The organism is Streptomyces sp. NPDC006314 (genome assembly GCF_040613075.1).
Lineage (GTDB): Bacteria > Actinomycetota > Actinomycetes > Streptomycetales > Streptomycetaceae > Streptomyces.
Window position 1 is genome coordinate 373,426 of record NZ_JBEXRL010000003.1, and the last position, 55,090, is coordinate 428,515.

Here is a 55,090-nt window from a genome sequence, read left to right on the forward strand (position 1 = left end):
GGCCTTGTTCGGGGCCTTCGGCTCGGGCTTCGGCTCGGGCTTCTCCTGGGCCTTCGGCTCGGTCTCGTTCGCGGCCTTCCCCTCGGCCTTCTCCTCCGCCTTCTCCTCGGCCGGGGCGCTCTCCTCAGCCTTTTCCTCGGCCTTGTTCTTGGCCGTCTCCTCGGCCTCGGCCTCGGCCTCGGCCTCGGACGCGGACCCGGCTTCGGCGTCAGGCTGAGGCTCCGCCTCGGGCGTCCCCCTGGTCTCCCCCTCCGTCGGGTTCGACGGGTGGGGGACCTTCACGTGGTCGAAGGCCGCTGCCACGAGGTCGTGCTCGTCTGAGCTCGCCTGACGGGGCTCGGGGATTTCGGTGGTGCGGGGCTCGGTTGTCTCCGGAGCCGTGGTGCGGGGCTCGGGGGACCCGCTGTGCTCCGCGGTCCGGGTTTCCGCGGTCGGGGTTTCCGCGGTCGGGGTTTCCGGGGTCCGGGTTTCCGCGATCGGGGTTTCCGGGGACCGGGGCTCCGCAGTCCCGGTTTCCGCGGAGGGGGTTTCCGGGGTCGAGGGCTGCGTGGGAAGTCGGTCCGCACCCTCCGCCTCGGTGGCTCGTGCCTTGCGTGAGCGGCCGAATGCGTTCCGCAGGAGAGTGAGAATGCCCATGTGCGCAACCCTTCGTGAGTTGATGCCCGTCAATCCCTGGCCAGGACGGACACGTAAGGTTAGCGAAGCGCTCAGTGGGGGGAAGCGATCGACCGGGCCGCCGCCACTTCCTGGCGAAGGGGCTCCAGGACGCTCCCGGCCGGACCGGTGAGATCCGTGCGCACGGCGATCAGCGTTTTCGCGTTCCGTACGCCCTCCGACAGCTCCCGGAGTTGCAGGGCGACCTGGGCGATCTCGGCCGTGGACGGGGGCGCGGCCCCGTGCCGGACGCGGACGCGGGCCGCCGTCGTGGCGTCCACGATGCGTTCCACGGCGACGACCAGCGGCCACCAGGCGGCGGCGCGCCGGCCGGTCGGCGGGGGTTCGGTCAGGGCCCGCTGGAACTCGGTGCGGATGACGGAGAGGTCCCGGTACAGGCGGCGGCGCATGCGGGCCCGGGCGGCCGGGTCGGTGTCCGTGCCGAACGCCGCCTCCACGTAGTCCGCCGTGTCGGCGACCGCGTCGGCGAGGCGGTCGCCGACGCGGGTGTGCCAGCTCTCCGGCCACAGGAGGTAACCGGCGATCAGGGCGATCGCGCAGCCGAGGAGTGAGTCGGTCAGCCTGGGGAGCAGCAGGGCCGTTCCCTGGTGGTTGAGGATGTCGGAGAGAAGGAGGATCACCGGCGTGATGGCTGCCGTCTGGTAGCCGTAGCCCCGCGGGGTCAGCGCCGGGATCAGGGGGGCCAGCACGAACATGGCCAGGACGTCCCACCGGCCCAGGGGCACGTTCGCCAGGACCACCGCGGCGATCACCAGGCCGGCCACCGTGCCGAGGGCACGCAGCAGGGCGCGGGAGAAGACCGAGCCGAAGTCGGGTTTCAGGACGAAGGTGATGGTCAGGGCGACCCAGTAGGAGCGGGGGACCGGGATCAGGGAGACGAGGGCCTGGGCGATGCCGATGCAGACCGCGAGGCGCAGACCGTAGCGCCAGGAGTTGGCGGAGAGGATCACGTTGCGGGCTGCCCGGGCCGAGCGGATGCCGAGGGCGGCGGGGCGGCCGAGGCGGTCGTCGATGCCTCGCGGGTCCACGTCGGGGGTCGTGACGACCTCGGCCGTGTGGCGCAGGGCGTGGTCCACCGCGCGGGCCGTCTCCGTGGTGGGAAGCGGGAGGTCCAGGGCTATCGGGCCGGTGTAACCGGTCTCGACGGCCCGGGCCAGGTGGTGGACGGACTCCGGGATCTGCGGCGGGAGGGGCCGGCCCGCCAGGTGGGCCGTGGGGGCCGCCTCGACCACCGGGGTGATCGCGTTCAACTGGGCCAGCAGGCGGGTGAGGTCGGGGCTGCGGCCGTGGTGGCGGGTGCGCCGGGCCAGGATCAGGTCGTAGGACTGGTTCAGGGACTGGGTGACGGCGCGGCGGGCCTCGTCGTACTCCTCGGTGCGGTCCGTGCCGGAGACGGACAGGAGGGCCGCGGCCGTGCGGTAGGTGGCGGCGACCGCCGCGCGTTCGGGGACGCCCGAGCGCAACGGCCAGGCCAGCAGGGCGAGCAGCAGGACGAGGAGGCCGCCGCCGGTCATCAGGGCCGGGGCCAGCCACCAGGGGGAGGGGAGCGGGAGGCCCGCGCCCACCACGCAGTTCAGGAGCAGGAGCAGGCCCGAGACCGAGGCCACGGCGCCGATCGTCGAGATCATGCCGGACAGCAGCGCGACCCCGGTGACCGCGGCGACCGCGTACCAGCCGTGCCCGTACACCAGCGCGCCCAGCGTCACCCCGACCGCGCCGAAGAGCTGCGGGACGGCGATGTTGAGGATGCGCATGCGGTAGGCGTCGGCGGTGTCACCGATGACGCCGGACAGGGCGCCCATGGAGGCGAGCGCGCCGTAGGCCGGGCGGCCGGCCGCGAGGCCGATCACCAGGGGGAGGGTCATGGCGGTGGCGGCGCGGGCGACGGCGGCCCAGTTGACGGGTGCCTGCTGGGCTTGGAGGTTCCGGATCAGCCAGTCGGGAGGAGTGAGGCCGATGGGGAACTCTCGGGGCATGCGGCCATTATGGCGGCTTCGGTCCGGGCCGGACCGGTGGCGTGGGGTGGCCGGGCCGGATCATTCGCGCTGGTGGAGCGTGAGATCGACGACGAGGGCGCGGTGGTCGCTGCCGGTCAGGCGCAGGAAGTGGGCGCCGGTCGCGGCGAAGTCCGGGGAGATCAGGACATGGTCGATCTGGGCGCCGATGACGGAGGCGGTGCGCGAGGGCCAGCTGGGGGCGCGGTCGTGGCCGGCGAGGCGGGCCGCGTCGGTCAGGCCGGTGTCCAGGATGCGGCGGAACGCCGCGTGATCCTGGGAGGCGTTGAAGTCGCCCGCGAGGATGGTGGGGGTGTCCTTGCCGGCCGCCGCGAAGGCGCGGAGCCTGCCGAGTTCGCGGCGCCACAGGCCGAGCTGGCGGGGCAGCGGGGGCATGGGGTGGGCGAGCTGGAGGCGTACGGCGTGGCCGCGCACGTCGGCGACGGCGCCGGGCATGCCCATGGTGCCGTCGACGCCCTCGGTAGGTTGGAGCGGGTAGCGGCTGAGGATCACGGAGCCGTGGGAGCCGGCCGCACGCACCGCCTGCCGGTACGGGTAGGTGTCCGCGAAGTCGCCTTCCAGGGTGGCCTGGCAGGTGTGTTCGCACTCCGCCACGAACACCACGTCCGGATGCCGGTCGCGGATGACCGGCACCAGGGCGGGGGTGCCGCGGCCGAACTCGACGTTCGAGGTGAGCACCCGGACGGCGGCGAGGGGCGGGCCACCGGGCTCGGTGGTGGTGCCGTACGGCTCCAGGTACCAGGCGAAAAGGCCGAGGACGGCGACGCCCCACACCAGTCCCGTCCACCACCGGGCGAGCAGCGCGCAGAGCAGGGCGAAGCCGGTCGGCAGGAGCAGCCAGGGCAGGAAGGCGAGGAGCTGGGGTACGGGGGTGACGCCGTCGGTGTCGGCCACCCGGCAGCCGACGATCACGCTCACGCCGGCCAGCGGCAGTCCGGCACACCAGGCGCCGAGCCTGCGTCCGCGGCGGTGGGTCACGGGAGCGAGCCTACGATCACCCGTCCAGCCGCGCCAGGAAATCGGCCAGCACCCGGTTGAACTCCGCCGGCCGCTCCAGGTTGGGCAGATGGGCGGCGCCCTCGATGACGTGCAGTCGGGAGTCGGGCAGGGCCGCGTGCATCGCCTCCGCGTCGGAGACGGGCGTGTAGGTGTCGTCGGCACCGACCACGACCAGGGCGGGCACCCGCACCGTGGTCAACAGGTGCCGGTAGTCGGGGCGTTCGGCCCGGCCGCGCAGGGCGGCCGCGGCGCCCTCGGGGGAGGTGGCCGTCATCATGCGGTGGACGTGGTCCTTGACGTCGGGGTGCGCGTAGGGGGCGACCATCTTCTCCAGTACCTCGTCGGCGTAGCCGCGCATGCCGTCGGCGAGCAGCCGGTCGGCCATCGCGTTGCGGCCCCGTTTGCCCTCGGGGGTCTCCACGGCCGGGAAGGTGTCGGCCAGGACCAGGCCGCGGACCCGGTCGCCGAAGCGCTCGTAGCACTCCATGGCGATCTGGCCACCCATGGACAGGCCGGCGAGGACGAAGGTGTCCACCTCCAGGAATCGAAGGAGGTCGGCGATGTCCTGGGCGTGGCGGGAGAGCGGGACCGTGCCGGGGGTCACCGGGGAGGCGCCGTAGCCGCGCAGGTCGGGGACGATCACCCGGCGGCCGGCGGAGAACTCCGTCAGTTGCGGGTACCACATCGTGCGGTCGAAGGGGTGGCCGTGGACGAGGACGAGGGGAACCCGGGTCGAGGTGCCGGGGTCTTTGTCCTCGTATGCGAGGAAGGGAGGCATGGAAGTGACCCTAGGTGCCCCAACTCGTCGGTGCAATAAGATCTTTGCTCTCGGTGCAATCGGGGGTATCGGTACGGACAGGGGGACATGTGGACGACTACCGGCGCATCGCCGACCGGATCGCCGACGACATCAGCGGCGGACGGCTACGGCCGGGCCAACGGCTGCCGCCGCAGCGGGCGTTCGCCCGGAGGCACGGAATCGCGCCCTCGACGGCCGGGCGGGTCTACGCCGAACTCGTCCGCCGGGGCCTGGTGGTGGGTGAGGTCGGGCGAGGCACGTTCGTGCGGGCCACCGAACCGGACGGGCAGCCGGGGCACGCGCTGGCCGAGGCGGCCGGTGCCGCGCTCGTGAACCTGGAACTCAACTACCCCAGTGCCGAGGGCCAGTCGGAGTTGCTGGCCCCGGCCCTCGCGCCGCTGCTGCGGGCGGACGCGCTGGGGCTGGCGCTGCGGCCGGCCGCGGCCGCGGGCACCCCGGCCGCCCGGGAGGCGGTGGCCTCCCTGCTGGCCCAGGACGGTCTGCGGTCGGGTGCTGCGCGGGTGCTGTTCACCGGCAACGCCCGGCAGGCGATCGCCGCGACCCTGGCTTCCCTGGTGCGGCCCGGCGGCCGGGTGGGCGTGGAGCCGTTGACGTATCCGCTGGTCAAGGAGATCGCGGGCCGCCTGGGCATCGTCCTCGTCCCGCTCGCGACGGACGAGGAGGGGCTGCTCCCCGAATCCGTCGCCGCCGCCCACCGCAGCGCACCCCTGTCCGCCCTCTACCTCCAGCCGACCCTGCACAATCCCACCTCGCGGACGACCAGCGCCGGGCGCCTCGAGTACCTGGCCGAGGCCGTCCACAGGCTGGGGATACCGGTGGTCGAGGACCGGATCTGGTCCTTTCTGCACCCGGGCGGCACAGCCCCGCTCGCCGCGCTCGCGCCGGGGCTCGTCCACCTCGTCGACGGGCTGTCCAAGCGGGTCGCACCGGGGCTGACGGTGGGCTTCGTCGTCGTACCGCAGGGGCGTACCGAGGCGGTGGCGCGGGCCATCCGGTCCGGCGGGTGGAGCGCGGGCGGGTTCGCGCTGGAGGCGGCCGTGCGGTGGATCGGGGACGGGACCGTGGACCGGCTGGTGGCGGCGAAGCGGCGGGACGCGCGGCACCGGCAGCGGCTGGTCGCCGAGCAGCTGGCCGGGTTCGCCGTACGGTCCCACCCGGCGGCCAGCTTCGCCTGGTGGGAGCTGCCCGCACCATGGCGGGCGGACACCTTCACGGCCGCCGCGCGGGCGCACGGGATCGCGGTCACCCCGGGTACGGCCTTCTCGGTGGGCTCCAGCCGGACACCGGACGCGGTCAGGCTCGGGCTCGCGTCGGCGCCTGAGCCGGAGCTGACGCGGGCGCTGGCGACCCTCGCCGGCGTCGCGCGGGGCGGGGCAGCCGCAGGTACCGGGTGAGCCAGACGGTGAGAGCCACCGTGAGGCCGAGGCCGAGCAGCAGCCAGGCGACCGTGCGCAGGTTGCCGGTGAGGGCGTCGTAGACGGCGCCCACGGCGGGGTGGGGGACGTCGGCGGGCAGGTCGGCGAGGGTCAGACTGCGGCCGACGGCGAGCGCGAGGACCAGCAGGGCGCCACCGAGGGCCGTGCCCAGCGCGGTCGCGGCGACGGCCCGGCGGCGGCGGACGGCCAGGCCGATCCCGGTGACGGCGAAGGCGACGGCCGCCACCGGAAGCCAGAAGCCGGCTACTTCGAGCACGTGATACCCCTTTCGGAGCGCGACCAGCTCGCCCGCCGGCAGCACGGCGACCGCGGTGTGCTCCACCGGGATGCGCTGGGCGAGCGGCATGTGGTCGAGGGTGAGCTGGCGCTTGACCTGGGCGGTGACGGGGGCGAAGTCCACGGTGACGTCGCGCTCGTCCTCCTCGCGCAGGGCGCGCAGGACCGCGTCGTGCGTGACCCGGTTGCCGGTGTCCCAGGCGAGTCGGTAGGCCTCGGTATGGGTGAAGGAGCGCACCGCGTCGTGCACGAACGGGCGGACGGAACCGCGCATCGGGCGGACGTCCAGGTGCTGGTCCACCGCGCGCAGGATCCCTTCACCGACCGTCTCCGCGACGGCCTCCCGCACGTCCGGGTCGGCGGCGAGCGGGGCCATCGTGGTGACGTACCGGCCCGTGTCGGCGAGCCCGTACGCCGCCCAGGCCGCCAGTGCGCCGAACGGCACGAGGAGGCAGGACAGGGCGATCAGTACGGCCGACAGGGCGCTCCTGAGGCGTGGGGACACGCTTCCAGGCAAAGGCTCCGGGGTCCGGGGCGCGAGTGGGAGGACTGCATTCGGGGGAATCCGGGCCCGGTGCCACCGGGCCCGGTCCCCTCCGGGAACCGGCCTCTTTCCCCGCTGGAGGGCTCACCCGAACGGGTTCTTTCTCATGCTGGGGAGGCTGGTGAGGAGGGAGACGCAGACGGCATGGGCCCCGGCCACTCCGGCCCGGGGTCCATGCGCACACGGTCACGCTCAGCGGATCCGGCGTCCGGACGCGTCCTCGCGCGTGTAATAGCGGTAGAAGAACACGAGGAAGGTGGCCGCCGCGATGGGCAGCGACATCAGTGCGGCTCCGAGTGCCGTCGTGGTGCTCTGGCTGTACAGGAAGCCGAACGCGCAGCCGACGAACGCCGACCACAGCAGCGCGTGCAGTTCCCGCCGCATCCGCGGGGCCAGCTTCAGCAGCGCCATGAACACCACCGCGAACACCAGCGCGGTGACGAACCCGAACAGCAGGTTCCAGCCGGTGATCGGCCCGCCGAAGCGGCGGTTGGCAGCGGCCCAGAAGCCGTAGATCAGGCCGAGCACGACCGGGAAGACGATCCGGGCGATCGCGTGGGTCCGCGCGTCGAAGACGTCGGGCGGACGGCTGCGCACATCGGCCGCCCGGCCCTCGGCCCCGGGCGTACGGCCGGGGCGGGACATACCGCCGGACGCGGGTGCCGCGTGAGACATGAGAGCGCTCCTCTCTCCTTGCCCCCGCTCTCCAGGGCACACCTGGGGGCACGGCCTGGCAAGTCGGCCGGGAGGGTGACGGGTCCGGATGCGTGCCGTGGTCTCCCGTGTTCCTCGGGCCCGGCGCCTTCTACCCGCTGGTCTGCGAGGTCGACCGCGCGGTCAGCGCCGGGCCGCGCCGGACCCCGGCCCCTGGTCCGCCGGGTCCGTGACGGCTGCCGCGGCACAGCGCGGCCGGCCGGCGGACGACACCACGGTGTTCGCCGTGCGACGGGTCCGCGAGGGGGCGGGCGAAACCCTCGAACGGGGGCGTTCGCAGACCTGAGGCGCGGATGCGCGGCAGCAGCGGCTACGGTGCTGGCTGGAGAGCGGATCCACCGGGTCCGCGGATCCACAGGGCCCACAGGGGGAGGACCGATGCCCGGAACCGTGCTGCTGATCGCGGCCTCGCCGCTGGGCCGGGGGCGCCTGGTGGACGCGGCCGGTGTGCTGCCGGTGCTGGCCGCCGTCGCCCCGGCCGTGCTGTCCGGCACCGACACGGCCAACGTGGTGGAACTCCCCGACCCGTTGGAGCCGCAGGCCGTCCTCACCCGGCTGCGCGCCGCCGCGGCCGCCCCGGGCCCGCTCACCGTGTACGTCACCGGCCAGCTCCACCTGGACCGCCGCCAGCGGCTGCCGCACCTGGCGCTGGCCCGCACCACCGCGGCCACCGTCCGCTACACCGCGCTGCCCTGGCCGTGGATCCGCGAGGAGCTGCGGTTGCGTTCCGCCGCGCAGACCGCGCTCGTGGTGGACCTGCACGCGGACGCGGAGGCCTGGCGGTACGTCGCCGAGCGCGGGCTCGACTGCGGCCCCACCACCGCCGTTTACGGTCGCATCGCCCCCGCCCGCGCGGCCGGCCGGCGGGGCCCCGCCGAGCCGACGTACATGAAGGCCGTGGCGACGCTGCTGCGGAGCGGGCACCGGCCGCCGTTGGAGGTGGTGCACCAGCAGGCGCTGGCCCGGATCGCGAAGGAAGCCCCGGGGAACCTGCTGCTGGCCGACCCGGGAGGCTTCGCCCCCGGACGCACGGCTGTCGACCCCCACGCCGCCATCAGCGCCGCCGTTCAGGCCGGGCGGCATGCCGAGGCCGATACGATCGCCGCCCGGTACGAGCTGGCCGCCGTACAGGCGCACGGGCCCGCCTCCGAGGACGCCCTGCACTGGAGCGAGGTCCGGGCGGATCTCGCGATGTTCGCCGGCGACGCGGTGCGCAGTTGCCGGGCCTGGCTGGGGGTCGCCGGGGTGCGGCTGGCCGCCGGGCAGGCCGCGGACGCGCCCGCCGTGGAGGCGGCCGTGGACCGCGCGCACCACCAGTGGGGCCGCATCGAGGACACGGCGCGGGCCCGTGAACTCGGGCCCGCGCTCGCGGAGCTGAGACTCAGGGTGCCGGGGCGCCGCAGCGGCGCGCTGGAGAACGTCCAGCGGCAGCTGCGGCAGCTCCAGGCCCAGTAGGCCTCAGCGGGTGAAGGTGAAGTACTTCCAGGCGCCGTGCGTCGTGGAGTTCACGTTGTCACCGGAGGAGTTGTTGATGTACGACGAGCGGACCCGGAAGCGCCAGCCGACGTCCTGGCCGTGGTCGCCGGTGATCTGCACCCTGGAGACGCCGTCGGAGCCCAGCGCGAAGTAGGCCGGCTCACCGGGGTACCAGCTGCCCTGGTAGTACACCTCGTACTCGAACTTCTGCTTGCGGCCCTTGTAGTACGACATCTTCGTCGTGATCAGCGGGTCCTTGGACTTGTGGAGGAAGTAGTACGTGTGGCCCCACGTGTACTTCGACGTGTAGTGGTTGCCGACCGACGTGGACACGCTCACCTTGGCGCCGACCGTGGCGGCGGCGGAGGCGCGCTGGTAACGGGAGTCGCCGGCGAACTTCGCGGTGACCTTGGTGTCCCGCTTCAGGTCCACGGTGACCGACAGGTTGCCGTCGGAGTCGACCTTGCCGGACTTCACCAGCTTGTTCGGCTTGTCGGAACCGAACGGGTCGGCCCAGATCTCCACCGTGCGGTTCTTGTGGGTCTTCCCGAGGTGGGCCGTGAACTTCACGTCCTTGCCGTAGGCGTAGACCTTGCCGTTGTTGTTGATCGTCAGCGTCGGCTTGGCACGCGAGACGTCCACGGAGTCGGAGCCGGAACCCGCCGCGTGGCCGGCGTCACCGGCGAAGGCCACCGTGTACTGCACCTTGCCGCCGGCCGGCGGGGTGTCGGTGAAGGAGAAGGTGCCGTCCGCCCTGGTGGCCGCCGCGGCGAGGGACTTGCCCTTCGGGGAGTCCAGGTCGGTACGGGTGACGGTCAGCCTGGTGCCGGCGGGGAGCGCCGACCTGGAGGTGACCTTGCCCTTGACGGTGAGCTTCTTGGCACGGGCGGCGGTGCCCGGGGCGTCCACGGTGACGGTGGTGACCGCCTTGGTGGGGGCGGTCAGGGCGCGCAGGGAGTAGGCGCCGTCGCTGTCGCGCGACACCGCGAACAGGCGGGAGGCGTCCGGCGCCCAGGCGAGGGAGGCGTCGGCGAGCCGGCCGGTGGTGCGGAAGTCGTATTCCCGTACCGAGGTGTGGGAACCCGGTTCGAAGACGTATACGTCTGGTCCGGACGGGCTGTCGATGCCCGCCGCGACCGCGCCGTCCGGGGCGATGTCCACCGCGTTCGCGTAGGCGTCGCTCGGGTACTGACCGTCCGGTGCCAGATCCGAAGTCCGGTAGACGGTGTGGTGGGTGGGCCCCGGGCTCGCCACCACGACGTCCTTGCCGTCGGGCGTGAGGGCCAGTTCCTTCGTGCCGCCGCCGTCCGCGTCGCGGAGCGCGGTGCGCTCGGGCGTGCCCGAGGAGACGTCGTAGACGGCCAGATGCTGCGGCGTCCGCCCCGGCTCCCCCGCGACCAGGGTGCCCTCGGCGGCGTCCACCATCGGGGCGGCGGTCCAGCCGGTGTCGGGGGAGTCGTAGGTCACCTGCTGTCCCGGCCCGTACAGGTCGATCCAGCCGATACCGCCCGCGTTCGCGCGCGGGGCGTAGCCGAACCACAGTTTGCCGTTCGCCTCGGCCAGGTACCTCGGGCTGAACGCCATGTCGAAGCGCTTGGTCTCGGTCGCGGAGGCGGTGGCGATGGCGACGACGGCAGGGGGGCGGCCCGCGTAGACGGCCGCGTAGACGGTGTCGGAGTCGGCCGACAGTTCGAGGTCCGTGACCCCCTGCAGCGAGGTCAGCTGCTTGACGACCTTGCCGCTGTAATCGGTGACGACGATCTTGCCGTTGTCGGGGTCACTGATGAAGACCCGCTGGTGTTCGCCGTCCACCACGACGTCACCGACCGACTTGACCGGCAGGGCCGTGCTGGAGTCGGCGACCGCCGGAGTGGCGGCGAGAGCCGCCGAGCTGAAGAGGACCGCCAGGGTGGTGGCAGCCGTGAGAGTGCGCATACGCACGCTGATTCGAACCCCCGGAACGAAAGAAGACCTGGGCGCCACCCGGGCACGGCGATGTGTGGGTCCCCTGTGAAGCATGTGTGCCTCGTGCGGCGAGTGTGCAAAGACTAGGTCATGTCACCGACAACAGCGACAGAGTTCCGGGGACCAGGGTGCGCACACCCGGGACAACCGTGGACAGGTCGGGTGCGAAGTGCGGGCTGTGACTGCTCGGCACGGCCGAGAACTTCTCGGTGAACGTGTCATCCGGGGGGCTCATCCCACACCCCGGCGGGGGCGTCACGAACCGGTACGAGTACGGGATCGCGCCGAGCGCCGACTTCCGGGAAGTCCTCGCCGCCCATCGCCGGTCCCGGTCGAACACCGCGCCCCAGCCGAGCACGTCACCGTGCACGGCGGCCACCCGGACCTCCTCGGACCGGGTGCGCGGGTTCAGCGCGGTGCGTGCCTCGGTGCGGATGACGTTGTGCCGGGTGCCCGCCTCGACGCGGCCCACGGTCGGCTCGGCGGACTCACCGGCGCCGATCTCCCCGGGGCGGCACCGGCGGTGCGGGGGGAGTCTTCAGCGGTGGACGTGCTGGACGGCTGCGGGCGCGGTGTCCGCCGCGCGGGCCGGGCCGGCGTTCGCTGCGAGGATCAGGGTCGCCGCGGCGATCACGGCCGCGGTGACACCCCGGGCGGTGGGGGTGCCGCCGCCCACCCGAAGCCGCGCAGAGGCCAGTTCGGGGGTGGGGCGTCCGTAGGGTGCGGGTGTATGTCCGGGCACGGCGACCTCGCAATACGACAGCGGCGTATTAAGCAGGCTTAATCCGCCGCTTAACCTAGGGCTGCACGAGTCGGACGGCAAGACATATCGGGGGAGTTGGGGGCAAGAGGATGCGGGAACGGGACGATCCTGAGGTCATCGGGCGGCGTGTGCAGCGTTTACGCGCCCAGCGCGGGCTGACCCAGCGGCAGTTGGCGGAGCCCGCATACACGCCGGCCTACATCTCCACCCTGGAGGCGGGCCGGGTAAGGGCCTCCGACGAGGCGCTCCGGCACATCGCGGGCCGGCTCGGGGTGGCCTTCGAGGAACTGTCCGTGGGCCGGCCCGCCCACCTCGCCACCGACCTGCGGCTGCGGCTCACCGAGGCGCAGCGCGTCCTCGCCGACGGCAGGGCCGAGGAGGCCGCCGCGCAGTACACGGCGCTGCTCACGGAGGCCGGGACGCACGGGCTCGGCTGCGAGCAGGCCACCGCGCTGCTCGGGCTCGGCGAATGTGCCTTGCAGACAGGAGAGTTGGCAAGGGCGCGCGAGTACTTCGAGCGGGCCGAGGAACGCCTGGCCGACGGGTCGCTGCCGATGCGCGTGCCCGCGGTGCGCGGCCGGGCGGTCGCGCACTACCTCGCGGGTGAACTCCGGTACGCGATCTACCTGCTGGAGTCCACCCTCGACGAACTCAACCGCGGCGGGCTGCACGACCCCGACGCCCTTCTGCTGCTCTACGCCAGCATCATCGGCCCGTACATGGACATGGGCGCCCACGCCCGTGCCGCCCAGGCGGCCGAGTTCGCCCTCGCGCTCGCCCCGCAGGCCGCCGACCCCGCGCTGATCGCCCGGATGCACCGCTCGGTCGCCCGCACCCTGCTCGCCGAGGGCCGGGTCGTCGAGGCCGACGCCTCCCTCGCCAAGGCGGCCGAGCTCTACCGCCAGCTCCAGCTGCGGACGGAGCTGGCCAACTGTCACTGGATGCGCGGTTACGTCTACGCCCAGAACGGTGAGCTGGAGCGGGCGGAGGACGAGCTGCGCCAGGCGCTCGCCATGCTCGCGGAGACCCGGGCCGCCCTCTACCGCAGCCAGGCCGCGGTCGAACTGGCCGATGTGCTGCACCGACGGGGTAAGTCCGCCGAGGCCGCCGACCTGCTGGAGGGTGTCCTCGGGGACTTCTCCTCCGAGCGCGGCGCCGTCCACGCGGCCGCGGCCCACCGGCTGCTCGGCATCATCGCCGAGGACACCCGGGACACCGAGGCCGCCGAAGAGCACTACGTTCGCGCGCTCAGTCTCCTGGAACGCGCGGGCGCCGCCGGCGATCTGGCCGACCTGTGCCGCCTCCTGGGCGACCTGCTGCGCCGCACGGGCCGCGTCGAGGCGGCCCTGGACGCCTACCGCACCGGCCTCGGCCACCGCACGGCCCCGGGCACCACGACCCTGGGCCCGGCCCCGGCCCAGCCACCGCTGTGACCTCGGGGAGCCACCTTGGTGACCGGCGACGCGCCGGCCCCGGTCATGGCCGGTAAGGACAAGGGATCCGACAAGACGACGTCCTCGGACCCGGCGCTCTGGTCGCCGCGCCGAGGTGAGGGTACGCACCCTCTTCCTTCGGGCACAGGAGAGCGGGCGCATCCGGAGACCGCCCTGGGATGCCGCCGACCCCGGTCCCGGGCCCGACGCCGTGAGGTCAGACCTGGGCCCGGCCCTGCTTGCGGATGTCCGTCAGGCGCAGCGCGCCGATCTGGACGGCGGCCTGGGTCGCGTCGTTCGGCACGTCACCGAGGCCGCCGTTGGTGAGGGCGAAGGAGTCCTCGCCGACCCGGACGGCGGCCAGGTCCATCGTGAGTACGTACTCCTGCCCGTCGGACGTCGTGGTGGCGACGCTGATGCGCAGGCCCTGGCGCGCGTCCCCGACCTCGGGCAGCGGGGTGTCGACGACCTGTACGTCCTCCTCGAGCCCGGTTGCGGTGGTGGCCGTGAACCGGGCGCACTGCGCGGGCATCGTCCGCAGCCAGGCCAGCGCGGCGTCGACGTCCGCCGGGCGGCGCGCGCCGATCTGGTAGCGCAGCTGGGCGTCGGTGTCGCCGTCGTCCAGGCCTACGGCCACACGGGCGGGACCGCCGAGGAGTTCGTCGCTGTAGAGGGCGTCCAGCAGCCGCTGGCACTCCCCGGCGGTGGTGGCCGCCTTCAGCAACCCGTCCCGCCAGGTGGCCGCACCGCGCGTCGCGGTCCAGGGGGCGCCCAGGTCGGACGGGTTGATGAGCGCGGCCTGCGCCTGTTCGTCGCTGAGCGTGGAGCCGTCGGCCCGCGCGGAAGCCTTGGGCGTCGGGCTCTCCCGGTCGATCGTCGGGAACGGGTGCGGCGCGGCCGCCGGGTGCCGGAGACCGAAGGCCGCGCAACTGCCGACGGCGAGCAGTCCGGCGGCTATCAGGCAGAGACGAAGGCCACGGGGGCGTATCGCGGCGGTCATGGAGGTGCCTCCTGGGCTGCGTACCGGTGGGGGCCGGTGTGGTTGCCTGCTCTCACGGCACCACCGCCCCGACCGCCTCACCAGCGCTCCGGGCCGTCCGGGTGAGCCGCTGCGGAAAACGCCTCCTTACGGGGACCTCCTGCTTCCGGGGACCTCCGGTTTCCCGGGGACCGCGTGCTTGCGGAAAGCACGGGCTTGCGATGAACGCGTGCCTGCGGAAAGCGCGTGCCTGCGGAAGCCCGCGCCTGTGGTGCACTCGTGCCTGTGGGGGACTCGTGCCTGCGGGAGACCCGTGGCTACGCCGGCGGGAGGCCCGGCCGGAGGACAAGGCGTGCCGGCGGAGGACCGTGCCCGCGCGGACGCGGTCTACGAGGGACGCGGGCCGGCGGGAAAACCGGTGGCCCGCCCCCGCGGGTCCTGTTAGCCTCCCGGCCATGAAGCGCGCCCAGCACCAGTGCCCGTCGAGCACGACGACGCCGGAGACCGTCCCGGCGCGCTGACACCTGACCAGCATCGAAGCCCCGGGGCGAGTGCCCCGGGGCTTCGGCGTATCCGCACCCGGTTCCTCGCCCCGCCCCATCCCACGGAGGAACCCGATGAACGATCAGCTGCCCGACCACCGCCGCCTCGGCCGCGAACTCGGCCTGTTCGACACCGACCCGCTGATGGGCGCCGGCCTGCCCTACTGGCTGCCCGACGGGGCGGTCGTTCGGCACACCCTGGAGGAGTACATCCGGGAGCTGGAACGCGCCGCCGGATACCGGCACGTGTACTCGCCCGCGCTCGGCAAGCGGGAGCTTTACCAGATCTCCGGGCACTGGGACCACTACAGCGACGACATGTACCCGCCGATGCGACTGGGCGCCGAGGAGAGCGAGGAGGTCGTCCTGCGTCCCAGCCTCTGCCCCCACCACGCCCTGATCTACCGCTCCCGCTCCCACAGCTACCGCGAACTCCCCTTGCGCATCGCCGAGTTGGGCACCATGTACCGCGCCGAGCGCTCCGGCGTCCTCGGCGGCCTGACCCGCGTACGCGCCATCCAGCTCAACGACGCGCACATCTTCTGCACCCTCGACCAGGCGGTGGAGGAGGCCCGCGCGGCCCTGGAGCTGATCGCCCGCGCCTACGCGGACCTCGGCATCGAGGCCGTGCGCCACCGCCTCTCCCTGCCCGGCGAGGGCGGCAAGTACGTGGCCGACCCCGGGCTGTGGAGCCGGGCGACCGCCCTGCTGAAGGAGGTCCTCGACGGGGCCGGGGTGGCGTACGAGGAGGCGGAGGGAGAGGCCGCCTTCTACGGCCCCAAGATCGACGTCCAGATCGCGGACCCGGCGGGCCGCGAGTCCACCCTGTCCACCGTGCAGATCGACTTCCACCAGCCCGCCCGCTTCGACCTGCACTACATCGGCGCCGACGGCGCCAAGCACCGCCCGGTGATGGTGCACCGCAGCATCATCGGCAGCGTGGAACGGGTCGTGGCCCATCTGATCGAGGCCCACGGCGGCGCGTTCCCTGCCTGGCTGGCGCCCGTCCAGCTGGTGGTGCTGCCGGTGGCCGAGGAGCAGGCGGAACAGGCGGCGGCGCTGGTCCGGCAGGCCCTGGCGCTGGGTCTGCGCGCCGAACTCGCCGGCCCCGAGCAGGGCAGCCTGGGGGCCCGCGTCCGCGCGGCGCGCCTGGTGCCGTACCAGGCGGTGATCGGCGCCCGCGAGGCCGAGGCGGGCCTGGCCGCCGTACGCCTGCGGGACGGCCGCCGTCCCGGCGAACTCCCGGTGGCCGACCTGCTGGGCAGAATCGCCGCCCGGGTGTGCGGGCGAGGCACCGCCCTGTGGGAGTGAACCCGGAGTCGGAACATGGCTCCATGGCCGGAAGGTGTCCGCTTTGCATGCCCCCTGAGGGAATTCCTGGCTCGGGCTGCCTCCTGGAGCGGCGCTCCAGGAGGTCTCACACCCTCGGCACGAGCCGGGGCCGAGCCCGCCCGGACGAACATCACGCGCGGAATTCCCGTCCTCCGGGGATGATGAAGTTCGCATCACGCTCGGGCTGCCCCCGACCTACCCGCGTGGCTGGTCACTCGGGGCAAGTCCGCCCGCAGGTCCCCTCGACCGGAGATCATGTATCGGTTGGAGGGCGAGCGCGCCACCGCCCAGACCGACCGCGCATCGCCCTGACAGCGATTCACTCTTCCCTGTTCTGTTCCACAGGAGCGCGGCTCCTTCCCCGGCCCGAAGACCGGGGCGTCCTCGGAGGAATCCAGTGACCGGTCAGCCCATCCCCGTGATCATCGACTGCGACACCGGTGTCGACGACGCCCTGGCCCTGCTCTTCGCCGTACGCCACCCGGGCCTGGACCTCAGGGCGGTGACCTGCGTGGCCGGGAACACGGACGTCGAGGGAGTGGTCCGCAACACCCTGACCGTGCTGGAGCAGGCGGGTGCTCCCGACATCCCGGTGGCGCGGGGTGCCGGGCGTCCGCTGATCGAACCGGCCCGCCCGGCCCAGCATGTGCACGGCGTCGACGGCATGGGCGACCTGGGCCTGCCCGCGCCGACCCGGGCCCCGGTCGGCGAGGACGCCGTGACCCTGCTGCGCCGGGAGATCCTCGCCTCCCCGCGCCCGGTGACGCTGATCCCGACCGCGCCCCTGACCAACATCGCCCTGCTGCTGCGCACCCACCCCGAGGTGACCCGCAACATCGAGCGGATCGTGTTCATGGGCGGCGCGGTGGCCACCGGGAACGCCACGCCGGTCGCCGAGTTCAACGTCTGGCACGACCCGGAGGCGGCGGCGATCCTGCTGACGGCCGGGGTGCCGATCACGATGTACGGCCTCGATGTCTTCATGCAGGTCGTCGTCCCCGGCCCCGAGGTACACCGGCTGCGCGCGAGCACCGAGCCCGGCACCCGTCTGGCCGGTGAACTCCTCGCCCACCGGCCGACCACCCAGGGCGGCGAGCCCGAGGCGGAGGAGGCGGGCGGTCTCGGCGACGCGGGCGCGGTGTGCGCGGTCGCCGACCCGCAGGGGATCACCACGCGCCTCCTCCCGGTCGAGGTCTCCCTCGCCCCCGGCCCGACCCGCGGCCAGACGATCGTCGACCGGCGCCCCCGTGCCGGGGAGTCCGAGATCCACGAGGGCCGTCGCGAACGAGCCCTCGTGGACGTGGCGTCGCAGGTCGACGTGGACCGCTACGTCAAGCTCTACCTGGAGACGGTGGAGCGCCCCTAGCCTCTCCTGGCCGCCCCCGGTGGGACGGTCACCTCCGGCCGGCGACCCGCCGACGGCGTGCGGAGACCACACGCACCGCCCCCGAGCACCAGCACAGCCGCCCCGCCGGCGATCAGCCCCGAGTTCCCACCCCCACCGGTCTCGGCGAGGTCACCGTCCCCGCCGTTCGCCGAGGGAACCGGAGCCGCGCTGGACGACGACGAGGGGACCGGCTCGGGCGAATCGGTGGACGACGTCTCCTTGTCACCCGGCGTAGGCGTGGCGGAGCCCTCCGCCGGGCCGGACGGCGTGCCGGAGGTGCTCGGCGCGGGCGTCCGCGTCTCGGTGCCGGTCGTGCAGTCCTTCGTCCCGCCGTTCCACGCGGCGATCAGCTTGTCCTTGATCACCGGCCGGTCCGGACCCTTGGGCAGCTCCCCGTGCGCTACCCGTCGTGCGCGTCGGGCTTGCCGTCGTACCTCACGGCCCCCCGGTAGAGGTCGATCTGCGCGAAGCAGCCCGCGTCCGGCACCGCGATGTCGAGGGTGTCGGTCCGCCCCGGCTTGACGTTCACCGTGTCGAAGTCGGCGAAGACCTGCTCACCGGAGGTGGCGAAGGTGGCTCCGTGGGCCTGGTACGAGGCGAGCGAGGCAGTGCAGAGGCTCGCGTCCCCGGCGGCGCGGACCGTGACGTGGACCTTGCCGTCCGCCGTCGGCCTCAGGTTCTGGTCGTCGACCTTCACCGAGTCGTAGAAGTCCGTGCCGTTCAGCGAGAACCGGCAGCGGTCGGTGCCGGTCTCGGTGCCGGCGCCCGTGCCGGGCGCGTGTGGCCGCCCGTCGGTCAGCCGTCACCGCCGGGCGCGCCGCCGTGGGCCCAGGCGCAAGTCAGAAGGAACACTGGGCCCATCGGTCATATGCGCCACGGTGTGAGGACATGGTGATCGGCGCTGTTCAGAGCTGTCAACCTGCGCTGTTGCGGGGGGAGTTCAAACCGTCGTCACAACTTCATCACACAGGGAGTGATCCCCTCCGCAACGTTCGAATGTTCCCTTTCCGGGCAATGTGGACAGATTCTGTACTGTCGTCCTTCCCGAAGGGATCCCCTATGGCAGACCTCTCCTCCAGGAACCCCGACTGGTGGCGGCAGGCCGTCGTCTACCAGGTCTATCCGCGCAGCTTCGCCGACGCCGACGGCGACGGCCTGGGTGACCTCAAGGGCGTCGCCCAGCGCCTGAACCACCTCGCCACGCTCGGCGTCGACGCCCTGTGGCTGAGCCCCTTCTACCCCTCCGAGCTGGCCGACGGCGGCTACGACGTCGCCGACCACCGGAGCGTCGACCCGCGCCTCGGCACGATCGACGACTTCGCCGCGCTGGTCGCCGAGGCGCACCGGCTCGGCCTGAAAGTCGTCGTCGACATCGTCCCCAACCACACCTCGCACCTGCACCCCTGGTTCCAGGAGGCCCTGCGGGCCGCGCCCGGCTCCCCCGCCCGCGACCGCTACGTCTTCCGCCCCGGCCGGGGCGCGCACGGCGAACTCCCGCCCACCGACTGGCAGTCCGTCTTCGGCGGCAGCGCCTGGCGGCGGACGCCAGACGGCGAGTGGTACCTGCACCTCTTCGCGCCCGAACAGCCCGACCTCAACTGGGACAACGAGGAGGTCCGCGCCGACTTCCGCACCACCCTGCGCTTCTGGTCCGACCGGGGCGTCGACGGCTTCCGCATCGATGTCGCCCACGGCCTGGCCAAGGACCTCACCGAGCCCCTGCGGGACGTCGGCGGCATCGGTGCCACCGGCGAGGAGTCGCTGCTGCGCGTCCCGCCCGGCAGCCACCCCTACTGGGACCGTGACGAGGTCCACGAGATCTACCGCGACTGGCGCAAGGTCTTCGACGCCTACAGCCCGCCCCGCACCGCCGTCGCGGAGGCCTGGGTCCCCGGTGCCCGCCGCGCCCTGTACGCCCGCCCCGACGAACTCGGCCAGGCCTTCAACTTCGAGTTCCTGGAAACCGGTTGGAGCGCGGAGGAACTCCGGCAGGTGATCACCGGCGAACTGGCCACGGCCCACGCCGCCGGCGCCTCCGCGACCTGGGTGCTCTCCAACCACGACGTCGTACGCCACGCCTCCCGCCTCATGCTCCCGCCCGGCACCGACCCTGGCGCCTGGCTGCTGTCGGGCGGAAACGCACCCGCCATCGACACGGCGGCCGGTCTGCGCCGGGCCCGGGCCGCGACCCTGCTGATGCTGGCGCTGCCCGGATCCTCGTATCTCTACCAGGGTGAGGAACTGGGCCTGCCCGAGGTGGCCGACCTGCCCACCGAGGTCCTCCAGGACCCCATCTGGGAGCAGACCGGGCATGTCCGCAAGGGCCGTGACGGCTGCCGGGTGCCGCTGCCGTGGACGTCGACCGGTCCCTCGTACGGCTTCGGGCCCGGCGGCGCCTGGCTGCCGCAGCCGGCGTCGTTCGCGTCGCACGCCGTCGAGGCGCAGGCCGGCACGGAGGGCTCCACCCTGGAGCTGTACCGCACCGCCCTGCGCCTGCGCCGCAAGCTGCTGGCGGGCGAGACGCTGACCTGGACCCCGGAGGCCCCCGCCGGCGTGCTGGACTTCACCCGCTGCGAGGCCTGGCGCTGCGTCACCAACCTGACCGGTGAGCCGGTGCCCCTCCCGCCGGGCGAGGTCCTGCTGAGCAGCACCCCGTTGACGGACGCGGGCGCTCTGCCCCCTGACACCACCGTCTGGCTCGGCTAACGCACGGTCGGGCTGGGACTGGGCGCGGCGCCACCGCCCGTACCACCGCCGCTGCCGGTGACGCCGTTCAGGTCCAGCGGGGTGGACGTGGCGGTCGGCGGTGGGGCGAGCACCACCTCCGGCTGGCCCGCGGCCGGGGCCGGCGGCGTCAGGTCGGACGAGGGAAGCTTCGGCGGGGTGGTCTGATTGAAGAGGGTCTGGTCGAAGTCGACCAGGCCGGTCTTCTCCATCACCGTCATGTGGTCCAGGACCGTGTCGTTGGCCTGGTCGGCGAGGGCGCGCACCAGCGAGTTCTTGGTCGTCGAGCGGACCTTCGCGATGGTGTTGAAGATCGAGCCGTGCGTCATCCGCAGGATGTTGGCGAAGTCGGTGTCGAACTGCTTGCCGTCCTCCCCCTTCAACTGGTTGACGAAGCCCTGCTGCTGCGGACTCGCCACATTGGGGAGCGTGATGTTCAGCATGGGGGCGATCTTGCGGCAGGAGGCGTCCAGCGCGGCGTGCCCGTCGACCAGATGCTCGCTGGCCGTCTTGACCCCCTTGCTGCTGCCCTTCTGCAACCCGATCTGACCGAGCGGGTACTCCCACAGGCCGGCCGCCCGCACCTTGACCACGAAGTCCCGGTCGCCCTCGGTGAGCGGTCCCCACTGCGTATCGGCAATGATCCGCGACTGCGAGCTGGAGACGGTGCTCAGGCCGAGCATGCTCGGGTAGGCGAGTGCCGCGAGGGTGAGGACCATCGCACCGCCCACGAAGAGAGTTCCCGTCGCGTTCCGCGAAAAGCGCACCGTGCCTCCTGCCCGGTCAGGGATCCCGCCCGCAGCGACGGCGCGGGCGGTTCGGACACACAGCAGTACGGACGGGAGGGCACTTCGTCTCGGTCGCGCAGGTAAAAAGTGCCGAACCCCGGGATACGGGCCCGCGTTGCCCGCCCTTGGTGCTCATGACGAACGGTTGAGGAAAGGTTGACCCTTCTCCGGGAGAAGCGGACGGAACGCGCCCCTAGATTCACGGCATGCCTCCACAGTCGGCCCCCAGACCGTCCGCCGCGCTCCCCGTCCTGCCCTACCGCAAGCCCACCAAGGGGCGCGACTACTGGGTGCTGGACGACGTCCTGCCCGACGTGGACGCCGTACGGGAGCGGTGCCTGGCCAGGGAAGACTGGGTCAAGGGTCACCCGTACACCTCCGAGACCTGGCCGGGCCTGCGGGCCGTGCCCGGCCTGGAGCCGGATGAACTCGCCCGCGTCCAGCGGCTGGTGAAGACGTCGACCGGTGCCGAGGAGCTGTGGGTGCGGCGGGCGCCCGGCGGCGCCACCCTCCACCACAACTGCGTCCAGGTGGTCGGCGAGGGCGAGAGCGAGCCCCGCCCGCACACCGACTCCCGCGCGCTGTGCCGGTACGCGGCCGTGCTGTACCTCAACCCGCACGTGCCCCGGGACTGCGGCACCAGCTTCTACCGCCAGTCCCTGCCCGGTAGCCGGCTCGGCGGCAACGTGGTCCAGGCCCCGCACCACAACCTCGTCGAGGCCCTCGGCACCCGCTTCGTGGCCCCCGACGCCTTCGAGGAGGACGTCCGCGTCCCCCACAGGTACAACCGCCTCCTCCTCTACAAGGCCAACCTCGTGCACAGCGCGACCGGGTACTACGGCAGGACGCTGAAGGAGAAGCGCATGACGGCGGTCTTCTTCTGGATGGCCTGACCCCTGCGGCCGGCGGGGTGCTCCTGGCGGCCCGGGACCCGGGTGCGTCAGGATGAACCGGTGACCGAACAGATGGACCAGGCCTCTGCCCGTCCCTTCGGGCTTCGGCCCGTTGAGTTGCCGGGGCAGTTGGCTGTCGGGGGATTGTTGCTCGCCGGGGGTGCCTGGGTGGTGCGAGGCGTGTGGGAGATCCGGCTGTCGATGGCCGGGGAGCCGGCCTCCGGACCGCCGGATCAGGGGGACGGGGTGCACCGGCCGCTCAACGCACTGGAGGATTCGTACCACTTCGTGACCACCCTCGCGGGTGGCGCCGGCTTCCTGTGCGCGCTGCTCTTCGTGTCGTGGCTGTGGCGCCTGCGGGACAACGCGCGCGCTCTGTCGGGGGAGGAACCCAGGTACGGCGGGATCTGGGTGTACCTCGGGTGGATCGTGCCCATCCTGAATCTGTGGGTTCCCCGGGGCATCGTCGCCGACGCCTTCGAGACCACCGCGCCGGGGCGCAGGATCCCGGCCTCCCTCAACATGTGGTGGGGGCTGTGGCTGATCGGCATGCTCAGCGGGGTCGGGCTCTTCTACAGGGACTCCACCGACGAGATCATCGCCCGCGCGTACCACGAGGTGTGGCCGCTGCTCGCGAGTGACGCGGCCGTGGTCGGGGCCGCCGTCGCGGGCGCGTTCGCCGTACGGGCCATCACCCGTGTGCAGGAGGAGCGGATGCGGGCCGGGCTGACAGCCGGTGAACCGGTGGGGGCCCTGCCGCTGTCGTAGCCGCGGAGACACCGTTCGGGCCGCCGGCGGCCCGGACGCCGACGTAGCCGTTGCGGCACCGGCCCGGTCACGCCCGCCCAGACCCGGCCGTACCAGGGGTTGCCGGTGAGCCCCGGACGTGCCGCCACCACGTCGTCCAGGAACTCCGCGCGGGCGCTCTCCAGCGGTACGCCGGGCCACCACAGGGAGTCGCACTCCGCGCGGAGGAGGAAGGCCGCCCCGTCCGCCTGGAAGCGGTGGCGGTGCAGCCAGTCCTGTCCGCGGCCGGGGCATAGGACTGATGGCGGTGGTGGGCCGGCCTGGGTGATCCAGGTGAGTGTGGGGCCGTGCCGTGTGCGGTACGGATGCTGGGCATGAGCAGTATCGCGATCGTGGGGGCCGGGCCCGGCCTGGGGGCGGCCGTTGCGCGCCGGTTCGGGCGGGAGGGGTACGACGTCGCCCTGGTCGCCCGGGACCGGCACCGGTTGGACGTGATCGTCGACGGGCTCGCGGGTGAGGGGATCACCGCGCGTGGGTTCACCGCCGATGTGCGCAGGCCGGAGGAGCTGGCCTCGGCGCTGGACGCCGCCGCCAGTGCGCTGGGGACCGTCGAGGTGCTGCAGTACAGCCCCGTCCCGCACCGGGACTTCATGCGGCCCGTGCTGGACACCGGGCACCGGGATCTCCTCGGGCCGATCGAGTTCTCCGTGTACGGGCCCGTTGCCGCTGTGCGGCAGGTGTTGCCGGGGATGCGGCGGCTCGGGCGCGGGACCATCCTGTTCGTCAACGGGGGGACCGCCGCCGTGCCCCATCCCGAGCGGGCCGGGACCTCGATCGCGTTCGCCGCGGAGAGCGCGTACGGCCATCTGCTGCACCAGCGGCTCGCGGGAGAGGGCATCCATGTCGCGCAGCTCGTGATTCCCGGGGCGATCGTGGCCGGGCACGCCCGGAAGGATCCGGCTGCTCTCGCGGAGACCCTGTGGGGCATGCACCGGGAGCGGCACGGTTTCCGGCACTACGCCGACGACCTGGACAGCTGACGGAGCCCTGTCACCCTGCGTGAAGTGGGTTTGTGAGCCAATATGGTGATGTTGGCCGCATTGCTCTCTTCAAGGGGGCCTCAATGGCTGTCGAAATCCCTCCACTCGTCAAGCCGTCCCGGTTCAGAAGCCGGGGAGGGCTGCTGGGCGAGTGCCTGGCGGAGTTCCTCGGGACCTTCGTCCTCATCTCCTTCGGCTGCGGCGTGGTCGCGATGGCGGTCGCCGCGCTGCCCGGCTCGGGCCGGGCCGCGACCACCACCACGATCTTCCTCGCGGCCGGTGACTGGCTGCTGATCACCTGGGGCTGGGCCATGGCCGTCATGCTCGGCGTCTACGTCGCCGGCGGCGTCAGCGGCGCCCACCTCAACCCCGCGGTGACCCTGGCGATGGCCCTGCGCCGGGGCTTCTCCTGGGCCAAGGTCCTGCCGTACTGGTTCGCGCAGGTCGTCGGCGCCTTCACCGGGGCGGCCCTCGTCTACCTCGTCTACCACAACGCGATCGACGCCTTCGACAACGCCGTGAAGGGCCCGAAGGTGAACGGGCACACCAACGCCACGTTCTCCATCTTCGCGACCTTCCCGGCCCCCTACTTCAACGGCGGCGTCTGGGGGCCGCTGATCGACCAGATCGTCGGCACGGCCTTCCTGCTCATGCTGATCGCCGCCGTCATCGATCTGCGCAACCAGGCGGTGAAGGCGAACCTCGGCCCGCTGATCGTGGGCCTCGTCGTCGCCGCCATCGGCATGTCCTACGGCGCCAACGCGGGCTACGCCATCAACCCGGCCCGCGACTTCGGACCGCGCCTGTTCACGTACGCGGCGGGCTGGGACGGCCTGGCGTTCCCCGGGAGCGTGTCCGGCGCGTTCAGCGCCTACTGGTGGATCCCGATCGTCGGCCCGCTGATCGGCGCGGGCATCGGCATCCTGATCTACGACCTGTTCATCGGCGACATCCTGCACGTGCGCGCCGAGCTGGCCGAGCTGCCCGAGCCGGGCCGGACCCGGCCGGTGAAGACCGTCGACGAGGACGACGAGTACTGACCCCTTCGGCCTCGGTCCCCCCCGGCGGGCCGTCGTCGCGATCTCCTCCGGTGCCGCCGGACGGCGTGCGAGCGCCCGGCGGCCGGTGGGCGCGAGGGCGGCCCAGGTCCGCGGCCGCTGCCCAGGCAGCCCTCGCGGATGCTGACGTGACCCGTCTTCTCCAGCGCGGAGAGGGTCTTGCTCAGCGTGGAGCCGGAGACCCGGACAGCAGTCCCGCAGGACGCCGAACTCCGCCTCGCCGCAGGCGGAGAGGTAGGCGGCGAGCGCCGGCCGGGTGGGCGGTGCGGCTCCCGGTCCAGCACCGGGTCCACTGACCGCGTCCGCCGGGCAGGCCTTTCCGTGCACCAGGCCTGTGCGGCCGGATCCGGGAACCTTTGATCCGTCTCGTGGCCCGCCGTGGGTCAGCCGAGGCACACCAGGACCAGGCAGAGCTGCGTCGGCGAGGTCGACGCGGGCGCCGGGGCGGTTCCGGACGTGCCGGAGTCCGTGCCGGAGTCCGTGCCGGGGTCCGTGCCGGAGCCGGTGCCGCCGTCGGTGGCGGCAGGCGCCTCGGGTGGCGTCGCCGTACCGGTGCGGTCGGGGGCCGTGCCGGCGGCGGACGGTGCGGTGGCGCGCCGCTGCGGGGTGCTCGGTACCGCCTGGCGGGGCGGCGGGGCGGTGTCCGGCCGGGACACCGGAGCCGTACGGGGGGTGTCCGGCAGGGACTGCTGCCGCGGCACGCCGGTGGCCGGCGACTGCGCCGCGGGGGTGGCGGTGTGTGCCGGCCGGTGCGGGGTGGGCGGCGCCGGCACGGGCTGGGCGGGGTCGGCCGTCCGCTCCTCGGCCACGCCCATGCTCCTGTTGTCCGGCGCGGTGGCCGCCTGCGCCCGGTCGGCGGAGTTCCGGTCCATCGCGGCGATGGTCAGGCCGCCTCCGACGATCGCGACGGCGGTCGCCACCGCGGCCCGGCGCCGGCTCTTCTTCCAGCGGGCCAGCTGACGGCGCCGCGCCGCCCGCCCCCGCGGCGCGGGAGGCGCGCCCTCGACCTCGTCGGCCGGGCCTGCGTACGGTGCCCCGGTCCCGCCGCCCCGCTCCGTCGTGTCACCCGGTGATCCGTCCTGCCAGACGCTGACGACGGTGTCCGGTCCCGCGGCGGTGGTCGCGTCGGACGCGGTGCCCGTCCCCGCCGAGCCGGCGGCCCGGGCCGGGTCGCCGAGGGCGCCGGTGCCGTCGGTGCCGGGCGGGGCGATGTCCGGGGCGTACGCGCCGCATCCCGGACACACCAGGGCACCGTTGAGGTGCCGACGGCACGAGGAGCAGTAGTCCATGCGCGGTCTTCCTGAGTTGACTGCACCGTCGGCCCGCCTGGGCCACGGCCTGGTCACGCTCGCCCAGGGGATCGAGCGACCCATCACGCTAACGAGCCTTTCGAAAGGCTGTGTGCAGCCCGTGTGGCACTCCTGCACAGATTCTCCGGCCCGATGTGTTCACCGCTCGCTCACGCCGGCCCGTCCTTCCCCAGCCGGGTGAACCCGCCGGGACGTCCGGGCCGACGCACCGTGCTCCGCCTCCGCCGGTGGGCATAGTGGCGGGCGGCTCCGCACCGGACCGGCAGGAGGAAACACATGCTCGGCACAGAATTCCGCACCGGCTCGCCCATCTGGATCGACCTCGGCAGCCCCGACACGGACGCGGCCGTCGCCTTCTACGGCGCCGTCTTCGGGTGGCGGTTCGCGTCCGCCGGTCCCGAAGCGGGCGGCTACGGCTACTTCCAGAAGGAGGGCAGGACGGTGGCCGCCCTCGGGCCGCTGACCGAGGAGAGCGCCACGTCCGCCTGGATGACGTACTTCCGGACCGACGACGTCCAGGCCACCGCTCGGGACGTGGCGTCCGCCGGCGGCACGGTGCGCGCCGAACCCGTGACCATGGGCAACGTGTCCATGGCCCAGTTCACCGACCCCCAGGGCGCGCAGTTCGCCGTGCTCCAGTCCCACCAAGGCCTGGAGGCGGCGTCCGAGGACGACACGCTGGTCTGGGTCGAACTGCACGTCGGCGACCCGGAGGCGGCGATCGGCTTCTACCGCGGGCTGTTCGGCTGGCGCACGGAGGAGATGCGGACGCCGGGCATGACGTACCAGGTGCTCAGCGTCAAGGACGGCGACCAGCGGGAGGGCTCCTTCGGCGGTGTGGCTCCGCTGCAGGCCGGTCCGGAGGACGCGCGCTGGGTGCCGTACTTCGCCGTGGCCGACACGGACGCGGTCGCCGCCGCCGTACAGGGCAACGGCGGGACGGTGCTCATGCCGGCGGCGAACGTGCCCGACGTCGGCCGCATCGCCTGGCTGGCCGACCCGGCGCAGGCGGTGTTCGCCGTACTCCGGCCGGACCCGCGCCAGGCAGCCTGAGAGCGGCCGGGCGGGCCACTTCGGCTTCCGCCCGTCGGCCCTCGACTCCGTCGAGGTGTGCGCGGCGCCGACCGGCTTGTACTCGGGGGGACGGCCAGGAGTTCGGGCTGCCGGTTCTGCGGGACCGCACCATGCGGGCCGCAGAGCGGCGGCAGGCGTGCCACCAGCCGTCTATCGGCTCTCGACCCGTAACGGCGCGGCCTCGAGACCGCCGACGTCGTGCTGATCGGCAGCGGAGTGAAGACGCGAGACGTCGTCGCGGCCGCCGCTCGGACCTTCGCGGCAGCCGATCGGTTTCGCAGTGCTCCGGGGCGCTGGTGCGGGCGCGCCTCGGGCTGCTGGACGGCATGCCGGCTTGCACGGACATGACGAGCCGCCCCACGCTCAGCGGTCACAAGTAACGAACGGGCCCTCGCTCCTGTCCACCGGCGGCTTCCCGTTCGTCCGCGTGAAGGGGGCGGGGCTCGGCGAGGTGGATCAGCCGCAGACGGGGACGAGCCGGGACGGGCCGCCGAGTACGTCCCGCAGGCGGATGCGGTCCGTGTACATGGAGCTGTCGCGGTGGACCGCGAGTTCGGTCTGCGTGACCGAGCCCGTGCACTCGTCGTCCCCGTCGCACACGAGCAGGTACTCCACCCGGGCACCGGCCATGACGGACAGGGCCACCTCGACGGTCATGTCGTCGGAGACCCGCGGGCCGGCCGCGTCCAGGCGGCCGGCACCGGTCGCACAGCCGGGAGCCGGGTGTCGTTGCGTCTGAACCGGTGTCAAAGCTGCCTCCTGCGGGATGGGTGGGCGTTCGGGTCGCGTCGGCTCCGGGCGGACCGCCGACACGTCACGCGGCGCGGCGCCTCTCCGCGGACCGGCGCTGGGCGGGGCGACCGCGGCGGCTGCGGGACGAAGGTGCCGAACCGGACGCAGCGGCCGCGGTGCGGCGGGCACGTTCCGGGGCCGGCACGGTGATGACGACCGGGACACCGGACGGCGCCTGGGCGCCGGTGATGCGGCTCAGCTCCGCCTCGCCCGAGCGCACCGGAGTGATCGTCGGGGTGATGCCGGCCGAAGCCATCAGTCGGCTCATGCCGCGACGCTGGTCGGGCGTCACCAGGGTGACGACGCTGCCGGACTCCCCCGCGCGGGCCGTACGACCGCCACGGTGCAGGTAGTCCTTGTGGTCGCTGGGCGGATCGACGTTGACGACCAGGTCGAGGTTGTCGACGTGGATGCCGCGGGCCGCGACGTTGGTGGCCACCAGGACCGTGACGTGACCGTCCTTGAACTGCGCCAGCGTCCGGGTGCGCTGCGGCTGGGACCTGCCACCGTGCAGGGCGGCGGCGCGGACACCGCTGCTGAGCAGGTGCTTGGTCAGCCGGTCCACGGCGTGCTTGGTGTCCAGGAACATGATGACCCGGCCGTCCCGTGCCGCGATCTCCGTGGTCGTCCGGTGCTTGTCCGCGTCGTGCACCTGGAGCACGTGGTGCTCCATCGTGGTGACGGCACCGGCCGACGGGTCGACGGAGTGGACCACCGGGTCGGTCAGGTAGCGGCGGACCAGGAGGTCGACGTTGCGGTCCAGGGTGGCCGAGAAGAGCATCCGCTGGCCCCCCGGCCGCACCTGGTCGAGCAGGGCGGTGACCTGGGGCATGAAGCCCATGTCGGTCATCTGGTCGGCCTCGTCCAGGACGGTGACGGCGACGTCGTCCAGCCGGCAGTCGCCCCGCACGATGAGGTCCTTGAGCCGACCCGGTGTCGCGACGACGACCTCGGCTCCGGCCCGCAGCGCACTCGCCTGCCTGCCGATCGACATTCCACCGACCACGGTGGTCAGGCGCAGCCGTACGGCGCGGGCGTACGGGGTGAGCGCGTCGGTGACCTGCTGGGCGAGCTCGCGGGTGGGTACGAGGACCAGGGCCAGCGGCTGCCGTGGCTCGGCGCGCCGACCCGCCGTGCGGGCCAGTACCGCGAGGCCGAAGGCGAGGGTCTTGCCCGACCCGGTACGGCCTCGGCCGAGTACGTCACGGCCGGCCAGGGAGTTCGGCAGGGTCGCCGCCTGGATCGGGAACGGTACGGTCACGCCCTCGTGGGCGAGCGCGGCCAGCAACGGCGCCGGCATGGCGAGATCGGCGAACGACTCGACGGCGGGCAACGCGGGCGTGACCGTCTTCGGCAGCGCGAACTCGCCCTGGGGCGCGCTCGGCCGGCGTCCGCCGCCCGCGGAGCGGCGCGGAGCGCCGGAGCGGTTGGCGGCAGAGCCGCCGAAGCGGTCGTAGGTGCGGGCCGTGCGTGTGGTGCGTGCAGAACGTGCGCGGTTCATGCGGAACCTTCCTTGATGCGGGCGCGTATCAAGGAATTTCCGCAGCAAAATGAACGGCGCAGAGAATCGCGAGAACGGGCCGGAAAATGACAGGGACGAATCACCCTGAAAATGAAGCAAGCCGGGGCCCGCACCCCAAGGTGCGGGCCCCAGCTGCGAAGTACGCCTCAGTGCCGGTGTCAGGCGGGAACGATGTTCTCGGCCGTCGGACCCTTCTGGCCCTGCGCGATGTCGAACGACACCTTCTGGCCTTCCTGCAGCTCGCGGAAGCCCTGGGTGGCGATGTTCGAGTAGTGGGCGAAGACGTCGGCGCCGCCGCCGTCCTGCGCGATGAAGCCGAAGCCCTTTTCGGCGTTGAACCACTTCACAGTGCCAGTAGCCATGTCATTTCTCCTTCGGAAACGGTGCTCGGAGTCCGCCCTGTGCGGGCTCCGTGTCGCCGTGATGATCTGCCCGTCGGAAAAACCTTTTGGCAACCACAACTGCAACTTGCTTCGACAGTAGCATGGGGCCGCTCGGCCAGGTGCGGCGAATAATTCCGCTTCGCTTGCGGGCAGGGGAATATTCGCCGCGCCCCGTGCCGAGTTCTCCCTTCCAGGCCACAGATATCGTTTCTCCCGGGGCGCAGCGTTGCTGTCCGCGTTTCCGGCCACAGCGCCATGACCTGCCTCGACGGACCCGTGGAGCTGCGGCCGCCGACGGACGGCCGGGACGCCGACGATCCCGTCGACGGCCGGGTGCCGAGACGAAGGCCACATCGGCGGGCGGAGGGGAAGAACCTCTCCGCCCGCCGGTTCGGACCGCTCACCGGTAGCGGTGGCGGTCACCAGTAGTGGTCACCAGTAGTGGTGACGCCCGCCGACGGCGTGACCCAAGCTGCCGAGGATCCACAGGATCACGCCGATGACCACGAGGATGATCCCGATGGTCCACAGGATGGAGATGCCCAGGAGGAAGCCGGCGACGAGCAGAATGATGCCCAGGATGATCATGATGTCTCCCTTGTAGGGGTGTGTCTTCCCGCTGTGAAGCGGATCTCGGGAGGAAGAGGGCTATTGCGCGCGGCGGGCTTTGTGGCGGGCGACGCGCAGTCGGGCCTCGGTGGCCATGTCCGGCCGGCCGGTGGACTGGCCGGCGGTGCGCAGGGGGCCGTCGCAGAGTGCTTGGAGGACGGCCTTCGGTGACCCCTGGGGGGTGAGGGTGAGATCGACGCGGGCTCGGGGGTGGGCGGCTCGGCCGGTGATGCCGACTTCCGCCTGCTGGACACCCGGAAGGGCACCGGCTTCGTCGGAGATCGCGTCGGCGAGCGCCTTGCCGCGCAGTTCGACGCCCGCCTGCGGGGACGCCTGCGGGGACGTACCGCCGACCGCCACCGCGCCCGGGCGAGGCCGGCGCAGCTGGACGAGCAGCCACCACAGCGCGAGGAGGGTGACCAGGGCGAGGACGGCGATGACCGCCGGCCACCACCACCAGCCCTGGCCGCTCCAGCGGACACGGTCGGCGGAGCCCAGCAGGACGTCGTCGGGGGTGGTCAGGGGCCAGCCGGCGGGCGGTGTCAGGCGGTGCCTCCGGTAGCGGTCGAATCCGGCCGCGAGCACCAGCAGGCCGCCGGCGAGCAGTACCAGGCCGGTGAGGGCCAGCAGAATGCGGTTGGGTGCGGGTCGCGGCGTCATGTGCGGGCTCCGGTCCTGAGGTCCGGTCGGGTATCCGTGAAGAGCGTGCACGGTCCGGGTGCCGGGGTCTGGCGGCGGGTGCCGGTCACGGCGTGCGCCGCCGTACGCGTACGACGACCCGGGGAGGGCGGCCGAGAGCGAGCCGGTCGCGCTCCTCGCCGAGTACGGCGGCGAGGTCGTTCTTCACCTCCTGCGGGTCGCGGAAGCGGACGTCCGCGCGGGCCTTGACACGGTGGCGGCGGACCCGGACGCGAGCCGCGGCGACGCCCGGGACCCGCAGCGCGGCGTCGCGCAGCAGGACGGCGGCGCCGTCGCGGTCCAGTGCGGCCCGCAGCCGGGGCGGGGGACAGCCGGCAGGGGAGCGCAGGGGCAGTTGATGACGCAGCCCCGGGCTGAGCGCCAGGACGATCAGCCAGAGGCCGACGGCAGCGGCCACGGCGGCTCCGGTGAGCATCCACACGTCGTCCACCGGACGAGTGGCCAGCTCGTCGGCCAGGTGCCTGCGCCAGGTCGCCGCCCGCCTTCCCGCCCGTACGGCGACGACGTCGATCAGCGCCGCGCCCGCCGCCACGAGGATCACCGAGGCCACCAGCGCGGCCGGGAGGCGTCGCGCCGACCAGGGGCGGTGGGACGAGCGCCGTCCGTCGCGGTCCCCCGCCGCCGATTTCGCCGGGGGAGCGGTGTGGTGGGGCGGCTCGGGCTCGGTCGGCTCCTTCGTCAGCGGCACCCTGCCCTGGTGCGCCGGCGCTGACGGGGCGGCGGAGTCACGGCCGAGAGGGCCCGGTTCGGTCGTCATGCCGGTCCTCCTTCATCGACGGTGTGCCCGGCGCTCGGGGGCGGTGCCGGATGGCCGCCGTCCCGCCGTCCGCCTCCGGTCCGCGTTCGTCGGGGGTGTGTCCGGTGGCCGGGGCGGCCTTCGGGGGTCACCGGACCCGTCCCCGGCTGGCGCCTGCGGTGGTCACCAGTCGACGGACGGTGAGGGTGACCTCTCCCACCCGCAGACCGGTCAGCTCAGCCACCCGCTCGGCGACGTCGTGCTGTATCCGCTCGCAGACGAGGGGAAGGTCGGTGGGGTAGGGAAGGTCCAGGTCCAAATGCACGCGCACCGAACCGGTGCGTACGGCCGCGGATGCGCTGGGCGCCGCCGATCCGTTCGGGTCGGGCGGCAGGGCGGCGCGCCGCGTCTGGGCCGTACGCGCGGCCTGGGCGGCGATATGGGCGACCGCTCTGTCGCGGATGACGGTGGCGCCCCGCTCGGCCGGGGGCGGCAGCCCGACGGCAGGTGCCGGCGGGTCGGGGCCGCCCTGGGACGCGGCGGAGTCCGTTCGGGTGCTCACCGCTGCCTCCGGAGGTCGAGGTCGCCCTGGACGGCGAGGCCGGCGATCAGCCCGGCCGTGCCCAGGACCAGGACCAGCAGGAAGGCCCAGAAGCCGCCGAAGTAGCCGGCGAAGCCCAGGGCCATGCCGGCCCCGAGGCCCGTAGTCGCTGCGTTCATCTCGCACTCACCCAACTCGTGAGCCCCGCCCACTGACCACCGCTCAGGTAGGGACGCGGCGGTGCGTCGGGGCGGATCACCTCACGCGGCCCTCATCCGGTCCGGACTCTTCCTCATCGTCGGGAAGGTGGACGTCGTCGACGGCGATGTTCACCTCGACGACCTCCAGGCCCGTCATCCGCTCCACCGCGCTGATCACGTTGGAGCGCACGTCACCGGCGACGTCGACGATGGAGACGCCGTACTCGACGACGACGTCCAGGTCGACGGCGGCCTGCCGCTCCCCGACCTCCACCTTCACGCCTCGCGTGACGCCGCCGCCTCCGCCGGGGACGCGTTCCCGCATGGCCCCGAAGGCGCGGGCCATGCCCGCCCCGAGCTTGTAGATGCCCGGTACCTCGCGGGCGGCCATGCCCGCGATCTTGGCCACCACGCCGTCCGCGATGGTGGTCTTCCCCCGGGTCTCCGCCGGAGCCCCGGCCCCGGTGCGTCCCTTCAGTGCGCTCACGCCGGTATCGGGCCGGTTGCCCAGGCCGATGCTGGTGCTGTTCTCCGTCATGGCGGTCGCCTCGATCGGTCGGCCGGACATCGTGTGATGTCCGTCGGAAACTTGGACACCCCCGGGCGCCGACTTCTCACACAAGTTAAGTGTGACTCACATCACACACCAAGCGGTGGGTACCCGCCCTTCGCAAGCTGTGGACGGGAGCGGGCATGAACGAAGGTCAACGGACCGGTTCCGCACCACCGGTGTACGACCTGCCGGACCGAGTGCTGGCGGTACGGGCGGCCGAGGGCGACGACGACGCCTTCGCGGTGCTCGTCCGGCGGCACAGCCGGCCCCTCCTCGCCCTGGCCCGATGCCTGACCGGCAACGCCCAGGACGCCGAGGAGGCCGTTCAGGACGCCTTCGTCAGCGCCTGGCGGCGACTGCCGGAATACCGCCACGACGCCGAGTTCCGGACCTGGATGTACCGCATCACGGTCAACCGCTGCCTGACCATGCGCCACCGCCGCACGCCGCCCCTCCCCCTGGACACCGTGGCCGAACCAGCGACGGCCGACGCCTGGGGTTCGCCCGCCCGTACGGCAGAGCAGGACGCGGCCACGACCGCCCTGGCCTGCGCGCTGGACGAGCTGGAGACCGGACAGCGGGTCTGCTGGGTCCTGCGGGAACTGCAGGGCCTGCCCTACAAGGAGATCGCCCACGTGACCCGGACCAGCGAGCAGACGGTACGCGGCAGACTGTTCAGGGCGCGCCGGACCCTGCAGGAGGCGATGGCCCCATGGCGCTAGACGACCCGCACCCGCGTCCGCACCCGCCTCCTTCCGAGGCACCGGATGCCGCCGACGACGCGGCCCGGTTCGCGGGTGACGAACTGCTGCCCTGCGGCCGGCTGCTCAGCCGGGTCTGGGAGAGGGCGCAGGACGCCCCGCCGGCCGCGGATCCGCACACCCTGTCATGTCCCCACTGCCGCGCGGCGGTCGAGGGGCTGGCCGTCGTGAACGCGGCCACACGGACGCTGCGCGCCCAGGACCCACCCGGCCTGCGGGCCCTCGCCGACCGCGTCATGAGCGCCGTACGGGCCGAGGTCCGGCTCGGACGGCTGCTGCCCCTGGCCGACCCGGACCGGGACCTGCGGATCGCCGAGAGCGCCGCCGCGAAGGTGCTGCGGCGGGCCGCGGACACGGTGCCCGGTGCGCGGGCCGCGACCTGCCGCCTCGAACCCGCGGGCGCCGGCCCGGACGTGCGGGTGACCCTGACCCTGGCCGCCACCCTCGGCCGCCCGCTGCCCGACACGGCCCGCCAGGCACGCCGATCGGTGGCCGACGCCGCCGCACAGGCCCTGGGGCTCGCCGTGGCGGCGGTGGACATCACCGTGGTGGACGTACTGGAGCCGGCCCCACCCCTCGGCCCCGTGGCCGCCGGCAACTTCACGGGAGGGGGTACGTGATGGCCGCCCCAGGTCCGGCCCTCCCCCTCGGGACCGTGGCCGCCGCGGCGCTCGCCGTCCCCGGCGTGGCGGGCCTGCAACCCGGCCTCGTGCACCGCCTCGCGGCTGCCACCGCGCCCACCGGGTCGGATCCGACGGGGCACCGCACAGCGCCCCAGGCAGGCGTCCACGCCGAACGGGCGCCGGACGGCTCGGGATGGCACATCGAGGTGCGGTGCGTCCTGACCGAAGGCCGCGGGGTGCTGGACACGGCCCGCGAGGTCCACGACCGGGTACGGGCGGCCGTCCTCCCCCACCTCGCCGCTCCGGACGCCTTGGCAGCCACCGGCGTGACCGTCACGGTCACGGTCACCGGTATCGCGGCAGGGTCACGGTCCGCCTGAGGGCCACCAGGCCTCCCGGATCGACACCGCGCCTCGCGAACCGACGCCGTGCGCTGCCGAGCGGGCCCGAACCGGTCCGCTCAGCTCGCGAAGCGGCCCCTGCTCCGGCGTCGGCCCCGCGGCGGACATGAGCGAGTCGGCGGCCTGCTCGGTCGCCTCCGGCGGCACGACCGGCAGATGCCCTCGGTACGTCAGGCTTCCCCTGGTCGGGGCGGGCGGGGTCGGTCGTCCGACCGCGCCTCTCCCGCCTACTCCCGCTCCTCCTCCTGTCCCTCCTGTTCCTCCTGTTGCTCCATCAGGCGGATGCCCTCGTGCGTCAGCGAGACGGCGGCGGGGGTCCCGTGCGAGGTCCAGTCCACGCTGATCAGGCCGTCGTCGGCCAGGTAGGTGCAGGCGGCGGAGAGATCCTCGTCGGGCAGGCCCAGCTCGGCGCGGAGCGCCGATCCGCTGACCTCGGAGCGGTTGTGTCCGACGGCCCCGTACAGGGATCTCAGGACCGCCTTCCGGTTGGTCTTGCGTTCGCGGAGTGTCGTCATGGCTGTCGTTCTCCGAGGTGTGGACGGCCGCGCGGGGACGGGCGCGACGGCGGATCCCCCGAAACCTCGCGGTCCCCGATCACACCTCGTCGGCGTGTGTCTGCTCCTGACCCGACGATTCGCTGGTCGTCAGCCAGGAGCGTGCGGGTTCCGCGGCCTGCCCGGTGTCGAGGGTGAGATGGAGCCGGGTCCCTCCTTCGCGGCCGGCGGGGTAGCTGCGCTGTTCGGTCGAGGCGAAGCAGCGGCGGAGCACTTCGGCGACGCGACGGGCGGCCTCCGGCGTCGCCGCGACGATGCGGATCTCGGCGTGGCCCTCGGAGGGCAAGGGCTCGTGATCCATACGGACCTCCTGGCAGGCGGCGGGCAGGAACGCGTCGCTGCCCGACACGCCGGGCGACGGTGCGGGGGCTGCGGCGCGTTTCTACGACCGCCCCTGTGTGAAGGGTATGCCGGGCACCGGTGGCCGCGCGTGTCAGACCGGACCGTCGATCCAGCTCACCACCGGTGGCCCGAGCCCGGTGTGGGCGCTGCCGGAGTTGCGACGGCTTCACCCTCGCCCTCGTCACCGCCCAGCCGAACCGGAGGAGTCGGAGGCAGCGGATCACACGCCGCCTGGTCAAGGCGATGACACGTCGATGGTCACCCCGCCGTCGCTCAGCCGCTCAGCCGCTCTTCGGCCGGACTCCTCGTCTGTGCCGGCGACGCGCGCTTCGGCGCAAGCACGGCGGAAGCCGTTCAGAGGCGTTGGGATGGCGCCTGGCACGACGGTCCCGCAGGCTCGGTGTGGACGCGCCGCCGCGCACCGTGCGGCAGCATGGCTCTGGGAGGACCGTGTGACCGCTTCGTCGCCCGCCACCGACGCACCGCCGGCCCGGTATGACGACCTGCGGGCCCTGGTGATCAACTGCACCCTCAAACGCTCTCCGGAGACGAGCAACACCCAGGGCCTGATCGACCGCAGCATCGCGATCATGGGCGCGCAGGGAGTGCACGTCGACGTCGTACGGGCGGTGGACCACGACATCGCGACCGGTGTGTGGCCCGACATGAGGGAGCACGGCTGGGAGACGGACGCGTGGCCCGACCTGTACCGGCAGGTCATGGCGGCCGACATCCTCGTACTGGCCGGCCCCATCTGGCTGGGTGACAACAGCTCCGTGATGAAGCAGGTGATCGAACGCCTCTACGCCTGCTCCAGCCTGCTCAACGGGGCGGGCCAGTACGCCTATTACGGCCGCGTCGGCGGCTGCCTGATCACCGGCAACGAGGACGGTGTCAAGCACTGCGCCATGAACGTCCTCTACAGCCTGCAGCACCTGGGCTACACGATCCCTCCCCAGGCGGACGCCGGATGGATCGGTGCGGCGGGCCCCGGCCCCTCCTACCTCGACCCTGGCTCGGGCGGCCCGGAGAACGACTTCACCAACCGCAACACCACCTTCATGACCTGGAACCTGCTGCACCTGGCGCGGGCGTTGAAGGACCTGGGTGGCGTTCCGGCCTACGGCAACCAGCGCACGGCCTGGGACGCCGGCTGCCGCCACGACTACGAAAACCCTGAGCACCGTTGACATCCGGGGGTCGGCAAGCGCCCGGGACAGGCTCAGTTGGGGGGCGTCCGGGATGCGGCTCCGCTGATCCCGTCGCCGGGACGTGGGAAAGCGCACCGGATACATCAATCGGGTACATGGACTACCGCTGGTACAACAAGTACCTCAGCAGAGCCCCGCCTCTCATGACATCTGCTTCAGACCCCGCAGAGCGTCGCCGACTCGTACGTGGACGCTGCCGGTTTGCGCACCCGCTCCGACGCGGAGGCTGACCTCGACGTCGTTGACCTGCATGGCCAGATGTCCGAACCGGGCCGAGAACCTGACCAGACCGGCCGAGGTCTCCGCATGCACGCTGGGCACCTCTACGGCCAGCTTCACCTCACAGCCCACGCCGTCGGCGTGGGCCGCAAGGATCTCTTCCACGTCACGCACGATCGGCGACAGCGCCTCATCCAGGAGACCGTTCGGTATGCCGATCGACCGCCGGGCAATCTCAACCCCACTGCCCCGCAGACTGGTCAGAGTCAGGCAGACGCTCCTGGCGCTGTAAATACCGTGATGATGCAACACGTACACGGCTGTCAGCGCTGCCTGTACGGCTCCGACAACGGGACCGACGGCCGCCGCCGACTTCACGTTCCAGGCATGCTCGGTTTCGCGAAGCCTGCGAGGAGCCACCCCGGTGATCATGTTCTCGATGCCTTCGAGCGCACTGTCCCCCATGTGCCAGGAGCCACCGAGACCGAAAGAGAGAAGTTGCCCCTCTTCACCCACAGCAAGTACGGAGTCGTTTTCGGTCACACCGACCGGGAACAGAGCCACGCGGAGCCCGGCCGACAGGTGGTCCAACTTGATGAGTTGGAACCTGGCCTTCTCCGGATCGATGGAAAACCCGATGGACGCCACTTCCCGGCCCGGTTCCACCGGCCGGTGATCGAGGCCGTGGAACTTACTCAGAAAGGCTCTCGCGGCAGGAAATACCGACAGAGACGTCCCGTAGCTCTCCGCCATCGCTGCGAGTCGCAGCGCTGCCTGCATCGCCTCCTGCTCGACGTTCCTGCCTGCGGTCCAACCGATCCTCTCCGCAGCCCGGTGGTGCTGCGTCACTCGTCCACCACTTCGATGCCGAGACGCTCCAGCAGAGCTGCGCAAGAGCGGCACGGTTTCGCATGACGTCCGTGCTCCGGATCTCCTTCGGGGCGAATCTTTCTCGTCACCATGGCCGACCCCGAGAAATGCCCCGTCGCATCGTCGAGGGTCGTTCTCCCCCCGCTCGCAAGCTGCTCGTCCAAACCCCACAACTGATCGGAGATCAGCGCGGTCTCCGCGCAGTGACCCATGAACGGTTCCCGCTGCGCGGCAGGAAGCTGCTGAAGAAACTCGGCAACCGCGGGATGCAGGTCCGGATCCGAATCCGCGTCGAGGTCGGTCTGGCTGAAGATCTTGCCGTTCACCAGCAAGGACGCGGCGGTCATCGGAACATGCTCAGGCATAGTAGTCCTCCGCGTAGTCGAGCGGATAGCCACGCGAATAACTCATGAACGCCGAGTACTTGTCATTTCCGAGGAAGTACTCGCCGCTGTGATGCAGGTAGAAGAACCGCCCCGCTTCGTCCATGAGGATCGTGCCGCCGTCGTACGTGTCGTGCGCGACGGGGAAGACCTTTTTCCCCAGTCCGTCGGCGAGTTCTTGAACGTCTTCCGCTGCGCCCCGGTACATGAGGCGAGGATTGAACTCCACCCTGTCGTCGGTAGAGGCGCGCCGGGGCGCCACAAGACCGACGTGCTCACGCAGGAATTCGAGAGCGGGCTCGATGACATCAAGGCTGCCACCGTCATTACGGAATGACGCCTGAGCGAATTCGATCTCGGTGGCGGCGAGGTCGTCACATCGGCGCCCCGGGTACCACCCGGCAATCGACAGCCAGGCATCCACCGCCTCGGGTGACTTCAATACGCGCATGGTTATCGTCCTCTTTCGGTCAAACGGCCGTGACGCCGACGAGCGGCAGCATACGCTCGCAGGAGGGGCAGGGCTTCTTGTATTCTCCGTGAGCCAGATATCCGGGCTTGTCCGGATTCATATTGCCGATCTGCCGCGTATGCACCTGAGCCCCGTCCATGACTCTCCTGATGTCCTCGATGCTCCGTATGTCGACACCGTCACGCTCCGATATAGCGTGCAGTCGGTCGGATATCAAGGCCACTTCAGCGCACTGTCCGTGCCCGACCCCCACATCCGTACCCTCAGCCTGTACCTGCCGTTTGACTTCGTCCAGGGCGGACTGCAGGGCGGGATGAGTATCCAGTTTCTCTTGCGGTTCCGGGTTCTGCGGATTCTTCTTCAGCTTCGACACACTGGAATGCCCTGTCAGGATCCCTTCGTGCAGCAAGGCTCCCGAACACCCCTGCCTGATCCTGCCCTTGCTCAGCACAGGCTGCCCGTCCGCCCCGTTGGGAGCCTTCTGCGCTTCGTCCGCCAGGTCCTTCGCCTCCTGGATCAGCGCTCGGCGCTGATCTTCCGGGCTGAGGTGATCAACCTGCATCGCGTCACGGCGGTAGTGCCGCATCTGACCGGCGCTTCTGCCGTGCCAGTCGGGCTGCGGGTTCATGCGCCGAGGACCGTTCCCGCCGCCCCCTCCGCCGCCACCGCCGTTCCCGCCGCCCCCTCCGCCGCCACCGCCTGCTGAACCGCGCGGATCGACCTTGTTCACGTCGATGCCGTCGACCTGCTTGCCGATCCTGTGGTCGTTTTCCTTCTGGTGCCGAGAGGCGGCCTTCACGCGCTGCGGGATCTCGTCGCTGACGTGCTTGGCGGTACGGGTGACCGACTTGGTGGCAGCATCGAGCGCCTTCTCCAGGGCGTGGTCGAAGGCCTTGGTGAACCCGTCCCGGCCCTTCGTCCGGCCGAACGCGCCCTTCGCCTTGCCCAGATGGATATGGGCCTTGCTGCCGAGGTCCACGCCGTGGAGGGAGACCTTGCCGGCCCCGTCCTCGAACTCGGCATGGTCGATACGGGTCCGCTTGCCCGCACCGCCGCCCCCGCCCCCGCCGCCCGCGGAGGCAAGGGTCATGCCACCCGGAGTGCCGTGGCCCCCGCCGCTGGGGTGGAACGCACTCTCGGCCAGATCGAGCGCCGCATCGGCGGCGAGCTCTTCCAGCTTCGCCGTGACCGGCTCCGCCAGCTTGGCGGCGATCTCCGCGACGATCTCCTCGATCGCCTCCTTCACCAGTTTCTTCACGAGCTGCCGCATCAGGACGACCTCGCCCGCGGCAGCAGCGGCCGAGATACCCAAGGTGACACCGGACGCGGCGAGTTCGGCGACGATCGTCCCGGCGAGTACGGTCAGCTCGACCGCCGCCTTCGTCTTCATCGCGATGATGATCTCGGCGATCCGGTCACACACGAACGCGAACGTCCGTGCCACATCCGGGATCTTCTCCAGGTGACTGGTCTTCACGTACGACCAGTGCTGCTCCATGGCGTCGACCGCCCAGCCCTCCGAGGAGCTGAGGATCCGCGTGATCGCCTTGTGCGCGTCGCCGCCGTGGCCCTCGAACTTGTCTGCGAACTCACGGAGCGAGTCCGCCATATCCGTGTAGTCGTCCTCGTCCACGTTCGGCCAGTCGATGCCCGCAAGGTCGAGTGCCTGGTCGACGATGTCCGGCAGCACGATGCCCATGTCCCGTGATCCCCCGTTGCGTTCGGCGCTTCAGCAATGACAGCAAAGACCAGCTAAGCCTTCGTACGCACGTACTACCAACATGAACGGGGATCTCAGTGCAAGGTTGAGACAACTCACGCATGACAAAGAAGTCGAACGAAATGTATCGGGCAAGTCGAACGCATGGCAGGCACGTGCTTGTGTCCACCCTGCCTGACCGGCAACCCCACGCCCCTTCAAGACGTCCGTCGTGGAGGAGCATTCCCCGGACATCCGACCAGGCGCCACCGAGGCGGCTACGTGCCACCGACCAGACCAGGCCGACCCATCGCCTGCCGCCATCCGTATCACCCACTGGCGAGGGACATCGCCGGCATGCCGGAGGACTTCCGGTTCCACGACCTTCCTCCGCCGAGATGCCCGCGCATCCGCATGCGGGATGACAAGCGGAGGCCACCGGAAGCTGGTCGAGAGCCAAGGTGCGGTTGTGGTGCGAGCCGCGCCCACCGGTCTAGACAACAAAGAACCCCCGGGCCGCTGGCCTGGGGGTTTTACGTGGAGCGGGTGACGAGAATCGAACTCGCGCTCTCAGCTTGGGAAGCTGATGTTCTACCATTAAACTACACCCGCGTAAGTCCGGCGGGTCGACCCACGTGGAGTCGATGTCCGGACGCTCGCTCACTGTACATCATCGCGGACCGCTGGTGCCCGGGTCCTGGGATCTGAGTCCGTTCAGGCGTGGGATCCCGCTGCGGGGGAACCGAGTTGGAGCGTACGGTGAAGAGGTGGGAGAGGGGCCGGGCGGGGTCGGAGTGCCGCCTGGAGAGTCGTCTCTTTGATCCCGTAATGTGGCTTTTGTCGTCAGGGCAGTGAGCCCGACGCGGCTCTTGGGGAAGGGACTTAAGGGACTTGATGGAACGCACCGTCGTCCGCTGCGCGGACGGGCACGTCTTCAGCACCGCTTCGTTCCCGATGCAGAAGGCCGAGCGGCTCGGCCCCGGTCGGCTCGTGAGGTGTCCACGGTGCACCCGGCTCCGCAGCGTCGTGCCGGTCACCCTGGAGAAGCGGTAGCCGCGCCACGAACGGTAGCCGGGTGGTGACATCGCGGTAACACCGGGCGCGCGGAGTCCGTCGCGATTGTCACGGCTCCGCGCGCCTTGCGTATCCTCGCTACGTGCTTCTCTCAGACAAGGACATCCGGGCCGAGATCGACGCCGGCCGGGTACGGATCGATCCCTACGACGAATCCATGGTGCAGCCGTCGAGCATCGACGTACGGCTGGACCGGTATTTCCGGGTGTTCGAGAACCACCGGTACCCGCACATCGACCCCTCGGTCGAGCAGGTGGATCTGACGCGGCTCGTGGAACCCGAGGGGGACGAGCCGTTCATTCTTCATCCGGGGGAGTTCGTGCTCGCCTCGACGTATGAAGTGATCACGCTGCCCGACGATCTCGCCTCGCGCCTCGAGGGCAAGAGCTCGCTCGGGCGGCTGGGGCTCGTCACGCACTCCACCGCCGGGTTCATCGACCCGGGCTTCAGCGGGCACGTGACCCTGGAGCTGTCCAACCTCGCCACCCTCCCCATCAAGCTGTGGCCGGGGATGAAGATCGGGCAGCTGTGCATGTTCCGGCTGACCTCGCCCGCCCAGTTCCCGTACGGCAGCGAGCGCTACGGCTCCCGCTACCAGGGGCAGCGCGGGCCGACCGCCTCGCGGTCCTACGTCAATTTCCATCGGACCCAGGTGTGAGGGCGGCCGGGACATGAGTGACGTGCGGGAGAACCTGACGTACGAGGGCTTCGGCCTCGCCGTGCGCGAGCTGGCGCAGACCATCGCCGACGACGGGTACGAGCCGGACATCGTGCTCAGCATCGCCCGGGGCGGGGTGTTCGTCGCGGGGGGCCTCTCCTATGCCCTGGACTGCAAGAACATCCATCTGGTCAACGTCGAGTTCTACACGGGCGTGGGGACGACCCTGGAGATGCCGGTCATGCTGGCGCCCGTCCCGAACGTCATCGACTTCTCCGACAAGAAGGTGCTCATCACCGACGACGTCGCGGACACCGGCAAGACGCTCAAGCTCGTGCGCGACTTCTGTCTCGACACCGTCGCCGAGGTGCGCTCCGCGGTGATCTACGAGAAGTCCCACTCCCTCGTGAAGTGCGAGTACGTCTGGAAGCGGACGGATGAGTGGATCAACTTCCCGTGGAGTGTCGAGCCGCCCGTGGTGAAGCGGGCGGGGCAGGTTCTCGACGCCTAGTCCGAGAGCACTGGATCCACCACAGCACGTACGAAAGGGCCCCCGGCTGCCGCGCCGGGGGCCCTTCGCGTGCGAGAACAGCTAGAACGTGCCCAGCTTCACGATCGACAGCAGTGCGATCAGCTGGAGCGCCGACGCGCCCAGCGCCTTCGGCCAGGGCAGGTCGTGGGAGCGGGAGACCATCAGGGTCAGCAGGACGCCCGCGCCGATCCAGGTGGCCCAGCCGAGCAGCTGGACGAAGCCGGCGTCGCCGCCGAAGAACATGGCGACGATCAGACGGGGCGCGTCCGTGAGCGCCGTGATCAGCATGGACAGGCCCACGGTCGGCTGCCAGGCGCCGTCACCGCCGAGCTGGCGGGCCAGGGTGTGGGTGACCACGCCCAGGACGAACAGGCCCAGCACCATCACGATCGCCGTCACCAGCACGATCGGGACCGCGTTGGCGAGGGTGGCGCTGATCGCGTCCGCACGGGCGCCGTCGAAGCCGAAGACGGCGAGCAGGCCGTAGAGGAAGGTGACGATGAGGGCGGGGACCCACATCGTGTAGTCCCGCATGCGCAGGAAGGTCTGGTTCGGGGAGAGGACGATCCCCTTCAGCAGTTCCTTCCAGTGCAGCGGCGGGCCCAGCGGGGCCGCGGGTGCGGCGGCCGAGCCTGCATGGTAGGTCGCGCCCTGGGTGTAGCCGGCGGCCTCGTCCACCGAGAACGCCTGGGTGTGGCCCGGGTTGTTCGCCGCGTACGGGTCATGCGCGCCGTGCCCTGCCGGGTAGCCGCCGTCGCCGAAGTACTCCGGTCCGTCGTCGGCCGGCCCCGGGTAGCCGTACGACTGACCCGCCGGCGGGTACGGCGGCTGCGGCGCCGCCGGGTAGCCGTACGAGGGGCCCGCGGGCTGTCCGTACGACGGCCCCTGCCGTCCGTGCGACGGCCCCGCGGGCCGCCCCTGCCCGTACGACGGTTGCTGCGGCGCCTGCTGTCCTTGGGGGGTGCGGTTGTCTCGGCCCCCGCGTCCGATCCTGAATCCAGCCACGTCATCGAACGTACCTGGTCCCGGAGACCGACGTGCCGGACCCGGGCGTCCGGGTCCGGCTTTGCGGCCGACCTGTGACATCCCCTAAGGGGGCGTCAGGGGGCGATCCAGGGTCCGCCCAGGATGCGCCGCGTCAGTTGTTGAGGACCGAGCCGTACAGCGGGGCGCCCGCGGTGGAGACTCCGGTGGCCGACGGGCCGAAGGAAAGCGAGCCGGCCGTGGTGGGTCCACCGGCCGCGCCGCGCAGCGACCAGACCGCGCCGTCGCCCGCGTTCTCGCCCGGGCCCGCCACGGTCAGCTCGGCGCGGTGGTCGCCGGAGTGGTCGGCGAGCAGGACCCGTGCACCGAAGCGGTCGCCCTTCTCGGCGGCGCCGGCGACGCCCGCGGTGTTCTGGGTGTACGACACCGCGCCCTTGGTGGTCAGCCCGGAGGCGGTGCCGTAGAGGAGGGTGACCGAACCGGTGCCGGAGTCCTCACCGGACGCACCGATCGCCAGGTCCTTGAACCCGTCTCCGTTGACGTCGCCCAGGAAGACGCTGCTGCCGAACGCGTCGCCGGTCTCGGCCGCGCCCGGCACGCCCGCTGCGTCCTGGCCGAGGACCAGCGGGGCGCGGGAGGTGTCCTTGCCGCCCGGTCCGCCGTAGACCACGGTGACCTTGCCGCCCTTGGCTCCCGCCGGGTCGGCGGAGGTTTCGGCCGGGTTGCCGACCGCGATGTCGGCGTACCCGTCCTTGTCGATGTCGCCGATCGCCGAGACGGTGCCGGCGGGCAGGTCCTGCATCCAGTCGGTGAAGTTGCCGATGGACGGGTCGGTGACCAGGTGGGTGACGGCGGCGCCCGTGCGGGGCTGCCGGCCGTGCATGACCAGGCTGGTGGACCAGGCGGGGGAGACGCGGCCCGCGGACAGGGCCGTGATGCCGTAGGAGGGGGAGTAGGAGTCGGGGAAGCCCGCGCCGGAGCCGCCCTGCCAGCCTCCGGACCTGGTGACCGGGCCGTTGACGAAGGACAGGCCGACCGAGCCGGTGGCACCGATCGCGACGTCCGTGTCGCCGTCGCCGTCGAGGTCGCCCGCGGCCAGCGCCTGCCCGTAGCGGTCCACGTCCTCGTGCCAGTAGTCGATGACCGTACGGGCTCCGGAAAGTCCGGACCCGGCGCCCCAGACGACGACCACCGTGCCGTCGTTGGTGTCGCCGTCGACGTCCTCGCCGGGCGCGCCGATCAGGAGGTCGGCGTAGCCGTCCTTGTTCAGGTCGGCCGAGGCGACGGCGCTGCCGAACGCGTCGCCCGCCTCCGCGGTGCCGGGCACGCCGGCCGTGTTCTGGGTGATCAGGGTGCGGGTGGCCGTCTTCAGCCCGGTGGAGCTGCCGTAGACGACCGAGACGGCGCCGGCCTTGGACTGGCCGCCCACGGTCGCGCCGGGGGCACCGATCGCGAGGTCGGCGCGGCCGTCGCCGTTGAAGTCGTACGGGGCGGCGGCCGTGGCCGCGTGGGCGGCGGGCACGGTCAGGGCGAGCGGGGTCAGGGCCCCGGCGAGAGCGACGGCGAGGACGCGTGTGCGCATGGAGTTCCCTTGTGGAAGCCGGAGTCGGGGGTGCGTCACTGGGCGATGGCCGAGGCGAAGTCCGCGTAGCCCTTCAGGGCGACGTCCCGGGCGCTGATGAACGTGGCGTAGTCGGTGGTCAGGCCGGAGGCGGTGCCGCGCAGGATCGTGACGGCGCCGTAGCCGTTCTCCCCGCCCGCGCCCGTGACCAGGTCGGCCTTGCCGTTCTTGTTGATGTCGATCAGCCGGACCGACTGGCCGAACCGGTCCCAGGCCTCGGAGCCGCCGGGTACGCCCTCCGTGTCCTGCGTCCAGGTCTTCGCCCCCTTGGTGGTCAGACCCGAGGCGGAGCCGAACAGGACGGTCACCGCGCCGGCCTCGCCGGCGCTGCCCAGGTCCTCGCCGGGCGTGCCGACCGCGACGTCGGCGTAGCCGTCGCCGTTGATGTCACCGGTGCTGATCGACGAGCCGAACATGTCGTCGGTCTCGGCGGCGCCGGGCGCGCCCGGGGAGTCCTGGTGGATCACGGTCGGGGTCTGGGCGGGGTCGGGACCGTTCGGGCCGCCGTACCAGACGGAGATCTGGCCGCCCTTGTGGCCGGACTTCTTGTACTGGCTGGGGTCCGTGGGGTCGCCGAGGACCGCGTCGCCGTAGCCGTCGCCGTTGACGTCGGCGATCGAGCCGGGTTGGCCGTCGGCGTTCGGCAGGTCCTTCATGGCGTACTTGGAGCCGGTCCAGGTGAAGTACCTGATGTCGCCTCCCTCGTCGCCGTCGACGAGGAACGGGTAGATGCGCTCGGCGGTGCCGTCGTGGTTCAGGTCGCCCGCTATCACCCCGGTCGTGCTGCCCAGCTCGCCGACGCGGACGTTGCTCACCGGGGTGCCCGTGCGGGTGAAGGGGCCCTTGTAGAGGCGGGTCTCGGTCCGGCCGGTGAGGGTGACGTCGAGCTTGCCGTCCCCGTCGAAGTCGGCGACCGCGATGCCGCGGGCGAAGTCGCCCCACTCGGACAGGGTGGAGGGCTGCGGCACCAGGGCGCCACCGGACAGGCCGGACGTGCCGCCCCACAGGATGGTGGCGCTGCCCACGGCGTCCCGGTCGCCGATGCTCTCGCTCGAGGCGCCCACGACCAGGTCGGAGTAACCGTCGCCGTCCAGGTCGCCGGCGGCCAGGCTGCCACCGAAGAGGTCACCCTCCTCGGCCGTGCCCGGGACACCGGTGGAGTTCTGCGTGATCACGGTGTGCTTGGCGGCCGAGACGCCCGAGGACGAGCCGTAGAGCACGACGACGCCGCCGGCCTGCTGTGCCGTGCCGACCTGGTGGCTGGGGGCACCGAGGGCGATGTCCAGGTAACCGTCGCCGTTGAAGTCGCCCGTCAGCCGGGAGGGCGCGGCGGCGGCCGGGGTGACGGGAAGGGCGGTGAGCAGGCCGGTGGTCAGGGTGGCGGCCAGCAGGATGACGCGCTTGCGCAAGGCGGGGCTCCGGGTGGGAGGGGAGGCCGGCTCGCACGGCTGCGGGGCCGGCCACGGATGGGAGGGACGAGGGCGGGTCAGTCGGCGAAGAGGGCGCCGAACTGCGGGGTGCCCGTGGTGGGGACACCGGCGGAGCCGGCGGACACGAAGCGGGCACCGGACGTGGTGATCTTCGTACCGCTGGACGGCAGGTAGGTGAGGGCGCCGTCGCCGCTGTCCTCGTACGCGCCGATCACCAGGTCGGCCTTGCCGTCACCGGTGACGTCGTCGAGCTTGACGTCGGTGCCGAAGAGGTCGTTCTTCTCGTTGCCGCCGGGGACGCCGGTGGTGTTCTGGTTGAAGGACTGGGCGTCGGAGGCGGTGTTCACGCCGGACGCCGAGCCGTACAGGACGGTGACCGCGCCGGTGTCGGTGACGCCTTCGATGTCCTCCAGCGGGCTGCTGACGACGAGGTCCTGGTAACCGTCGCCGTTGACGTCGCCGAGGTCGAGGTCCCAGCCGAAGGAGTCGCCCTTCTCCGAGGTGCCGGGGACGTTGCCGGTGTTCTGGTTGATACCGGTGGTGTCCGCCGGGCCGGAGGCGGAACCGTAGGTGACGTTCACCCGGCCGCCGTTGGAGGCGTCCGGGACGGGGGTGCCGTCCTCGGTGGTGGCGTCCCAGCCGGCGCCGCTGACGATGTCGCCGAAGCCGTCGCCGTTGATGTCGCCGATGGCCGTGATGATGCCGGACTTGAGGGCCTTGGCGGAGGAGCCGCTCAGGCCGCTCGCGGTGCCGGGCAGCCAGTAGTTGGTGTTCCAGCCGTACCGCGTCGCGGTCTCGTAGCCGTCGACCACGAGGTCGGTGCGGCCGTCGCCGTTGACGTCACCGGCGGTCAGGCTCATCGGGCCGAACGGGTAGTCGTTGCTGCCCGACTGGATGGGCGGCTTGACGGTGGTGCGGCTGCCCGCGGTGCCCGAGCCGCTGATGCCGCCCTTGTAGAGGTGGAGGGTGGCGGAGGAGCTGCCGACGACCAGGTCGGTCTTGCCGTCGCCGTCGAAGTCGCCGGCGGCGAGGTCCTTGCCCCAGTAGTCATGGGAGGAGATGGTCGGGTCGGCCAGGTGGGCCGACTTGCCGGTCAGGCCGCTCTGGGAGCCCCACAGGATGACGAGGTCGCCGCCGTTGGTGTCGGTGCCGACCTTCTCGTACGGGGAGCCGACGGCGAGGTCGTCGTAGCCGTCGCCGTTGAAGTCGCCGTAGGCGGTCTCCCGGCCGAAGCCGTCGCCGGCCTCGGCGGTGCCGGCGACGCCGGTGGTGTCCTGGCTGATGACGGTGCGCTGGGCGGAGGAGACGCCGGCGGCCGCGCCGTACAGCACGACGACCTGGCCGGCGTCCTTGCGGCCGTTGACGTACGCGCCGGGCGCGGAGGTGGCGACGTCGCCGATGCCGTCGCCGTTGAAGTCGGCCTTCGCGACCTTGACGGAGTCGGCGGCGGTCGCGGGCGAGGCGGCGAAGGTGAGCAGACCGCCCGTCAGCGCGGCCGCGGTGGCCGTCGCGAGGGCGAGTCGCCGGTGCGTGTGCATGCGGGTTCTCCTGCGGCATGCGGGGGATGCCTGGCGGGCATCCGCAGTCAATGGGGTGCGGACCACCCGTGTTCGTCGCGAGTTGTCCTGCGGTTCACGGGTGGTCGGCGATCAGGAGACCTGTGTCAGGGCGTAAAGGTTGTACGTGAGTTCGGTGATTCTCTGAGGCCGCCGTGACGTAGGCGGGCGGGCTACGGCTCCAGGAACTCGGAAGTGGAGAAGGCCACCGCCGGCTTGGTGACGAGCAGCCCCTTGGCCGTGCCCTCATACACGGCGACCGTGTCCTGTGTCTCGCCCCGGTACGTCCGTACGACCAGGTCGGCGCGCCCGTCTCCGTCGAAGTCGGCGGCGGCCAGGACGCGGGTCGTGCCGGGTGCCCGGGGTATGACGGTGACCGCGTTGTGCGTCGAGAACCCGGCCGTCGCGGCGCGGAAGACGCGCAACCGGGAGCCGCTGGAGAGGAGTTCGTCGCGGCCGTCCCCGTCGAAGTCGGCGGCGTCGAGCATCGAGCCGGCGGCGGCGAGGGTGACCCGGCCGGCTGGGACCGGGAGGTCGTAGCACAGGGACGTCCCGCCCATGCCGCCGACCGCCGCGTCCAGCGCCCTGCCGCGTCCGAAGCGGCCGAGGGCGACATCGACGCCGGAGGGGAGGAGGGCACCGGTGCGGGCCGGACCGGTGGGGCCGCCGAGGACGACCGCGGCCTTGCCGGTGCCCTCCGTTGCACGGACGACGAGGTCGTCGTACCCGTCCTTGTCGACGTCGGTGGCGGGACCGGCGGGCATCTCACCGGGGGAGGGGAGGGGCGCACCGGCCGCGCGCGGGACGCCCTGACGGCTGAACGGGCCGCGCAGGTACGACAGTCTCCCGCCGGTCGCGTGCAGCACCAGGTCCTTTTCGCCGTCACCGTCGAAGTCGCCGCACACCGGCTGGTCCGGCCAGTCGTTGCCGAAGCGGGCGCGGGCCGGGACGGTGAGCTTCACGCCCCGGCCGGTGAGCCCGGACGGGGAGCCGAACAGGATCTGCAGCGGCACCGGGGGCCGGCCCTGGCCGTCGTACGGCGGGTCGGTCGACACGATCAGATCGGTGAAGCCGTCGCCGTCGAGGTCGCAGCTGTCCTCCGCGTCGAAGAGGGCGGGGAGCCGGCCCTCGGCGGGGGCCGCCTGCTTCTTCGGGCTGAGCAACTGCCGTGCGCCGGGCGCGAGTCCGCGCGGGCCGCCGTACACGATCCCGATGCCGGCGTCGTCGGCGTGGCTCTGCGCCTTGACCAGGTCGTCGAGGACGAGGTCGCGGTGGCCGTCGCCGTTGAAGTCGTCCGGGACCTTGCTGCCCTCGCCGCGCGGGACGGGCAGCGAGGCGGGGGCTTCCGCGAGCTTCGTCCTCGGGGGCTGCCCGGCTCCGGTGCCGTCGGCCGGGCCGCAGGCGCCGAGCAGAAACACACAGCCGACGGCCACCGCCGTATACGTCCTGCCGCTTCGCATCCGCACCGTCCACCTCGCCGGCCCCGTTGACAACCCCGGCAATGATGCACGCGTTCGAGTGGCGGCGACACCCCTGCCCCGGCCGGAAGACGGGCCAGGTGAGCGGGGCGGCTTCACACCGATCCTGCCGTGGTGTGGGTCAGGATGGGTCCATGAGCGTAGTGAAGATCAACGTGCTGACCGTTCCCGCCGAGCAGCGGGAGGTACTGGAGAAGAGGTTCGCTTCGCGGGCCCACGCCGTGGAGAACTCCGACGGCTTCGAGTGGTTCGAGCTGCTGCGGCCCGTCGAGGGCACCGACCAGTACCTCGTCTACACGCGCTGGCGTGACGAGCAGTCGTTCCAGGCATGGATGGAGGGGCCGATGAAGTCCGCGCACCAGGGTGGCGGCGAGGGCGGCGAGCGGCCCCGTCCGGCTGCCTCCGGCTCCACTTTGTGGTCCTTCGAGGTGGTGCAGCAGGCCGGACCCAAGGGGGCCTAGTCAGGAAACCGCAGGGATGGCGCCCCGTCGCCGACGGCCCTACGCGGGCGGTTGGGTTTCCTCGGCGGGGCGCTTGGCCACGAAGGAGCCGAGGCCGGGTTCGGTGTAGGTCAGGCCCTCCTCGCGCAGGGCCCGCAGCACCTTGTGCGCCGTCGCGTTGGCGATCCCGAATTCCGCCGTGAGCTGTACGACGGACGGCACCCTGGTGCGCGGTGCGTACGTTCCGTCTGCGATCCGGCGCCGGATGATCTCGGCGACCTGGCGCCAGCGAGGGATGTCGGGGGCGAATTCCATCACCGGACCATCATCCGCATGCCTGTACATCCGTGCGATACAGGGAATCCCTGTGATCCCTAGCATGCCTAGACTGCTCTCGCTATCGTATGGCTATGAAGGACCCCCGCGACGGGTGGAGCCGTCCGGGGGCGTGGCCACCAGCCGAACTGGAGCTGATGACGTGACCGACCTTATCCGCCGCCTTGCCGCCTGGGTGAGTCTCCTGCTCCATCCGCCCGGAAGGAAACGGCTGCCGTACATCGCGGCCGTGGCCGATCCCTGGCCGACCCAGCCCCTGCCCCGCCACCGCAGCCCCTACGGCCTCCACACTCCCCTAGACGCCACCGCCACCAGGGCCGTAAGGCCGTATCTGACGGCTCATGAACAGCGGCAGAGCCGACGGGAGTCGGCGTTCGCCGCCCGGGGACAGGAGATGCCCGGGTCGTACCGGATCCCTGGGCTGGAGGTCGCGTGACCGAGCCGCCGCGTCTGCTGCCCTGGACCGGTTCCGGGGGCAAGCCCTGCTACCTGATCACCGACGATCACGACGGGCCGCTCTCCCGGCTGGCCGACGCCACTGAGTCCGTTCAGCTCGGCATGGGGGGAGAACTGCTGGCCCATGCCCGGGAGATCCTGCCGGACACCGCGCCAGGCGAACTCCGTTTCCTGGCCGAGTGCTTGACCCAGGCCCTCGATGACGCCCTCCGGGTCGCGGAGAGCCGGGGCCGGCGGCTGGAGCGGCTGGACTGAGCCGCGCACCTGGTAAAGGCCCCGGTCGGGGCCGCGAGGGGCCTTGGTGCAAGACCGCCTGTCACTGCCGGGGTGAGGTCGCCCCTTCCTCCGCCGTGGCGCGGGGTGCCGGACGGACCGCGCGGTCGATCGCCCAGGCGTCCGCCACCGGGCCCAGGTGCCCGAGCTTGTCGGGGTTGATCACCAGGCGGATCGTCTGGATCTGCCCGTCGAGTACATCGAGCGTCAGGGTGTTGAGCACCTTGCCGTCCCGGTCACGGACGATCGCGCCCGGCTGGCCGTTGACCTCGTGCGGTTCCCACGTCACGTCGATCCGGGCCATCCGGGGGAAGGCGAAGGCGAGCAGCCGGGCCACGTTCTGTGCGCCGACGATGTCCCTGGCGAGCTGGGGGGCCTTGCCGCCGCCGTCGCCGACCATCGACACGTCGGCGGCGAGCAGGTCCCGCAGCCCGGCGACGTCGCCTTCGCGGAGGGCGTCGAAGAACCGTGACGCCAGTTCCTCCCGCTCTTTGCGGTCCGCTTCGAAGCGGGGCCGGCCCGCGGCCATATGGCGCCGCGCCCGCACGGCCAGCTGGCGGCACGCCGCCTCCGAGCGCCCCACCGCCGACGCGACCTCGGGAAAGCCGAAGTCGAACACCTCGCGCAGGACGAAGACCGCGCGCTCGAGCGGGCTGAGCCGCTCGAGCAGCAGCAGGGCCGCCATCGACACCGAGTCGGCCAGCTCCGCCGACCGTGCCGGGTCCTCGTAGGGGTCGGCGAGCAGCGGCTCGGGGAGCCACGGCCCGACGTACTGCTCCCGCCGGACGCGGGCCGAGCGCAGCACGTCGATGGAGATCCGGGTGACCGTGGCCGACAGGAAGGCCTTGACCGATCTGGGCTCGGTCGGGGAGGCCTCGAAGCGCAGCCAGGTCTCCTGGACCGCGTCCTCGGCCTCGCTCACACCGCCCAGAATCCGGTAGGCGATCGAGAACAGCAGCGGCCGCAGCTCCTGGAACTCCTCGGTCCCGCTCATGCCGGCTCCTTCGTGAAGTCCTGGTGATCGATGCTTCAGTCGCCGGTCAGCCGGTGAAGGACTCCGGACCGAAGCGGCCCCACGCGATGAGTGCCGCGAGCGCGAGGTAGACCAGGTTCAGCAGCACGAACGCGGACTCGTCGCGGCGGCCGTGGGTGATCATCGCGCCGATCATCAGCAAGGTCCAGCAGACCGCGGTCACCGGCACCAGAACCGGTGCGATGCCGAGCGCGGCGGGCAGGATCAGGCCCGCCGCGGCCAGGAGTTCGAGGACGCCGAGGGCCTTCACGAAGGCGGCGCCGGCGTCCGCGGTCCATCCGCCGCCATGGACCGTGGCCAGCTTCTCCCTGGGCACGAAGGTCTTGCTGATGCCGCCGGCCAGGGCTACCACGGCCAGCAGTCCGGCAGCGACCCACAGCGCGAGGTTCATCGTCCACTCCTTGATCGAGGCTTTGTCTGCACCTCGTGGACGAGACAGCGACCTCCGGCTGTGACATCCGCCGGCGGCCGTCTTCCCGCCGGGTACGACGACGCCCCCTGCCCGTGCGGGTCAGGGGGCGGTCGTTGGTGGCCTTTGGGGCCGTTACTTCACCGGCTCCGGCTCCGGCTCGGTCTCCGACTCGGCCGCGCCCGCCGGGGGCTCGTCGTCCGGGACCGGGGTCTTGACGGAGTCCAGCAGGAGCTGGGCGACGTCCACGACCTGGATGGACTCCTTGGCCTTGCCGTCGTTCTTCTTGCCGTTCACGGAGTCCGTGAGCATCACGAGGCAGAACGGGCAGGCCGTCGACACGATGTCGGGGTTCAGGGAGAGGGCCTCGTCGACGCGCTCGTTGTTGATGCGCTTGCCGATCCGCTCCTCCATCCACATCCGGGCGCCGCCGGCGCCGCAGCAGAAGCCGCGCTCCTTGTGGCGGTGCATCTCCTCGTTCCGCAGGCCCGGGACCTTGCCGATGATCTCGCGCGGGGGCGTGTAGATCTTGTTGTGGCGGCCCAGGTAGCACGGGTCGTGGTAGGTGATGATGCCCTCGACCGGGGTGACCGGGATCAGCTTGCCCTCGTCCACCAGGTGCTGCAGCAGCTGGGTGTGGTGGATGACCTCGTAGTCGCCGCCGAGCTGCGGGTACTCGTTGCCGAGCGTGTTGAGGCAGTGCGGGCAGGTCGCGACGATCTTCTTCGCCGACTTCGGCTTCTTGGTCGCCGGGTCCTCGTCGTCCTCGCCGAAGGCCATGTTCAGCGCGGCGACGTTCTCCATGCCGAGTTCCTGGAACAGCGGCTCGTTGCCCAGGCGGCGGGCGGAGTCACCGGTGCACTTCTCGTCGCCGCCCATGATCGCGAACTTGACGCCCGCGATGTGCAGCAGCTCGGCGAAGGCCTTGGTGGTCTTCTTGGCGCGGTCCTCGAGGGCGCCGGCGCAGCCGACCCAGTACAGGTACTCGACCTCGGTGAGGTCCTCGATGTCCTTGCCGACGACCGGGACCTCGAAGTCGACCTCCTTGGTCCACTCCAGGCGCTGCTTCTTGGCCAGGCCCCAGGGGTTGCCCTTCTTCTCCAGGTTCTTGAGCATCGTGCCCGCCTCGGAGGGGAACGCGGACTCGATCATGACCTGGTAACGGCGCATGTCGACGATGTGGTCGACGTGCTCGATGTCCACCGGGCACTGCTCGACGCAGGCGCCGCAGGTGGTGCACGACCACAGGACGTCCGGGTCGATGACGCCGTTCTCCTCGGCGGTGCCGATCAGCGGCCGCTCGGCCTCGGCCAGGGCGGCGGCGGGGACGCCCGCCAGCTGCTCCTCGCTCGCCTTCTCCTCGCCCTCCATCGTCTTGCCACCGCCCGCGAGCAGGTACGGCGCCTTGGCGTGGGCGTGGTCCCGCAGGGACATGATCAGTAGCTTGGGGGAGAGCGGCTTGCCGGTGTTCCAGGCCGGGCACTGCGACTGGCAGCGGCCGCACTCGGTGCAGGTGGAGAAGTCCAGCAGGCCCTTCCAGGAGAACTGCTCGACCTGGGAGACGCCGAAGACGTCGTCCTCGCCCGGGTCCTCGAAGTCGATCGGCTTGCCGCCGGAGGTCATCGGGAGCAGGGCGCCGAGGGAGGTCTCACCGTCGGCGTTGCGCTTGAACCAGATGTTCGGGAAGGCGAGGAAGCGGTGCCAGGCCACGCCCATGTCGGTCTTCAGGGCGACCGTGATCATCCAGATGAAAGAGGTCGCGATCTTCAGGCCGGCGAAGAAGTAGGTGAGGTTCTGGAGCGTGGAGACGTCCATGCCCCTGAGCCACGAGACGACCGGGTACGAGATGAAGAACGAGGCCTCGTAGCCGTCCACGTGGTGCTGGGCGCCTTCGAGGGCGTGCAGCATGAAGATGCAGACGCCGACGATGAGGATGACACTCTCGACGAAGTACGCCTGGCCGAAGTTGGAGCCGGCGAAGCGGGACTTGCGGCCCGGCTTGTTCGGCTTGCTCAGCTGGCGGACGACGATCAGGACCAGGATGCCGAGCACCGTCATCGTGCCGAGGAACTCGACGAACACGTTGTAGGGCGCCCAGTCGCCGACGATCGGCAGGAGCCAGTCCGCCTCGAAGAGCTGGCCGATCGCGTTCACGATCGTCAGCAGCAGGGAGAAGAAGCCCACCGCCACGAACCAGTGCGCCACGCCGATGACGCCCCAGCGGTTCATCCGGGTGTGGCCGATGAACTC

General features: G+C 71.8%; 56 protein-coding genes, 1 tRNA gene and 2 pseudogenes (1 of these 59 cut by a window edge). 21 read left to right on the plus strand and 38 right to left on the minus strand.

Annotated elements, in window-relative coordinates; all coding sequences use genetic code 11:
• The 4 genes and pseudogenes from ABZ079_RS07375 to ABZ079_RS07390 all read right to left on the minus strand — a co-directional run.
• A pseudogene (locus ABZ079_RS07375) lies at positions 1-636 on the minus strand (hypothetical protein); the annotation flags it as partial.
• Positions 637-707: 71 nt separating this feature from the next.
• Entirely contained in the window at positions 708-2,651 is a 1,944-nt protein-coding gene (locus tag ABZ079_RS07380) for an FUSC family protein (protein ID WP_356938428.1), read from the minus strand.
• Positions 2,652-2,711: 60 nt separating this feature from the next.
• The gene (locus tag ABZ079_RS07385; protein ID WP_356938429.1) at positions 2,712-3,668 is read right to left on the minus strand and encodes an endonuclease/exonuclease/phosphatase family protein; all 957 of its coding nucleotides are present in this window, start codon (positions 3,666-3,668) and stop codon (positions 2,712-2,714) included.
• Positions 3,669-3,684: 16 nt separating this feature from the next.
• A complete protein-coding gene (locus tag ABZ079_RS07390; RefSeq protein ID WP_356938430.1) occupies positions 3,685-4,467 on the minus strand; it encodes an alpha/beta hydrolase in 783 nt (260 codons plus the stop codon).
• An 89-nt stretch (positions 4,468-4,556) separates the two neighbouring features.
• On the opposite strand from ABZ079_RS07390, the gene ABZ079_RS07395 reads away from it, so the two are divergent.
• The gene (locus tag ABZ079_RS07395; protein ID WP_356938431.1) at positions 4,557-5,903 is read left to right on the plus strand and encodes a PLP-dependent aminotransferase family protein; all 1,347 of its coding nucleotides are present in this window, start codon (positions 4,557-4,559) and stop codon (positions 5,901-5,903) included.
• Here ABZ079_RS07395 and ABZ079_RS07400 read toward each other — a convergent pair.
• Both ABZ079_RS07400 and ABZ079_RS07405 read right to left on the minus strand, forming a co-directional pair.
• Positions 5,803-6,726: a hypothetical protein gene (locus ABZ079_RS07400; protein ID WP_356938432.1), complete on the minus strand. Its 924-nt coding sequence runs from the start codon at positions 6,724-6,726 to the stop codon at positions 5,803-5,805. The two genes, ABZ079_RS07395 and ABZ079_RS07400, sit on opposite strands and share 101 nt — an antisense overlap.
• A gap of 231 nt (positions 6,727-6,957) precedes the next feature.
• Complete coding sequence (locus ABZ079_RS07405; protein WP_356938433.1) at positions 6,958-7,440, minus strand: hypothetical protein; 483 nt, start codon at positions 7,438-7,440, stop codon at positions 6,958-6,960.
• Between the two features lie 417 nt (positions 7,441-7,857).
• Between ABZ079_RS07405 and ABZ079_RS07410 the strand changes: the two genes are divergently transcribed.
• A complete protein-coding gene (locus tag ABZ079_RS07410) occupies positions 7,858-8,934 on the plus strand; it encodes a hypothetical protein (protein ID WP_356938434.1) in 1,077 nt (358 codons plus the stop codon).
• Positions 8,935-8,937: 3 nt separating this feature from the next.
• Here the strand turns inward: ABZ079_RS07410 and ABZ079_RS07415 are convergent, their stop codons facing one another.
• The 3 genes from ABZ079_RS07415 to ABZ079_RS07425 form a co-directional block, all read right to left on the minus strand.
• Positions 8,938-10,890, minus strand: coding sequence for an Ig-like domain repeat protein (locus tag ABZ079_RS07415; RefSeq protein WP_356938435.1), 1,953 nt, complete (start codon positions 10,888-10,890; stop codon positions 8,938-8,940).
• A 118-nt stretch (positions 10,891-11,008) separates the two neighbouring features.
• The gene (locus ABZ079_RS07420; RefSeq protein WP_356938436.1) at positions 11,009-11,392 is read right to left on the minus strand and encodes a hypothetical protein; all 384 of its coding nucleotides are present in this window, start codon (positions 11,390-11,392) and stop codon (positions 11,009-11,011) included.
• A gap of 66 nt (positions 11,393-11,458) precedes the next feature.
• A complete protein-coding gene (locus tag ABZ079_RS07425; RefSeq protein WP_356938597.1) occupies positions 11,459-11,662 on the minus strand; it encodes a hypothetical protein in 204 nt (67 codons plus the stop codon).
• 110 nt (positions 11,663-11,772) lie between these two features.
• Between ABZ079_RS07425 and ABZ079_RS07430 the strand changes: the two genes are divergently transcribed.
• The gene (locus tag ABZ079_RS07430; protein ID WP_356938437.1) at positions 11,773-13,116 is read left to right on the plus strand and encodes a tetratricopeptide repeat protein; all 1,344 of its coding nucleotides are present in this window, start codon (positions 11,773-11,775) and stop codon (positions 13,114-13,116) included.
• A gap of 217 nt (positions 13,117-13,333) precedes the next feature.
• Here ABZ079_RS07430 and ABZ079_RS07435 read toward each other — a convergent pair whose 3' ends face one another.
• Positions 13,334-14,116 carry a hypothetical protein gene (locus tag ABZ079_RS07435; protein ID WP_356938438.1) on the minus strand — a complete coding sequence of 261 codons (783 nt, stop codon included), beginning with the start codon at positions 14,114-14,116 and terminating at the stop codon, positions 13,334-13,336.
• 596 nt (positions 14,117-14,712) lie between these two features.
• Here ABZ079_RS07435 and thrS point away from each other — a divergent pair.
• Together thrS and ABZ079_RS07445 are read left to right on the plus strand one after the other, a co-directional pair.
• Positions 14,713-15,948 carry a threonine--tRNA ligase gene (thrS, locus tag ABZ079_RS07440; protein ID WP_356938439.1) on the plus strand — a complete coding sequence of 412 codons (1,236 nt, stop codon included), beginning with the start codon at positions 14,713-14,715 and terminating at the stop codon, positions 15,946-15,948.
• A gap of 418 nt (positions 15,949-16,366) precedes the next feature.
• Positions 16,367-17,335 carry a nucleoside hydrolase gene (locus ABZ079_RS07445; protein ID WP_356938440.1) on the plus strand — a complete coding sequence of 323 codons (969 nt, stop codon included), beginning with the start codon at positions 16,367-16,369 and terminating at the stop codon, positions 17,333-17,335.
• 28 nt (positions 17,336-17,363) lie between these two features.
• Here the strand turns inward: ABZ079_RS07445 and ABZ079_RS07450 are convergent.
• Positions 17,364-18,217 (minus strand): annotated as a pseudogene (locus tag ABZ079_RS07450) (LAETG motif-containing sortase-dependent surface protein).
• Between the two features lie 198 nt (positions 18,218-18,415).
• Between ABZ079_RS07450 and ABZ079_RS07455 the strand changes: the two are divergent.
• Positions 18,416-20,062 carry a glycoside hydrolase family 13 protein gene (locus ABZ079_RS07455; RefSeq protein ID WP_356938441.1) on the plus strand — a complete coding sequence of 549 codons (1,647 nt, stop codon included), beginning with the start codon at positions 18,416-18,418 and terminating at the stop codon, positions 20,060-20,062.
• On the opposite strand, the gene ABZ079_RS07460 is transcribed toward ABZ079_RS07455, so the two are convergent.
• On the minus strand, positions 20,059-20,811 hold the full coding sequence (locus tag ABZ079_RS07460; RefSeq protein WP_356938589.1) for a DUF4142 domain-containing protein: 753 nt from the start codon (positions 20,809-20,811) through the stop codon (positions 20,059-20,061). The two genes, ABZ079_RS07455 and ABZ079_RS07460, sit on opposite strands and share 4 nt — an antisense overlap.
• A gap of 263 nt (positions 20,812-21,074) precedes the next feature.
• On the opposite strand from ABZ079_RS07460, the gene ABZ079_RS07465 reads away from it, so the two are divergent.
• The 4 genes from ABZ079_RS07465 (at position 21,075) to ABZ079_RS07480 (ending at position 24,588) form a co-directional block, all read left to right on the plus strand.
• Positions 21,075-21,761, plus strand: coding sequence for a DUF6445 family protein (locus ABZ079_RS07465; protein WP_356938442.1), 687 nt, complete (start codon positions 21,075-21,077; stop codon positions 21,759-21,761).
• 72 nt (positions 21,762-21,833) lie between these two features.
• Positions 21,834-22,529: a DUF4328 domain-containing protein gene (locus ABZ079_RS07470; protein ID WP_356938590.1), complete on the plus strand. Its 696-nt coding sequence runs from the start codon at positions 21,834-21,836 to the stop codon at positions 22,527-22,529.
• A gap of 353 nt (positions 22,530-22,882) precedes the next feature.
• A complete protein-coding gene (locus tag ABZ079_RS07475; protein ID WP_356938443.1) occupies positions 22,883-23,548 on the plus strand; it encodes an SDR family NAD(P)-dependent oxidoreductase in 666 nt (221 codons plus the stop codon).
• Positions 23,549-23,631: 83 nt separating this feature from the next.
• The gene (locus ABZ079_RS07480; protein WP_356938444.1) at positions 23,632-24,588 is read left to right on the plus strand and encodes an MIP/aquaporin family protein; all 957 of its coding nucleotides are present in this window, start codon (positions 23,632-23,634) and stop codon (positions 24,586-24,588) included.
• Between the two features lie 401 nt (positions 24,589-24,989).
• Here ABZ079_RS07480 and ABZ079_RS07485 read toward each other — a convergent pair whose 3' ends face one another.
• Positions 24,990-25,895: a hypothetical protein gene (locus tag ABZ079_RS07485; RefSeq protein ID WP_356938445.1), complete on the minus strand. Its 906-nt coding sequence runs from the start codon at positions 25,893-25,895 to the stop codon at positions 24,990-24,992.
• Between the two features lie 297 nt (positions 25,896-26,192).
• On the opposite strand from ABZ079_RS07485, the gene ABZ079_RS07490 reads away from it, so the two are divergent.
• Positions 26,193-26,969: a VOC family protein gene (locus ABZ079_RS07490; RefSeq protein WP_356938446.1), complete on the plus strand. Its 777-nt coding sequence runs from the start codon at positions 26,193-26,195 to the stop codon at positions 26,967-26,969.
• A 477-nt stretch (positions 26,970-27,446) separates the two neighbouring features.
• Here ABZ079_RS07490 and ABZ079_RS07495 read toward each other — a convergent pair whose 3' ends face one another.
• From ABZ079_RS07495 to ABZ079_RS07535, 9 genes are all read right to left on the minus strand, one after another.
• Entirely contained in the window at positions 27,447-27,647 is a 201-nt protein-coding gene (locus ABZ079_RS07495; protein WP_356938591.1) for a hypothetical protein, read from the minus strand.
• 157 nt (positions 27,648-27,804) lie between these two features.
• Positions 27,805-29,283 (minus strand): DEAD/DEAH box helicase, encoded by a 1,479-nt coding sequence (locus tag ABZ079_RS07500; protein ID WP_356938447.1) that lies wholly within the window; start codon positions 29,281-29,283, stop codon positions 27,805-27,807.
• Positions 29,284-29,462: 179 nt separating this feature from the next.
• Complete coding sequence (locus tag ABZ079_RS07505) at positions 29,463-29,666, minus strand: cold-shock protein (RefSeq protein WP_030952702.1); 204 nt, start codon at positions 29,664-29,666, stop codon at positions 29,463-29,465.
• Positions 29,667-30,119: 453 nt separating this feature from the next.
• Entirely contained in the window at positions 30,120-30,275 is a 156-nt protein-coding gene (locus ABZ079_RS07510) for a DUF6131 family protein (protein ID WP_356938448.1), read from the minus strand.
• Between the two features lie 60 nt (positions 30,276-30,335).
• Positions 30,336-30,956, minus strand: coding sequence for an alkaline shock response membrane anchor protein AmaP (locus tag ABZ079_RS07515; protein ID WP_356938449.1), 621 nt, complete (start codon positions 30,954-30,956; stop codon positions 30,336-30,338).
• 85 nt (positions 30,957-31,041) lie between these two features.
• Positions 31,042-31,752 (minus strand): DUF6286 domain-containing protein, encoded by a 711-nt coding sequence (locus tag ABZ079_RS07520; protein ID WP_356938450.1) that lies wholly within the window; start codon positions 31,750-31,752, stop codon positions 31,042-31,044.
• A 127-nt stretch (positions 31,753-31,879) separates the two neighbouring features.
• Complete coding sequence (locus tag ABZ079_RS07525) at positions 31,880-32,293, minus strand: Asp23/Gls24 family envelope stress response protein (protein WP_356938451.1); 414 nt, start codon at positions 32,291-32,293, stop codon at positions 31,880-31,882.
• Positions 32,290-32,451 (minus strand): hypothetical protein, encoded by a 162-nt coding sequence (locus tag ABZ079_RS07530; RefSeq protein ID WP_356938452.1) that lies wholly within the window; start codon positions 32,449-32,451, stop codon positions 32,290-32,292. The genes ABZ079_RS07525 and ABZ079_RS07530 overlap by 4 nt, the downstream gene beginning before the upstream one ends.
• 76 nt (positions 32,452-32,527) lie before the next feature.
• Entirely contained in the window at positions 32,528-33,010 is a 483-nt protein-coding gene (locus ABZ079_RS07535) for an Asp23/Gls24 family envelope stress response protein (protein WP_356938453.1), read from the minus strand.
• A 155-nt stretch (positions 33,011-33,165) separates the two neighbouring features.
• On the opposite strand from ABZ079_RS07535, the gene ABZ079_RS07540 reads away from it, so the two are divergent.
• The 3 genes from ABZ079_RS07540 to ABZ079_RS07550 are packed head-to-tail and all read left to right on the plus strand — an operon-like array spanning position 33,166 to position 34,789.
• Positions 33,166-33,747, plus strand: a complete 582-nt coding sequence (locus tag ABZ079_RS07540) for a sigma-70 family RNA polymerase sigma factor (protein ID WP_356938454.1) — start codon at positions 33,166-33,168, stop codon at positions 33,745-33,747.
• Entirely contained in the window at positions 33,738-34,406 is a 669-nt protein-coding gene (locus tag ABZ079_RS07545; RefSeq protein WP_356938455.1) for a hypothetical protein, read from the plus strand. Before ABZ079_RS07540 ends, ABZ079_RS07545 begins: the two co-directional genes overlap by 10 nt.
• The gene (locus tag ABZ079_RS07550) at positions 34,406-34,789 is read left to right on the plus strand and encodes a hypothetical protein (protein ID WP_356938456.1); all 384 of its coding nucleotides are present in this window, start codon (positions 34,406-34,408) and stop codon (positions 34,787-34,789) included. The genes ABZ079_RS07545 and ABZ079_RS07550 overlap by 1 nt, the downstream gene beginning before the upstream one ends.
• Before the next feature lie 248 nt (positions 34,790-35,037).
• On the opposite strand, the gene ABZ079_RS07555 is transcribed toward ABZ079_RS07550, so the two are convergent.
• Positions 35,038-35,325: a hypothetical protein gene (locus tag ABZ079_RS07555; protein WP_356938457.1), complete on the minus strand. Its 288-nt coding sequence runs from the start codon at positions 35,323-35,325 to the stop codon at positions 35,038-35,040.
• Between the two features lie 79 nt (positions 35,326-35,404).
• Complete coding sequence (locus ABZ079_RS07560) at positions 35,405-35,665, minus strand: hypothetical protein (RefSeq protein WP_356938458.1); 261 nt, start codon at positions 35,663-35,665, stop codon at positions 35,405-35,407.
• 493 nt (positions 35,666-36,158) lie between these two features.
• Here ABZ079_RS07560 and ABZ079_RS07565 point away from each other — a divergent pair, with 493 nt between their 5' ends.
• Positions 36,159-36,896 carry a flavodoxin family protein gene (locus ABZ079_RS07565; protein WP_356938459.1) on the plus strand — a complete coding sequence of 246 codons (738 nt, stop codon included), beginning with the start codon at positions 36,159-36,161 and terminating at the stop codon, positions 36,894-36,896.
• A 162-nt stretch (positions 36,897-37,058) separates the two neighbouring features.
• On the opposite strand, the gene ABZ079_RS07570 is transcribed toward ABZ079_RS07565, so the two are convergent.
• From ABZ079_RS07570 to ABZ079_RS07590, 5 genes are all read right to left on the minus strand, one after another.
• Complete coding sequence (locus ABZ079_RS07570; RefSeq protein ID WP_356938460.1) at positions 37,059-37,985, minus strand: SUKH-3 domain-containing protein; 927 nt, start codon at positions 37,983-37,985, stop codon at positions 37,059-37,061.
• On the minus strand, positions 37,982-38,353 hold the full coding sequence (locus ABZ079_RS07575) for a YwqJ-related putative deaminase (RefSeq protein WP_356938461.1): 372 nt from the start codon (positions 38,351-38,353) through the stop codon (positions 37,982-37,984). Before ABZ079_RS07575 ends, ABZ079_RS07570 begins: the two co-directional genes overlap by 4 nt.
• A gap of 10 nt (positions 38,354-38,363) precedes the next feature.
• Positions 38,364-38,840, minus strand: coding sequence for an SUKH-3 domain-containing protein (locus ABZ079_RS07580; protein WP_356938462.1), 477 nt, complete (start codon positions 38,838-38,840; stop codon positions 38,364-38,366).
• 19 nt (positions 38,841-38,859) lie between these two features.
• Complete coding sequence (locus ABZ079_RS07585; protein WP_356938463.1) at positions 38,860-40,560, minus strand: YwqJ-related putative deaminase; 1,701 nt, start codon at positions 40,558-40,560, stop codon at positions 38,860-38,862.
• A gap of 538 nt (positions 40,561-41,098) precedes the next feature.
• Positions 41,099-41,172, minus strand: a tRNA-Gly gene (locus tag ABZ079_RS07590).
• Positions 41,173-41,454: 282 nt separating this feature from the next.
• Here ABZ079_RS07590 and ABZ079_RS07595 point away from each other — a divergent pair.
• The 3 genes from ABZ079_RS07595 to ABZ079_RS07605 all read left to right on the plus strand — a co-directional run bounded on the left by ABZ079_RS07595 (position 41,455) and on the right by ABZ079_RS07605 (position 42,803).
• A complete protein-coding gene (locus ABZ079_RS07595) occupies positions 41,455-41,613 on the plus strand; it encodes a hypothetical protein (protein WP_356938464.1) in 159 nt (52 codons plus the stop codon).
• Between the two features lie 103 nt (positions 41,614-41,716).
• Complete coding sequence (dcd, locus tag ABZ079_RS07600) at positions 41,717-42,292, plus strand: dCTP deaminase (protein WP_356938465.1); 576 nt, start codon at positions 41,717-41,719, stop codon at positions 42,290-42,292.
• A gap of 13 nt (positions 42,293-42,305) precedes the next feature.
• Positions 42,306-42,803 carry a phosphoribosyltransferase gene (locus ABZ079_RS07605; protein ID WP_356938466.1) on the plus strand — a complete coding sequence of 166 codons (498 nt, stop codon included), beginning with the start codon at positions 42,306-42,308 and terminating at the stop codon, positions 42,801-42,803.
• Between the two features lie 81 nt (positions 42,804-42,884).
• Here the strand turns inward: ABZ079_RS07605 and ABZ079_RS07610 are convergent, their stop codons facing one another.
• The 5 genes from ABZ079_RS07610 to ABZ079_RS07630 form a co-directional block, all read right to left on the minus strand.
• Positions 42,885-43,910, minus strand: coding sequence for a Yip1 family protein (locus tag ABZ079_RS07610; protein WP_356938467.1), 1,026 nt, complete (start codon positions 43,908-43,910; stop codon positions 42,885-42,887).
• A gap of 52 nt (positions 43,911-43,962) precedes the next feature.
• Positions 43,963-45,390 carry a hypothetical protein gene (locus ABZ079_RS07615; RefSeq protein ID WP_356938468.1) on the minus strand — a complete coding sequence of 476 codons (1,428 nt, stop codon included), beginning with the start codon at positions 45,388-45,390 and terminating at the stop codon, positions 43,963-43,965.
• Positions 45,391-45,425: 35 nt separating this feature from the next.
• Positions 45,426-46,838, minus strand: a complete 1,413-nt coding sequence (locus tag ABZ079_RS07620; protein ID WP_356938469.1) for an FG-GAP-like repeat-containing protein — start codon at positions 46,836-46,838, stop codon at positions 45,426-45,428.
• 77 nt (positions 46,839-46,915) lie between these two features.
• Complete coding sequence (locus tag ABZ079_RS07625) at positions 46,916-48,397, minus strand: FG-GAP and VCBS repeat-containing protein (protein ID WP_356938470.1); 1,482 nt, start codon at positions 48,395-48,397, stop codon at positions 46,916-46,918.
• Positions 48,398-48,588: 191 nt separating this feature from the next.
• A complete protein-coding gene (locus ABZ079_RS07630; RefSeq protein WP_356938471.1) occupies positions 48,589-49,875 on the minus strand; it encodes a VCBS repeat-containing protein in 1,287 nt (428 codons plus the stop codon).
• A 152-nt stretch (positions 49,876-50,027) separates the two neighbouring features.
• Between ABZ079_RS07630 and ABZ079_RS07635 the strand changes: the two genes are divergently transcribed.
• Positions 50,028-50,354 (plus strand): antibiotic biosynthesis monooxygenase, encoded by a 327-nt coding sequence (locus ABZ079_RS07635; protein ID WP_356938472.1) that lies wholly within the window; start codon positions 50,028-50,030, stop codon positions 50,352-50,354.
• 39 nt (positions 50,355-50,393) lie between these two features.
• Here ABZ079_RS07635 and ABZ079_RS07640 read toward each other — a convergent pair whose 3' ends face one another.
• Complete coding sequence (locus ABZ079_RS07640) at positions 50,394-50,648, minus strand: winged helix-turn-helix domain-containing protein (RefSeq protein ID WP_356938473.1); 255 nt, start codon at positions 50,646-50,648, stop codon at positions 50,394-50,396.
• 163 nt (positions 50,649-50,811) lie between these two features.
• Here ABZ079_RS07640 and ABZ079_RS07645 point away from each other — a divergent pair, with 163 nt between their 5' ends.
• The gene (locus tag ABZ079_RS07645) at positions 50,812-51,105 is read left to right on the plus strand and encodes a hypothetical protein (protein ID WP_356938474.1); all 294 of its coding nucleotides are present in this window, start codon (positions 50,812-50,814) and stop codon (positions 51,103-51,105) included.
• Positions 51,102-51,380, plus strand: coding sequence for a hypothetical protein (locus ABZ079_RS07650; protein WP_356938475.1), 279 nt, complete (start codon positions 51,102-51,104; stop codon positions 51,378-51,380). Before ABZ079_RS07645 ends, ABZ079_RS07650 begins: the two co-directional genes overlap by 4 nt.
• Before the next feature lie 61 nt (positions 51,381-51,441).
• Here ABZ079_RS07650 and ABZ079_RS07655 read toward each other — a convergent pair whose 3' ends face one another.
• From ABZ079_RS07655 to ABZ079_RS07665, 3 genes are all read right to left on the minus strand, one after another.
• Positions 51,442-52,392, minus strand: coding sequence for an RNA polymerase sigma-70 factor (locus ABZ079_RS07655; RefSeq protein WP_356938476.1), 951 nt, complete (start codon positions 52,390-52,392; stop codon positions 51,442-51,444).
• Between the two features lie 46 nt (positions 52,393-52,438).
• Positions 52,439-52,822: a DoxX family protein gene (locus ABZ079_RS07660; RefSeq protein ID WP_356938477.1), complete on the minus strand. Its 384-nt coding sequence runs from the start codon at positions 52,820-52,822 to the stop codon at positions 52,439-52,441.
• 153 nt (positions 52,823-52,975) lie between these two features.
• Positions 52,976-55,090: the 3' portion of a (Fe-S)-binding protein gene (locus ABZ079_RS07665; protein ID WP_356938478.1), read on the minus strand. 165 nt of this gene lie beyond the right edge of the window; 2,115 of the gene's 2,280 nt are visible here — the last part of the coding sequence; its start codon lies off the right edge, out of view; the stop codon is at positions 52,976-52,978.

Coding starts and splice junctions, on each gene's coding strand:
- ABZ079_RS07410 (WP_356938434.1), top strand. CDS start 7,858: ATGCCCGGAACCGTGCTGCTGATCGCGGCCTCGCCGCTGGGCCGGGGG.
- ABZ079_RS07595 (WP_356938464.1), top strand. CDS start 41,455: ATGGAACGCACCGTCGTCCGCTGCGCGGACGGGCACGTCTTCAGCACC.
- ABZ079_RS07520 (WP_356938450.1), bottom strand. CDS start 31,752: ATGACGACCGAACCGGGCCCTCTCGGCCGTGACTCCGCCGCCCCGTCA.
- ABZ079_RS07655 (WP_356938476.1), bottom strand. CDS start 52,392: ATGAGCGGGACCGAGGAGTTCCAGGAGCTGCGGCCGCTGCTGTTCTCG.
- thrS (WP_356938439.1), top strand. CDS start 14,713: ATGAACGATCAGCTGCCCGACCACCGCCGCCTCGGCCGCGAACTCGGC.
- ABZ079_RS07660 (WP_356938477.1), bottom strand. CDS start 52,822: ATGAACCTCGCGCTGTGGGTCGCTGCCGGACTGCTGGCCGTGGTAGCC.
- ABZ079_RS07455 (WP_356938441.1), top strand. CDS start 18,416: ATGGCAGACCTCTCCTCCAGGAACCCCGACTGGTGGCGGCAGGCCGTC.
- ABZ079_RS07515 (WP_356938449.1), bottom strand. CDS start 30,956: ATGACGCCGCGACCCGCACCCAACCGCATTCTGCTGGCCCTCACCGGC.
- ABZ079_RS07480 (WP_356938444.1), top strand. CDS start 23,632: ATGGCTGTCGAAATCCCTCCACTCGTCAAGCCGTCCCGGTTCAGAAGC.
- ABZ079_RS07555 (WP_356938457.1), bottom strand. CDS start 35,325: ATGACGACACTCCGCGAACGCAAGACCAACCGGAAGGCGGTCCTGAGA.
- ABZ079_RS07575 (WP_356938461.1), bottom strand. CDS start 38,353: ATGACCGCCGCGTCCTTGCTGGTGAACGGCAAGATCTTCAGCCAGACC.
- ABZ079_RS07465 (WP_356938442.1), top strand. CDS start 21,075: ATGCCTCCACAGTCGGCCCCCAGACCGTCCGCCGCGCTCCCCGTCCTG.
- ABZ079_RS07390 (WP_356938430.1), bottom strand. CDS start 4,467: ATGCCTCCCTTCCTCGCATACGAGGACAAAGACCCCGGCACCTCGACC.
- ABZ079_RS07475 (WP_356938443.1), top strand. CDS start 22,883: ATGAGCAGTATCGCGATCGTGGGGGCCGGGCCCGGCCTGGGGGCGGCC.
- ABZ079_RS07505 (WP_030952702.1), bottom strand. CDS start 29,666: ATGGCTACTGGCACTGTGAAGTGGTTCAACGCCGAAAAGGGCTTCGGC.
- ABZ079_RS07540 (WP_356938454.1), top strand. CDS start 33,166: ATGAACGAAGGTCAACGGACCGGTTCCGCACCACCGGTGTACGACCTG.
- ABZ079_RS07530 (WP_356938452.1), bottom strand. CDS start 32,451: ATGAACGCAGCGACTACGGGCCTCGGGGCCGGCATGGCCCTGGGCTTC.
- ABZ079_RS07560 (WP_356938458.1), bottom strand. CDS start 35,665: ATGGATCACGAGCCCTTGCCCTCCGAGGGCCACGCCGAGATCCGCATC.
- ABZ079_RS07405 (WP_356938433.1), bottom strand. CDS start 7,440: ATGTCTCACGCGGCACCCGCGTCCGGCGGTATGTCCCGCCCCGGCCGT.
- ABZ079_RS07615 (WP_356938468.1), bottom strand. CDS start 45,390: ATGCGCACACGCGTCCTCGCCGTCGCTCTCGCCGGGGCCCTGACCCCG.
- ABZ079_RS07485 (WP_356938445.1), bottom strand. CDS start 25,895: ATGGACTACTGCTCCTCGTGCCGTCGGCACCTCAACGGTGCCCTGGTG.
- ABZ079_RS07435 (WP_356938438.1), bottom strand. CDS start 14,116: ATGACCGCCGCGATACGCCCCCGTGGCCTTCGTCTCTGCCTGATAGCC.
- ABZ079_RS07415 (WP_356938435.1), bottom strand. CDS start 10,890: ATGCGCACTCTCACGGCTGCCACCACCCTGGCGGTCCTCTTCAGCTCG.
- ABZ079_RS07545 (WP_356938455.1), top strand. CDS start 33,738: ATGGCGCTAGACGACCCGCACCCGCGTCCGCACCCGCCTCCTTCCGAG.
- ABZ079_RS07625 (WP_356938470.1), bottom strand. CDS start 48,397: ATGCACACGCACCGGCGACTCGCCCTCGCGACGGCCACCGCGGCCGCG.
- ABZ079_RS07580 (WP_356938462.1), bottom strand. CDS start 38,840: ATGCGCGTATTGAAGTCACCCGAGGCGGTGGATGCCTGGCTGTCGATT.
- ABZ079_RS07490 (WP_356938446.1), top strand. CDS start 26,193: ATGCTCGGCACAGAATTCCGCACCGGCTCGCCCATCTGGATCGACCTC.
- ABZ079_RS07585 (WP_356938463.1), bottom strand. CDS start 40,560: ATGGGCATCGTGCTGCCGGACATCGTCGACCAGGCACTCGACCTTGCG.
- ABZ079_RS07535 (WP_356938453.1), bottom strand. CDS start 33,010: ATGACGGAGAACAGCACCAGCATCGGCCTGGGCAACCGGCCCGATACC.
- ABZ079_RS07630 (WP_356938471.1), bottom strand. CDS start 49,875: ATGCGAAGCGGCAGGACGTATACGGCGGTGGCCGTCGGCTGTGTGTTT.
- ABZ079_RS07430 (WP_356938437.1), top strand. CDS start 11,773: ATGCGGGAACGGGACGATCCTGAGGTCATCGGGCGGCGTGTGCAGCGT.
- ABZ079_RS07550 (WP_356938456.1), top strand. CDS start 34,406: ATGGCCGCCCCAGGTCCGGCCCTCCCCCTCGGGACCGTGGCCGCCGCG.
- ABZ079_RS07610 (WP_356938467.1), bottom strand. CDS start 43,910: ATGTCACAGGTCGGCCGCAAAGCCGGACCCGGACGCCCGGGTCCGGCA.
- ABZ079_RS07635 (WP_356938472.1), top strand. CDS start 50,028: ATGAGCGTAGTGAAGATCAACGTGCTGACCGTTCCCGCCGAGCAGCGG.
- ABZ079_RS07500 (WP_356938447.1), bottom strand. CDS start 29,283: ATGAACCGCGCACGTTCTGCACGCACCACACGCACGGCCCGCACCTAC.
- ABZ079_RS07510 (WP_356938448.1), bottom strand. CDS start 30,275: ATGATCATCCTGGGCATCATTCTGCTCGTCGCCGGCTTCCTCCTGGGC.
- ABZ079_RS07605 (WP_356938466.1), top strand. CDS start 42,306: ATGAGTGACGTGCGGGAGAACCTGACGTACGAGGGCTTCGGCCTCGCC.
- ABZ079_RS07640 (WP_356938473.1), bottom strand. CDS start 50,648: ATGGAATTCGCCCCCGACATCCCTCGCTGGCGCCAGGTCGCCGAGATC.
- ABZ079_RS07470 (WP_356938590.1), top strand. CDS start 21,834: ATGGACCAGGCCTCTGCCCGTCCCTTCGGGCTTCGGCCCGTTGAGTTG.
- ABZ079_RS07495 (WP_356938591.1), bottom strand. CDS start 27,647: ATGACCGTCGAGGTGGCCCTGTCCGTCATGGCCGGTGCCCGGGTGGAG.
- ABZ079_RS07380 (WP_356938428.1), bottom strand. CDS start 2,651: ATGCCCCGAGAGTTCCCCATCGGCCTCACTCCTCCCGACTGGCTGATC.